The following is a 56,865-nucleotide window of genomic DNA, read 5'->3' on the forward strand; positions in this document are numbered from 1 at the left end:
CCACCAGCAGCTCCTGGGCCCGCTCGGCCACCAGGTCCCGGTCCAGGCCGTGCAGCAGCCCCGCGTAGGAGATCAGCTGGCGACCGCTGAGCCGGTCGAACAGGTGCACCCCGTCGGGCAGCACCCCCAGGGTGGCCTTGGCCCGCAGGGGCTCGGCCCACACGTCGGTGCCGCGCACCAGGGCGGTGCCGCCGTCCGGGCGCAGCAGGCCGGTGGCCATGGACAGGGTCGTGGTCTTCCCGGCGCCGTTGCGTCCGACGAGGCCGTACATGGATCCGGCCGGGATCTGCAGATCCACGCCGTGCACCACCTCGACGCCGTCGTAGACCTTGCGCAGGCCCCGCAGGGACAGGGCCGGGGCCGACGCCGCAGCGGCGGGGTCGGGGATGCCGGCGGCGGGCCCTGGAACCTCGGGTCCGGGGATGGGGGGCTCGGGGTTCATCGGTCGGGACCTCCTCTAGAACAGCGCCCGCATCAGGGCGGCCCGGGCGGAGACCACGCGCGGGTCCTCCGCTCCGACGACGTCGAACAGCTCCAGCATCCGCTCGCGCACGCGGGACTTCTCCTCGGGGGACGCGGCGGTGAACAGCTTCAGCAGCCGGGCGAAGGCATCCTCGACGTGCCCGCCGGCCACGTCCAGGTCCGCCACGGCCAGCTGCGCGTCCACCTCCTGCGGAGCTTCGGCGGCCCGCTGACGCACGGCCTGGGCATCGGCGTCGGCCACACGGGCCAGCAGCCCCACCCGGGCCAGGCCGAGCTTGGCCTCCCGGTCCCCCGGCTGCTCGCTCAGCGCCTGCTCGTAGGCGGCCCGGGCGCCGTCGTAGTCCTGCTCGGCCAGGGCATCCTGGGCCTTCTGGTGCAGCGGCGGCAGCGGCTTCTCGGCCGGGGCGCCCTTGGTGCCCACCGGTTCGAAGGAGCCGGTCAGCTGCGCCTGCTGGGCCAGCTGCAGGACCTGGCCCAGCACGGACTGCATCTGCTCCGGGGAGACGGGCTGGTCGAACAGCGGCGCCGGGCGTCCGCCGAGCATCGCGATCGCGGTCAGGGAGGTGGCCGCCTGCAGCGCCTGGGCGATCTCCGGGGACTGCTCGATGTCCGCGGCGGCCAGCAGCAGCCGTCCCTGCGCGGAGTCGATGAGCTGCTCCAGCTGCTCCACGTTGCGCACCGCCGCGGCGTCCGAGCCGCGGTACAGGGCGAAGATCACGGGGCCCTGCCCGGACAGCTGGGCGTACTGCTGGAACTGCTCGCCCGTGGTGATCTCCGCGCGGTAGCTCGGCTGGCCCTGCCCCTGCTCGGGGGCGGCGGCGCCGTCCTGGGTCCGCTGGGCCAGGTCCGGGGCGCGGCGGGCCGAGGCCGGGATCTGCGGTTCCTCGGCAGCGGCCGGTGTCCCGGGGCCGGAGGCCGCGGGGTGCGGCTCGGGGATGGTGGTCATCGAGGTGTCCTCTCTGCAGCGGGGGTGTCCCGCGGGGCACCGCGCTCGAACGGCCACGGCGCGCCCCGATCGGGATCCGGTGATCGGCGTTGCCGCCTCCAGTATGCCCACACCGGCGTCGGGCCGCCCGTCTCCCGGCCCCGTCCGTTCTCGGATCGCGCAATCGGCCGGGTTCGGCGCGGGTAGTCTCGAAGGATCACCGCCGTGCCGTCCGAAGAGGAGACGATCCGTGCCCGGTACCCCGCGTCCCGAGTCCCCGCGCCTGCGCCGCATCCTGGACCGGCTCCGCCTGGCCCACCGCTTCCAGGACCCCGGGCACGCCGAGTTCCCCGCCATCCCCGGGGCCAAGCCCCGCCCGCGCTTCGACATCCCGGAGGATCCCCGACCGGAAGCCCAGGCCCGCACCGACTCCGCGGCCCACCTGGACGAGGGGGTCCTGGGTGCCGCCGCGGCCCGCGACCGGCCCGCGGCCGACCCCGGCGCCGCTCCCTGGGCCACCGCGGGATCGACCCCGGAGCCTTCCGAGCCCGGCTTGTTCGCCCGCCCCGTGCACGCCGGATTCATGGCCACCGTGGGCGTCGGGATCGCCCTGCTGTGCTGGTACGTCGCGGTCAACGTCGGGGCGTTAGGCGGCTGGATCACCGGGGCCATGTTCATCGCCCTGGGCCTGGATCCGGCCGTGCGGGCCCTGGAGAAGCGGGGCCTGCCCCGCGGCGTCGGGGTCGCCGGGGTCCTCGTCGTGCTGGCGGGGCTGGTGGCCCTGCTGGCCACCGTCATCATCCCCGCGATCGCCGGGCAGGCGGTCTCCTTCGTCCAGTCCTTCCCGCAGAGCTTCCAGCGCTTCCTGGACTCGGACTTCGTGACCACCGTGGACCGGCAGTGGGGGGTGCGCGGGCGCGTGGAGGCCGAGGCGGAGCACATCGTGGACTCCGTGCTCAACGACCGCAACATCATCGGCGGGTTCCTCAACAGCCTGGTCAACGCCGGCTCCACGATCGCCCAGGTGATCACCGGGACGCTGGTCGTGCTCTTCCTGGCCCTGTACTTCCTCGCCTCCCTGCCGGTGATCAAGGCGTGGTTCGTGCGCCTGGCCCCGGCCTCCAAACGCGAGCGGGTGGGCGACCTGACCGAGCGGATCACCACCTCGGTGGGCAACTACGTGCTGGGGCAGGCCTGCGTGGCGATCCTCAACGCGAGCTTCGCCCTGGTGCTCATGCTGATCCTGGGCCTGCCCTTCCCGATGCTCAACGCCTTCGTGGTCCTGCTGCTGGCCTTCGTGCCCCTGGTCGGCGGGGTGAGCGCCGGGATCCTGATGAGCGTCATCGCGCTGATGCAGGGCTGGCAGACGGCCCTGGTCTACGCCATCTGCTACTTCGCCTACCTGCAGGTGGAGGCGTACTTCATCTCCCCGCGCATCATGAAGCGGGCCGTGGCCGTGCCCGCGGCGGTCGCGGTGATCGCCGTCGCCGGGGGCGGGGCCCTGTGGGGAGTGCTCGGGGCGATCATCGCGATCCCCGTGGCCGCCTCGGGCCTGCTGCTGGTCCGGGAGGTCTTCGTCCCGCGCCAGGACGCCCGGTAGCCGCCGACGACCGCCTCAGCGGGTCTCCCAGCAGCGCAGGTGCCAGTGCCGGCGCTCCTCGATGCCCCGCTCGTCGCCGAAAAGGTGGTCCGTGCGCCACACCACGCAGTGCGCCGTGCCCGGCGCGATGGGCCGGGTGCAGCCCGGGCAGGTGTAGGTCTTGCGCGCATTGACCGCCGGGATGAAGCGCACCGCCCAGGAGCCGAACCGATCCCGCTCCACCCGCGGGGCCGGCTCCAGGACCCGGGAGATGTCCCCGCCGCCCGGGGCGCTGCGCTGCCACTTGCTGGGTCCGGCCTTGCCGTGGCCCAGCTGGCGACGGGGGCGGGAGGAACGCGAGCGGGACATGGCCTCCATGGTGGCACATCCCCGAAGCCCCGCGCGCTTGTACAGTGGGAGACCGTGCGACTCGTCATTGCTGAATGCTCCGTGGACTACATCGGCCGGCTCAGGGCCCACCTGCCGCTGGCCCGGCGCCTGATCATGGTCAAGGCCGACGGCTCGGTGCTCATCCACTCCGACGGCGGCTCCTACAAACCCCTGAACTGGATGTCCCCGCCGGCCGCGGTGCACGTGCAGCACGCGGACGAGCACGAGTTCGACGACGATGCCGCGGAGGTCTGGACGGTCCAGGCCGCCAAGTCCGATGATCGCCTCATCATCCGGATCTACGCCAAGGAGCACGAGTCCTCCCACGAGCTCGGGGTGGACCCGGGACTGGTCAAAGACGGCGTGGAGGCGGACCTGCAGCGGCTGCTGGCCGAGCAGATCGACGTCTTGGGCCCCGGCTACGCGCTGATCCGCCGGGAGTACCCCACGGCGATCGGGCCCGTGGACATCCTCGCCCGGGACGGCGCCGGGCACACCGTGGCCGTGGAGCTCAAGCGGCGCGGGGACATCGACGGCGTCGAGCAGCTGAGCCGCTACCTCGAGCTGCTCAACCGCGATCCCCTGCTGGCCCCGGTGCGCGGGATCTACGCCGCCCAGCTGATCAAACCGCAAGCACGCACCCTGGCCGAGGACCGCGGCATCGGCTGCGTGACCCTGGACTACGACGCCCTGCGCGGGGTGGACGACGCCGAATCCCGGCTGTTCTGACCCGGCCCGTCCGCGCACCACACCGGCCGCCCGACCTCGTCCGCGCTGTCCCGGCCGGCCCATCCTCGAAGCGCTTCACCCCTCCCCGCGGCACGCATGAGGGCCCGGCGCCACTCCCCTTCCGGGGGTGGCGCCTGGCCCTCTGAACAGGGTCGGAACCGGGGCGGTGGCCCGGGCTCAGGCCGCGGAGCGCTCCTTCTCGGCGTCGGAGGAGGACTTCGCGGCGATGACCACGCGGTTCTGCGCGACCGTCAGGAAGCCCTCCTGCAGCCGGGAGGTGTGCCGCTGCCCGTCGACCGGGTCGATGACCAGCTCGCCGTCCTCGGCCAGCAGCGCCATCGTGGCCACGTGCCCGGGCAGGATGCCCAGCTGGCCATCGGCGGTGCGGGCCCGCACGTACTTCGCCTCCCCGCGCCACACGACGGTCTCGCGGGTGACGACCTCGACGTTGAGCACTGCCATGGCTACTTGCTCCCGCCCTCGGCCTTGAGCTCGGCCCACTTCTTCTCGACGTCGTCCAGGCCGCCGACGTTGTAGAAGGCCTGCTCCGGCACGTGGTCCAGGTCGCCGTCGCAGATCGCGGTGAAACCCTCGATGGTGTCCTTGATGGACACGGTCGAGCCCTCCACGCCGGTGAACTGCTTGGCGGTGTAGGTGTTCTGGGACAGGAACTGCTCGATGCGCCGGGCCCGGGAGACCGTGACCTTCTGCTCCTCGGACAGCTCGTCCACGCCGAGGATCGCGATGATGTCCTGCAGGTCCTTGTTCTCCTGCAGGATCGACTTCACGCGCACCGCGGTGTCGTAGTGCTCCTGGCCGATGTACTGCGGGTCCAGGATGCGCGAGGTCGAGGACAGCGGATCCACGGCCGGGTACAGACCGCGCGAGGCGATGTCACGGGACAGCTCGGTGGTGGCGTCCAGGTGCGCGAAGGTCGTGGCCGGGGCCGGGTCGGTGTAGTCATCCGCCGGCACGTAGATCGCCTGCATCGAGGTGATGGAGTGCCCGCGGGTGGAGGTGATGCGCTCCTGCAGCAGACCCATCTCATCGGCCAGGTTCGGCTGGTAGCCCACCGCGGAGGGCATCCGGCCCAGCAGGGTGGAGACCTCGGAGCCGGCCTGGGTGAACCGGAAGATGTTGTCGATGAACAGCAGCACGTCCTGGTTCTGCACATCGCGGAAGTACTCCGCCATGGTCAGACCGGTCAGGGCCACGCGCAGACGGGTTCCCGGGGGCTCGTCCATCTGGCCGAACACCAGGGCGGTGTCCTTGAGCACCCCCGCCTCGGCCATCTCGACCCAGAGGTCGTTGCCCTCGCGGGTGCGCTCCCCGACGCCGGCGAACACCGAGGTGCCGCCGAAGTTGCGGGCCACGCGGGTGATCATCTCCTGGATGAGCACGGTCTTGCCCACGCCCGCGCCGCCGAACAGGCCGATCTTGCCGCCGGAGATGTACGGGGTCAGCAGGTCCAGGACCTTGATGCCGGTCTCCAGCATCTGGGTGGAGCCCTCGAGCTGGGCGAAGTTGGGGGCCTTGCGGTGGATCGGCCAGTGGTCCTCGGCCTTGATCTCGTCGTTGTCCACATCCAGGGCGTCGCCCAGGACGTTGAAGATGTGGCCCTTGACCGCATCGCCCACGGGCACGGAGATCGCGGCCCCGGTGTCCTGGACCGGGGTGCCGCGGACCAGGCCGTCGGTCTGCTGCAGGGAGATGGCCCGGACGAGGTTGTCGCCCAGGTGCAGCGCGACCTCGAAGGTCACCGTGCGGGTCTTCCCGCCGATGGTCAGCTCGGCGGTCAGGGCGTTGTAGATGTCCGGGATCTGGTTGGCGGGGAACTCGACGTCGACGACGGGCCCGATGACTCGGGCGACGCGACCGACGCCGCCCTGGGTCGATCCGCTGACCGACTCGGTGATGGTGGCAGTCATGTGATCACTTACCTCTTGGAACGTGCTGGGACGAAAAAACGGTGGTTAGGACGCGAGGGAATCCGCGCCGGCGACGATCTCGGACAGCTCCTGGGTGATCTCCGCCTGGCGGGCGTTGTTCATCAGGCGCGTGTACTTCTTGACCAGCTCGTCGGCGTTGTCCCCGGCGGACTTCATGGCCCGCTGGCGCGAGGCCAGCTCGGAGGCGGCGGCCTCCAGGAGGCAGGAGAAGATCCGGGTGGCGATGTAGCGGGGCAGCAGGGCGTCCAGGACCTCCTGGGCGCTGGGCTCGAAGTCGAAGCTGGGGGTCTGGGAGAAGTCCGCGTCGGCGGCGTCGGCGCCGGGCAGGATCTCCTCGCCCAGCTCCTGGGCGTCGACGACCTTCAGCGGAAGCAGCCGCAGGATGCGGGCCTGCTGGGAGACCATGGACTCGAACTCGGTGTAGACGATGTGCAGGTCGTCCACCCCGCCCTCGGCCGAGTCGGCGTCGAAGCGCTCCAGGAGCGCGTCGCGGATCTGCACGGCGGTCTCCACGTCCGGGTTGTCGGTGTTGCCCGACCACACCTTCTCGTAGGGCCGCTCGCGGAAATCGAAGTACTGCTTGGCCTTGCGACCCACGAGGTACAGCTCCACCTCGCGCCCATCCCGACGCAGCCGCTCGATCAGGCCCTCCGCCTTCTTCAGCACGTTGACGGAGTAGGACCCGGCCAGGCCGCGGTCGCTGGTCATGATGACCACGGCCGAGCGGCGCGAGGGCTTGTCGTCGTTGATCAGCGGGTGGCTGATCGAGGTCTGCGAGGCCACCGCGGCGACCGCGCGGGTCAGGGCGTCGGCGTAGGGGCCGGCCTTGTCCGAGCGGGTGCGGGCGCGGTTGATCCGCGAAGTCGCGATCATCTCCATCGCCTTGAAGATCTTCTTCATCGACGACGTCGAGGAGATCTTCTGGCGGTAGACCCTGATCTGGGCTCCCATAGAGCTTCCTTTCAGCCCCGAGGCGGGGCGGGCCGTCCAGCGGCCCGCTCCGCGTCAGGTCTCATCGCTTGACGATCTCTTCCTGGTCCACCTCGGAGCGCTCCACCGGGGCGTGCTCCTCGTGGCCGGGCTGGATCCCGCCCCCGTGGGGGCCCTCGGCTGCGAAGTCGCGCTTGACCTCGGCCACCGCGGACTTCAGCGCCTCCACCGTGGCGTCCTCGAGCTTGCCGCTGGAGGCGATGTCGGTGAGCACGGAGGTGTTCCGACGCAGGTGCTCCAGGAACCGCTGCTCGAACTCCAGGACGTCGGAGACCTCCAGGTCATCCAGGTGGCCGTTGGTGCCAGCCCAGATGGCGGCGACCTGGTCCTCGACGTTGTACGGGGTGTACTGCGGCTGGCGCAGCAGCTCCGTCAGGCGGGCGCCGCGGGTCAGCTGGCGGCGGGAGGCCTCATCCAGGTCCGAGGCGAACATCGCGAAGGCCTGCATGGACCGGTACTGGGCCAGGTCCAGCTTCAGCGTTCCGGAGACCTTCTTCATCGCCTTGATCTGCGCCGCACCGCCCACGCGGGACACGGACACGCCCACGTCCACGGCGGGACGCTGGTTGGCGTTGAACAGGTCCGACTGCAGGAAGATCTGCCCGTCGGTGATGGAGATGACGTTGGTCGGGATGAACGCGGAGACGTCGTTGGCCTTGGTCTCGATGATCGGCAGGCCGGTCATCGAGCCCGCGCCGAGCTCGTCGGAGAGCTTGGCGCAGCGCTCCAGCAGGCGGGAGTGCAGGTAGAACACATCGCCCGGGTACGCCTCGCGTCCCGGCGGACGGCGCAGCAGCAGGGACACGGCGCGGTAGGCCTCGGCCTGCTTGGACAGGTCGTCGAAGATGATCAGGACGTGCTTGCCGCCGTACATCCAGTGCTGCCCGATCGCGGACCCGGCGTAGGGGGCCAGGTACTTGAAGCCCGCGGCGTCGGAGGCCGGGGAGGCCACGATCGTGGTGTACTCCAGGGCGCCGTTGTCCTCCAGGGTCTGGCGCACCGAGGCGATCGTGGAGGCCTTCTGACCCACGGCCACGTAGATGCAGCGCACCTGCTTCTCCGGGTCCCCGGTCTCCCAGTTCTCCTTCTGGTTCAGGATCGTGTCGATCCCGATGGCGGTCTTGCCGGTCTGGCGGTCGCCGATGATCAGCTGGCGCTGGCCGCGCCCGATCGGGATCATCGCGTCGATGGCCTTCAGCCCGGTCTGCAGCGGCTCATGCACCGACTTGCGCTGGGTCACGCCCGGGGCCTGCAGCTCCAGGGCGCGGCGGCCCTCGGACTCGATGGGCCCGAGGTCGTCGATCGGGTGGCCCAGGGGGTCCACCACGCGGCCGAGGAAGGCGTCGCCGACCGGCACGGAGAGGACTTCCCCGGTGCGGTGCACCTCCTGGCCCTCCTCGACGCCGGTGAAGTCGCCCAGCACGATCGCGCCGATGTCGCGGGTGTCCAGGTTCTGCGCCAGGCCGAGGGTGCCGTCCTCGAAGCGCAGCAGCTCGTTGGCCATGACGGAGGGAAGCCCCTCCACTCGGGCGATGCCGTCGCCCGCGCTGGTCACGCGCCCGACCTCGACCCGGTCGGTCTCACCGGGCTCGTAGGACGCCGCGAATTCGTTCAGCGCGCTGCGGACATCATCGGCATTGATGGTCAGATCCGCCATCTCGTGTCCCTGCTCTCCTGTAGTCGTGGATCGATCCGCCGCGGCGGAGGATCCGTGTGGTCTGTCGGGTGGGGGCCGGTGCGGCCTGCCTCAGCGGCGGGTCCGCGGGCCTCCCGTGTCGGAAGGTGGTCGATGCGTCAGGACGCGGTCACGGTGCGATCCAGGTCCGCCAGCCGAGCCGTCATCGACCCGTCGATGACCTCGTCCCCGACCTGGACCTTGAGTCCGCCCAGGATCTGCGGGTCCACGACGACGTCGAGGGTCAGCTCCCGGCCGTAGACCCGAGACAGGGCCCGGGCCAGGCGCTGGCGCCGCGACTCATCCAGGGGGTGGCTGACGGTGACCTTGGCGATGGAGCGGCGCATCAGATGCACGAGGGCATCGGCGAAGCGCTGGGCCACCGCGTCCGGGGCCTGCCCGCGCGGGTGAGCCGCGGCCTGGTCGATCAGCAGCCGCGCCTCCTCCGAGCGCACCGGGCAGATCCGCTCGGCCAGGCGGCGTCGAGCCTCCTCGCCCGCGCGGGCATCCGTCAGCGCGGACTGGATCCGCGGATCCTCCTGCACGACGGCGACGAAGCGCAGCAGATCCTCGACGACCTCGGTGACGGCCTCCTGACCACCGCGGCGCGCGGCCACGGCGGCCGCGGCGACGGCCCCTAGGTGCTCGAGCGCATCGGCGAGATCGCGTTCGGCGCTCCAGCGCAGCCGGGCGGCGTAGGCCACCAGCTCGCGCACCACCGGGTAGACCCTGCCCTCCAGGACGGTCGCGGCGATGCCGCGGCGCTGCTCGGGCTGACGCGAGGGATCCGTCAGACCCCGGCGCAGGGCTCCGTCGGCGTCCAGGACGCCGACCACGGAGAACAGCTCCTCCGCCGTCGTGGTGCTGGCATCCGCGGCCCAGCGCTGATCGAAGGCCTCGACCAGATCCCGCAGGGACTGCCCCGATGCGCCGGCCATCAGCGGCTCACTCCCGCGTTGCGCTGCTGAGAGGCCTCCAGATCAGCCAGGAAGCGGTCGACCACCCGGTTGGAGCGGGCGTCGTCCTCGAGGGACTCCCCGACGATCTTGCCCGCAAGATCCGTGGCCAGGCTGCCGACCTCGGTGCGCAGGGAGACCATGGCGGCCGAGCGCTCGGCCTCGATGGTCCGCTGCGCGCTCTCGGTGATGCGCGCGGCCTCGGCGTTGGCGCGCTCCTTGAACTCGGCGAGGATCTTCTCGCCCTCCTCGCGGGCGTCCTCGCGGATCTTCTGGGCCTCCAGGCGCGCGGACTCCAGCTGCTGGCTGTACTCCTCGCGGGCGGCGGCCGCCTCGGCCTGGGCCTTCTCGGCCTTCTTCAGACCGCCCTCGATGGCCTCGGTGCGGTCCTGGTAGATCTTCTCGAAGGCCGGGACGATGTACTTCCAGACGATGTACAGCAGGATGAAGAACCCGAGCAGCGCGACGACGATCTCCCAGACGTCCGGGAGGAGGATGTTGTTGCCCTCCTCCGCGGCCATGAGATCAGACATGTGGGTGTCTCCTGTTCTTAGACGGTTCGGCTCTGAAGCGCAGCCGGAGGGCTACTTGATCAGGGCCAGAACGAAGCCCAGGATGGCCAGGGCCTCGACCACGGCGAAGCCGAGGAACAGCATGGGCTGCAGCACGCGCTGGGACTCCGGCTGGCGAGCCACGGAGGTCATGTACGCGGCGAAGATCAGGCCGACGCCGATGCCGCCGCCGATCGCTGCCAGACCGAAGCCGATGACGCTGAGCGAACCTACCATGGGATGTTTCCTTTCATCGTGCCCGGGAACGGGTGCCGGGCGCTGGTGCCGCAAGCGGCGGGTACGTAGGGGCGGGAAGACCGGATCCGCTCCGGCGGATTCCCGCAGACCGGCGCGCGAAGCGCCGGAAGTCTTAGTGGGCCTCGGCCACGGAGCCCTGGATGTACACGGCGAACAGCAGGGTGAAGACGTAGGCCTGGATCACCTGGATCATCAGCTCCAGGAAGTACAGGAACAGCCCGAACACCGCCGCGAAGGGGGCCGTCAGCCAGCCGCCGACCCCGCCCTCGGTGAGCAGGAAGCCCAGCATGTACGCGGCGATCATCAGCGCCAGGTGCCCGGCGAACATCGTCGCGAACAGACGCAGGGAGTGGGTCATCGGCCGGATGATCAGGTTGGAGAGGAACTCCAGCGGGATCAGGATGATGTAGAAGGGCCACGGCACGCCGGAGGGCATGGTCATGGACTTGAAGAACCCGCCCAGGCCCTTGTTCCTGATGCCCACGGCCACCCAGAAGATGTAGGCGAAGCCGGCCATCGCGTAGGCCGCGCCGATGTGGGAGAAGGCCGGCAGCTGGATGAAGGGGATCGAGCCCCAGAGGTTGTTCACCAGGATGAAGAAGAAGGAGGTGAACAGCACCGGCACGAAGGGCTTGAACTGGTGGGCCCCGATCAGGTCCCGGCCGAGGGAGTTGCGCACGAAGCCGTAGCCGGCCTCCCCCACGAACTGCATCCGCCCCGGGACCATCGCGTGCTTGCGGGCCGCGGCCAGGAAGAACGCGGCGACGACGACGACCGAGAGGAGCACCAGCAGGGTCTGCTTGCCGAAGTCGAAGCTGCCGACGTGGAAGAACGGGGCGAGATGCATGTCCTCGACCGTGGGCGGTTCGAAGGCCGCGAGAACGAGCCCGGTATCCAGCACTGCGGATCCTTTCAGCAGGTACGGCGTGGTGTCAGGGCACGCGACGGCGAGGACCTCGACACTTGATTGATGTTCATCACTGCGGTCACGGCTGGCGCCCGGGGGCGTCGTCGTCCGTGGGCCGCATGTGCAGGTAGACCAGGTAGATGCCGGCGCAGGCTCCCACGCCGGCGCCGAGCCACACGATCCAACGCGTGCCCAACAGGTGGTCCGCTCCCCAGCCTACCAAACTCCAGAACCCGGTGCCGATCACCAGGTAGATCAGCGTCATGAAGGCCCCGGCGATCCCGCCCTGGCGCACCAGGTCCCCGGCGCTGCGCAGATCCTCCGAGCTGCGCGGCACCAGCGGCGGCTCCTGCGGCTCCGACTGCGATGCGTTCCTCATGCTCGACCCTCCCGTTCCGGATCACCACGATATCCCCGAGGGGTGCCCGCCGGTGCGAAGTACGGGATCCGCAGCCGCCGCACAGCAATCACCTCGGCCGCCAGCATCAGCACCACCCCGAGCACCGCACCGGCCAGGAACCAGCCGCGGGATCCCTCCTGCGGCCACGGGACGACCAGCAGCAGCGCCCCGGCCAGCAGGACCTTGACGGGGTAGGCGATCAGCAGGGCGGCCGCGGCCCGACTGCCCTGCTCGCCCACCAGCCGCACCAGCGCCCAGCTCGCGGCGACGGCCAGCAGCACGATTCCCCCGCCCGCGAGGGCGGAGACCGCGGCCTCGCTGCCGCCGAGCAGCAGCCCCGCCGCGGCCAGGACCAGGCTGCCCGCGGCGACGTCGCCCAGGGCCGCCAGGGCGGCGTCGGCCAGCGGGGTGCGGCTCTGGCGGGGTGTGCGGTGCCAGATCGGCGCCCTCACGCGGATTCCCCGCGGGCGCGCGCCGGGCGCAGCCTGGTCAGCAACGTCGGCAGGCTCAGGTACAGCCCCAGGATGGCCACGGCCCCCGCTCCGGTTGCGGCGGCCGCGGGCCGGCTCAGATCCAGGGACCAGATGCTCAGCGCGGACACGGCCGCGGTCGCGGCGGTCACAACCGCCGCCGAGCCCAGGTGGGACAGCCCCAGATCCGTCAGCCGCTGGTAGACGTGCTGCCGGTGGGGGCGATACCACGGCTCCCCGCGGCGGATCCGCCGCAGCAGCGTGGTGCCGGTGTCGGCGAGATAGACCAGCAGCGGGCCCAGCAGGTACTCCACGTAGACCCCAGACAGGAAGGCCCCGACGGCGCAGCAGGCCAGGGAGCCGCCGAGGAAGTAGGAGCCGGTGTCCCCCAGGAAGACCCGCGAGCCCCAGAGGTTCCAGGGCAGGAAGGCCAGGTAGGCCCCGGCGATCGCGCTGGCCGCGACCACCAGCCAGGGGTGGTCCGTGACCCACCCGGCGTAGGCGTAGAAGACCCCCGCGGTCAGCCCGTGCAGACCGGAGATCCCGTTGATCCCATCCATGAAGTTCGCGACGTTGATGTAGCCGGCCACCGCGAGCACCCCCACCGGGATCCACCAGTAGCCGGTGCCCAGCACGAGGGTCAGGCCCAGCGTGACCGCCAGGCCGATCAGCAGCTGGGCGGCCGCCCGGACCCGCACCGAGACCCCGGCGGAGTCCTCCCGCCAGCCCAGCACTCCGCACGCGACCATCCCGGTCAGCACCACGAGCATCACCGAGCGGTCCACCGGCACCAGGCCCAGGACCAGGCCGGCCAGCGCCCCCAGCAGGGCGGCCGCGGCGGTGGCAAGACCCATCCCGCGCAGGGTCGGCACCGCGTGGGAGGAGCGCTCCCCCGGCATGTCCAGCACGCCCAGGCGGCGCAGCAGCGGCAGGACGGCCAGGGGCAGCACGGCCCCCAGCACCAGCCCGAGGCCGCCGGGCAGCAGGATCAGCGATGGCTGCATCGGGATCACCGCCGCGGCGCGTCCGCGGCCGGAGCCCCCGGGTCCGGAGGCTCCGTGTCCGGCCCGGAGGCGGCGTCGTCGACCTCGATGCGCGGGGCGGGCGGATCCAGCACGGGCAGCTCCTGGGTCACGGGCATGTTGCCGCGCAGCTTCCACTCGTGGCGATCCAGGCGCCGCGGGTCCAGCTGCGGGGAGTCCGTGTGGGAGATCTGCGGGTGGCCGCGGTGCACGCCGCGCTCCCCGTCCCCGATCAGCTCCTCGTGCAGCTTCTCCCCCGGACGCAGGCCGGTGATCTCGATGCTCACATCGTGGCGCCCGCTCATCTCGATCAGGTGCCGGGCGATGTCGTAGATGCGCACCGGCTGGCCCATGTCCAGGATCAGCACCTCCCCGGGCTGACCGATCGCCCCGGCCTGGATGACCAGCTGGCAGGCCTCCGGGATGGTCATGAAGTAGCGGGTGGCCTCCCGGTCCGTGACGGTCACCGGGCCCCCGCGGCGGATCTGCTCGGTGAACAGCGGGAGCATGGACCCGCGGGAGCCGAAGACGTTGCCGAAGCGCACCGAGGTGTAGCGTCCGTCGGCGTGCCGGGACATCCAGGCGGTCATCTTCTCGGCCATCCGCTTGGAGTGGCCCAGCACCGTGGTGGGGTTGGCCGCCTTGTCCGTGGAGACGTTCACGAAGACCTCCACGCCCACCTCCGCGGCGGCCTGCAGGACGTTGCGCGAGCCCAGGACGTTGGTCTTCCACGCCTCGTCCGGGTACTGCTCCAGCAGCGAGACGTGCTTCAGGGCCGCGGCGTGGAAGACCACCTGGGGGCGGCGCTGGCGGAAGATCCGGCGCAGCGCCTCCTCGTCGCGGATGTCGGCCAGCACCGTGTCCGGCCCGTCCAGCAGGCCCCGGCCGGTGATGGAGATCTGGGTGGCCTGCACGTTGGACTCGTCGCGGTCGAGCATGATCAGCTCCCGCGGGGCGAAGTGGGTGATCTGCCGACACAGCTCCGAGCCGATCGACCCGCCCGCGCCGGTGACCAGCACGCGCTTGTCCGTGAGGTAGCGGGCGATGCCCTCCACGTTGATGTCCACGGGTCGGTGCCCGACGATGTCCTCCAGGCGGATGTCGCGCAGATCCAGCGCCCGCCGCGCGGAGGCGCCGAACATGTCCTTCAGCGGCGGGGCGGTGAGGATGCGCACCTGGGCATCACCGAGCTCCTCGCGGATCCGGTGCATCAGCTCGGGGTCCGGGTCGGCCATCGCGATGATGAGCACCTGGGCCCGCTCCCGGCGCAGCACCGCCGGCAGATCGGTGAGGTTCCCGGCCACCGGCACGGAGCTGATGCGCAGGTGCTTCTTGGCCGGGTCGTCGTCGATGATCGCGACCGGCAGGTACGGGGAGTCCTTGTCCTGCAGCATCTGGGTGACCAGGGTGTTGCCGAGGAAGCCGGCCCCGTACACGACGGCGTGCGGAGCGTGCTCGCTGGGCTTGGACTTGGATTCGACGTACATGCGCTTGAGGTAGCGCACCGCCGCCATGAACAGCCAGGCGAAGGGGAAGGCGATCAGGCCGATGGAGCGGGGCATGTGCAGCCACACCCCGAGGATCAGCAGGAAGGCCTGCACCACGATCGTGACCACGAGGGTGACCAGGATGAGGGCCTTGGCCTCGTCGAAGCTGCCGAAGCTGTAGCGCCCCCGATACAGGCCGAACAGGGCGCCGGCGATCATCTGCGCGACCACCGCGAGCACCACCACGGCGATCAGACCGGGCACGTGCACGAGACCGTAATCCATCTCGTAGCGCAGGAACAGCCCCAGCAGCACCGCCACGATCCACGCGGCGGAGTCCAGGAGCATCTGCGTCCACAGCCACGCCCGGGGCCGCTCGTAGGCGACCGCCGCCTCCGATGACGTTCCCGTCCCGGTCATGCCGGCTGCTCCCTTCCCTCGGTGGCCGGCCCCTGACCGCCGCGCAGTCCGCGCCGCGTGCGACCGGAGCCGATGAGGGCGCGGAAGGCGCGGATGCGCCATGCCCTCGGAATGACACGGTACCCGCCGCGCACGACGACGTTGCGCAGCGCGGTCGCCGGGCCGATGTGCCCGGCCTCGCGCAGATGCCGCTGCAGCAGCAGCTCCCGGCGCAGCGCCCCCATTCCCCCGCGGCGATCCCAGGCCGCGGCCCCGGCGCGGTAGACCACGAGCGGCTCGGGCAGGTTGCCCACCCGGTCTCCGCGGGCCAGCAGACGCATCCACAGGGCGTAGTCCTCGGCCCCCGGGACCTCCTCGTAGCCGCCGACCTCGCGCACCGCCTCGGCGTCGAAGACCACGGTCGGGTGCGCGAGGGGGTTGCGCAGCCGCGCCGCGCGCCGGATCCGCCGGGGATCGGTCTCCATGCGCCGCTCGGCCTCGATCCGGGTCAGGCTCGCATCGGCCTCGCGCAGGCCGGCCCCGAGCACCGTGTACCGCCCCTCGACCACCGGCGGCACCTGACGGGCGAAGCGCTCGGGCAGCGAGACGTCATCGGCATCGGCCCGGGCGACCACCCGATGGGTGCACGCTGACAGCCCCTCGTTGAGCGTGCTCGGCAGACCGCGGTGCTCGGTCCGCTGCAGGACGACGACGTCGATCCCCGCCTCCCGCGCCCGGGCCGTGACCTCGCGGATGACCGCATGCAGGTCCTCGGGTAGCGCGCCGTCCTCGGCCAGGACCAGCTGGGAGGGGCGCAGGCGCTGCTCGAAGAGGTTGGACTCCAGGGCCCGGCGCAGACCCTCCGCGGTGTCTCCGCGGTAGACCGGCATCAGCACCGAGAAAACCTCATCCTCCACCTGAGCTTGTGGGTCAACCTCGGGTTCACGTTCGCCGGGCACCGCGTGTCGGCGCAGGTCGTAGCAGCCGCGCAGGACCTCGTCGGTCGGGCGCGGGGCCCGCAGCGCGTCGCGCACGCCCCGCAGCAGGCGCCCCGCCACGACGCGCCGATCCGAGGCCCCGCGGAAGGTGCGCAGCCACAGCCGCAGCGTCGCCCCGAAGTACAGGACCTTCTCCCACGGCGCCAGCGAGGCGCTGCGGGTGAACACCCACAGCTTGTTGCGCACGTCGAAGTAGAACCGCGGGCCCGGATCCGCATCCGTGGTCCCGAAGGTCTTGGTCCGGTGCACGGCCACGGAGGCGGGGGCCTGCACCGCGTCGCGGAAGCGGGCCAGGCGCGTGGAGTACTCGAAGTCGTCGTTCCAGATGAAGTACTCGGCCAGGGGCAGCCCGGTGCGGCGCATCGGCGTCGCGTCCATGAGCAGGGAGACGAAGGAGCCCGAGCGGATCGTGCGCGCCCCCACCCGCGCGGCCCGGCGGCGCCGGGCCGCGCCGGGCAGGATCCGCTCCCGCATGGAGTTCATCGGGTGCTCGCGCCCATCCGTCCAGACCACGCGGCTGGCCACGAAGGCCGGGCGGCGGGTCGGGTCCTCGGCGTAGTCCCGCCAGGTGCGCACCAGCTCGGCCAGCGTGTCCGGCTGGGGCTCGGTGTCATCGTCCATGACCCACACCAGCTCGGCGTCGTGCCGGTGCAGGGCCCGATCGATGCCCGCGGCGAAGCCTCCCGCTCCGCCGAGGTTCCGCTCCAGGCGCACCACGTCCAGGGGGACGCTCCCCCGGTGCTCGGCCAGCACGCGGGCGGTCTGCGGACCGGAGGCGTTGTCCACCACCACGACGGCCGCCGGCCTCATCCGCGCCCCGTCGATGCCCGCCAGCGTCAGGCGCAGCAGATCGGGGCGGTCGTAGGTGACCACCACCGCCACCACCCGGGGCTCCTGGCCCTCGGGGCGGGGTCGCGCGGGATGCTCTTGCGCGGCAGCTGGCACGTCGGATTCCTCTCCCCTCGGCCCGCCCGTGCGCGGGCTCGGACTGCCCCTGCTGGGCCGGCGCGCGAACCCCGGACCAAGGGCGCCCGAAGAGGCGTGTACGTCAGTAAGGTGGTCACAGGGCGTTCCGGCCGCGCCGGCTGAGCCGCCGGCACAGCGCGGACCCCCGCTGCAGATCACCAGTTTAGCGTGACCTCACCCGGCAGCCCCCCGGGTCGAGGCCCGCATATGAGGAGAGCGAGACCACATGAACCAGAGCACCTGGCGCGTCCTGGGGGCCACGGGCTTCGTCGGATCGGCCACCATGACCCGACTGCAGCAGCTGGGCATCGGGGCCGCCCCGGTCGCAGCACCCCGCCTGGCGACCTCGGCCACCGGGGCCGGGCAGGTCATCGCCGAAGCCCGTCGCCTGGAGTCGGTGATCGACTACCTCGCGGATTCCTTCGCCGGCGCCGAGGTCGTGGTCAACGCCGCCGGCTTGGCGGCGCCGGGACAGCAGGAGCTGCCGCCCTTGGTCGGGGCGAACGCCTTGCTGCCTGCCGTCGTCGCCGTGGCCGCTCAGCGCACCGGGGTCACTCGGGTGCTGCACCTGAGCTCGGCCGCGGTGCAGGGCGCCCGGCCGCGCCTGGACGCCTCCCCCGACACCTCACCCTTCTCCGCCTACTCCTTCTCCAAGGCCCTGGGAGAGGACTGCCTGCTGCGGCTGCGCGAGTTCATCACGGCCACCGCCAAGGTGGGGGCCGCTCCGGGCTCGGCCGGCTCGGACTACCCGGCCGCCCCGAGCTCGCGTCCGGCCCAGGTGGCCGGGGACCACGCCGCGCAGCTGTGCATCATCCGCGCCACCTCCGTACAGGGATCCGGGCGGGACACCACGACGGCGCTGGCCCGCTTCGCCGGGTCCTTCCTGGCCTCGGTGGCGGGCTCCGGCACCCAGCACACCCCGGTCACCTCGGTGCAGGCGCTGGCCGAGTTCATCGTGGCCGCGGGACTGCGGGAGGAGCCGCTGCCGGAGATCCTGCTGCAGCCGTGGGAGGGTGCCACCACCGCCTCGGTGATCCGGGACGCCGGACGGCGCGAACCGCATCGCATCCCCGCTCCCCTGGCCCGGCTGCTGGTGCGCGCCGGTTACGCAGCCTCGGGGCTGTCCGGGGACCGCCTGCGCGCGGCGGTGCGCCGCGTCGAGCTGGCCTGGTTCGGCCAGGACCAGGACGACACCTGGGCCGAACGGCACGGTCTGCTGCCCGAGCGGCACGTGGGGTCCGTGCTGCGCCAGGCCCACCAGGCCGCGGGCGTCAGCCGACGCGGCCGGTGAGGCCGCGTCAGTCCCGGGCGGGCGGATCGAAGAACAGCGCGCGGGCCCGCTGCACCGAGACGGGGTCCACGCGCTGCCCGGCCGGGGCGGACCCGGCTCCCGGCCCCGCCGCGGCGGCCTCCCGGGTGCGCAGCTGATCCACCGCGGCACCCGAGCTCGGGCCTCCCGTGCCGAGCAGGCTCTGGGTGAGGCTGCCCGGCTCCGGGGCTTCCGCCCGCGGACCGTCGCCGGGCCCGCGGGTGCTCGTCGCGGCGTCGGCCCCGCCGCTCTCGGGGTCCTCCGGGCCCTGCTCGTCGCTCGCGGCCCCGGAAGGGGTACCCTCGGCCGGATCCGGTGAGCCGCTCGCACCCTGCGCCGGGTCCTCCGCCCGCAGGATCCTCTCGTGCTCCTCGCGGGTCAGCAGATCCGGGGCGGTCTCGCGCAGCAGGGCGAGGTCCAGGGCGCCGGTGCGCACCACCACGGGCTGATCGCCCGTGACGTCGATGATGGTGGAGGGAGCGACCTGCGCGCTGGGCATCTGCTCGTCGCGGCCCAGCGGGCGTCGGCCGCCGTCCAGGATGGCCTCGACCCGCTCGCCCAGCTGCGCCATGGCCTCGACGGCGTCGGTCGCGGCCTGCTGCCCGGTGCGGTTCGCGCTGGAGACGGCCAGGGGACCGGTCGCGCGCAGCAGCTCGCGGGTCAGCTCGTCCCCCGGCACCCGTAGGGCCACGGTGCCCCGGGTCTCCCCCAGGTCCCAGTTCAGGGAGGGCTGGGAGCGCACGATCAGGGTCAGCGCCCCCGGCCAGAAGCGCTCGGCCAGGGCCCGGCCGGTCTCCGGGACGGTCTCGGCCAGGGCGTCGAGCACCCCGGGATCCGCGATGAGCACCGGAGGGGGCATGGTGCGCGAGCGGCCCTTGGCGGCCAGCAGCTGGGAGACGGCCCCCGGGGAGAACGCGTCGGCGGCGATCCCGTAGACGGTGTCGGTGGGGATCACCACGGTGCGGCCCCCGGCCAGCAGGTCCCTGATCCTCTCCAGGGCGCGGGTGCGGTCCTCGGCGGTATCGGTGGTGTACACGGTGGCGCTCACGGTGCAGATGCTCTTTCGTCTCGGGGGTGCGCGGACTCCGCGCGCTCTCCAGGGTATCCCGGGGCCAGCCCTGCGGTGGCCCGGTCCCGGCCGGTCAGGTCCCGCACGGTGCGCACCCGATGGAATCCGCGGTCGCGGAACAGGGCGGCCACAGCTCCGGCCTGGACCTCCGCGTGCTCCATGACCAGCAGCCCGCCGGGGCGCAGCAGCCGCGCGGCCCGCTCCAGGAACGCCGTCGGGATCGCCAGGCCGTCCGGGGAGCCGCCGTAGAGGGCTTCGGGGGGATCGTAGCGGGCGACCTCGGGGTCCCGCGGCACGGCGTCCTCGGGGATGTAGGGCGGGTTGGTCACGATCGCCTCCACCGTGCCCTCCGCCCCCGGCAGGGCATCACGCGCGTCCTCCCGACGCAGGTCGATGCGCACCCCGTGCTCCCGTGCGACGCGCCGGGCGTTGCGCTCAGCCCAGGCCAGGGCGGTCTCGGAGCGCTCGACGCCGATCACGCGGGTCCCGGGGTTCTCCTGGGCCACGGCCAGGGCCAGCGCCCCGGAGCCGGTGGCCAGGTCGACGACCAGCGGGGCCGGGTCGGGCGCGCTCTCAGAACCCGGGGGCTCGGAGCCGGAGGCCTCAGAGCCCTGGGCCTCGGCGCGGCGGGCGGCCAGGTGCGCGCTGACCTCATCGACCAGCACCTCCGTCTCCGGGCGCGGCACGAACACCCCGGGCCCGACGAGCAGCTCGAGCCGGCGGAACGGGGCGCGCCCGGTCAGGTGCTGCAGGGGCTCCCGGGCGGCGCGGCGTCGGATGAGCTCGGCGTAGCCCGCGGGCACCGTGAACCGCCCGGTGATCGCCCCGGCGGCCACCTCCCCTCGCCCCGGCGCGCGGCCCTCGGCATCGGCGAGCAGGTGCGCGGCCAGCAGCTCGGCGTCGACCCGGGCGGAGGCGATCCCGGCCTCGGCCAGCAGCCGGTGCGCACACCGCAGCCCCGCGGACAGCGGCGCCCCGGGGGCCAGGGCCGGCTCCGGGTCCGCCGGCGCGACGTCGGTCCCGGGTGCGGCCTCGGGACGCGGGTGCTCGGGGCCCACGGGGTCAGTCCTCGTGGCCCAGGGCCGCCAGCCGGTGCTCCTCGTCCATCTGGATCGCGGACTGGATGACCGGCTCCAGCTCCCCGTTCATCACCGTGTCCAGGTTGTAGGCCTTGTACCCGGTGCGGTGGTCAGCGATCCGGTTCTCCGGGAAGTTGTAGGTGCGGATCCGCTCGGAGCGGTCCATGGTCTTGACCTGGGAGCGGCGGTGCTCGGAGGCCTCGGCGTCCAGCTGCTCCTGCTGCCAGGCCAGCAGCCGGGCGCGCAGCACGCGCATGGCCGCCTCCCGGTTCTGCAGCTGGGACTTCTCGTTCTGCATGGCCACGACGATCCCGGTGGGCAGGTGGGTGATGCGCACGGCGGAGTCCGTGGTGTTCACGGACTGCCCGCCGGGTCCGGAGGAGCGGTAGACGTCGATCTTCAGGTCGTTCTGGTTGATCTCGATCTCCTCGGGCTCATCCGCCTCGGGGAACACCAGGACCCCGGCGGCCGAGGTGTGGATGCGGCCCTGGGACTCGGTGACGGGCACCCGCTGCACGCGGTGCACCCCGCCCTCGTACTTCAGGTGGGCCCACACGCCCTCGGCCGGGTCGCTGGAGCGGCCCTTGACGGCCATCTGCACGTCCTTGTACCCGCCCAGGTCGGACTCGTTGGCGGAGATGATCTCCGTCTTCCACCCCTTCGACTCGGCGTAGCGGGCGTACATGCGCAGCAGGTCGGCGGCGAACAGCGCGGCCTCGGCCCCGCCCTCCCCGCCCTTGACCTCGAGGATGACGTCGCGCCCGTCGTCGGGGTCCCGGGGGATCAGCAGGCGGCGCAGGCGCTCCTGGGCCTCGGGCAGCCGCGCCTCCAGCTCCTTGAGCTCCGCGGCCATCTCCGCGTCCTCCTGGGCCATCTCCCGGGCGGCCTCGATGTCCTCCTCCAGGCCCTGCACCCGGCGGTGGGCCTCGACGATCCCGTTCAGCTCGGCGTAGCGCCGTCCCAGCTTGCGCGCCTTGGCCTGATCCGCGTGCACGGCCGGATCGGCCAGCTGGCGCTGCAGCTGCTGGTGCTCATCGAGCAGGGTCTGGATGGATTCGAACATGGCTTCCTCGGACGGATCGGGGGGTGGGTCGTCGGGCGGGTCCAGTATCGCACCGGATGAACCCGGCAGGGGCTCGGTCGGCTCCGCGCCCGAAGGCTGCGCTCTGCGGACGCGAGGACGCCGACGCCGCGATCTCGTCCGCGCGGAAGGGGACGGGATGCGGCGCCGGCGTCATCGGGTGGTGCTAGTCGTCGGACTTGGAGCCCAGCGTGGTCTTCTGCACCTGCATGAGGAACTGCACGTTGGTGGGCGTGTCGCGCAGCTTGGAGGTGAGCACCTCCAGGGCCTGCTGCTGATCCAGCCCGGCCAGCACGCGGCGCAGGCGCCACATGATCTTGACCTCGTCCGGGGAGAGCAGGTTCTCCTCCCGGCGGGTACCGGACTCGTTGACGTCCACGGCCGGGAAGATCCGCTTGTCCGCCAGGTGGCGGGACAGGCGCAGCTCCATGTTGCCGGTGCCCTTGAACTCCTCGAAGATCACCTCGTCCATGCGCGATCCGGTCTCCACCAGGGCGGTGGCCAGGATGGTCAGCGAGCCGCCGTTCTCGATGTTGCGGGCCGCGCCGAAGAACCGCTTGGGCGGGTACAGCGCCGCGGAGTCCACACCACCGGAGAGGATCCGGCCGGAAGCAGGGGCGGCGAGGTTGTAGGCCCGGCCCAGGCGGGTCATCGAGTCCAGCAGCACGACGACGTCGTGGCCCAGCTCCACCAGGCGCTTGGCGCGCTCGATGGCCAGCTCCGCGACGGTCGTGTGGTCATCGGCGGGGCGGTCGAAGGTCGAGGCGATGACCTCGCCGTTGACCGTGCGCTGCATGTCCGTGACCTCTTCGGGACGCTCGTCCACGAGGACCATCATCAGGTGCACCTCGGGGTTGTTCTCCTTGATCGCGTTGGCGATCGACTGGAGCATCAGCGTCTTGCCGGCCTTCGGCGGGGAGACGATCAGGCCGCGCTGGCCCTTCCCGATCGGGGAGACCAGGTCCACCACGCGGGGGCCGATCTTCTTCGGGTCGGTCTCCAGGCGCAGCCGCTCGTTCGGGTACAGCGGCGTGAGCTTGGTGAACTCGACGCGCTCGGTGAGCTCCTCGGGCTTCTTGCCGTTGACGCTGGTCAGCTGCACCAGCGCGTTGAACTTCTGCCGGGAGCTGTTCTGCTGCTCGCCGTCGCGGGGGGCGCGGATCGCGCCGACGACGGCGTCGCCCTTGCGCAGGTGGTGCTTCTTGACCTGGGCGAGGGAGACGTAGACGTCGTTGGGTCCGGGCAGGTACCCGGAGGTGCGCACGAAGGCGTAGTTGTCCAGGACGTCGAGGATGCCGGCCACGGGCAGCAGCACGTCGTCCTCGGTCAGCTCGGTGTCATCCACCTCGGGCCCGCTGTTGCGGCCCCGACGCCGGTCCCGACGGTCGTTGCGGTTGCGGTTGCGGCGGTTGCGCCCGCCCCGGCGGTTGTCATCATCCTCGGGGCCGTTGTTGCCGTTGTTGCCGCGGCGGTTGCCGCGCGAGCCCTTGGACTCGCCGTTCCGGCCGCCGCCGTGCTGGCCCTCGCCCTTGTCCCCGTGGTTCTTCTCGGAGCCGGACTTCTCGGAGTGCTTCTCCCCGCCCTTGTCCCCGGAGCCGCGCTCGGCGCTGCGCTCCTGGCGGGAGCGGCGGTTCTGCCCGCGCTCGCCCTTGGACTCGCGCTGGTCCTGCCCGCCGTCGTGGTCCTCGCCGCGGGAGCCGCGGCCGTTCTGGCCCTTGGCCTTCTCCTGCTTGTCCTGGGAGCCGTCCTGCTCCCCGGAGCGCTCATCTCCCCCGCGTCCGCGGCGGGAGGAGCCCTTCTGCTCGGCGCTCTTCTGCTCGCCGCCCTGCTCGGCGCCGGATCCGGACTGCTCGGTCTCCGGGGCGGAGTCGGCCCGGCGGGAGCGGGTGCGCCGCGCCGGCTTCTGCTCGGCCGGGGCGTCCTGGCCGGTGACCTCGGCGGCCGCGGCGGCGGCCTGCTCGGCCTTCTTCTCCCGGTCGGCGACCGCGGAGCCGCGCTGGTGCGCGGAGATGGCGTCCACCAGCGCGGACTTGCGCATGCGGCGCGCGCCGGTGATCCCCAGCTGGGAGGCCAGGGACTGCAGCTGAGCCAGCTTCAGGGCGGACAGTCCGCCCTGGCCCTTCTGGCTCTGCTCGGCTCCCGCGGCGGCGCGGGAGTCCTGGGCCGGGGTCTCGCCCGGCTGGTCCGTACCCGTGGACAGGTCGGTCGTTTCGGTCACGAAGGATCCTTCCCCCTCGACATGGCCTGGGGCTGTTTCGATGATGGCGCCCCAAGCCGAAGTTCATGGTGGCGTGCCCGCGGCGCAGGCGGCGTCGGGGCATCGGTCCCGCACGGCTCCCGCGGGCTGCGGGACGGTCGGTGCGGGTGGGTGGGCCTGGCGTCGGGCCGGGATGGACCTCAGCAGCGGCGACGATGGGAGCGCGTGCTCGTGGGGAGGACGCGGTGTCCGCGGAGATGACGCGAGGGGTCTCGCGACACGGTCGACGACCGGATGGGTGAGGGTCCGACAGCTCGACGTGCGACTCTCCCAGACGGGGAGAGGAGCCAGCCTCGGCAGGCCACGGGGTCAGGGGCTGACCGGGCCGTGCCGTCGAGGAGCGGGGCTGATCTCGGGCCTCTACCGGCGCCGGATCGGGCGCTCCTCGTCCACCAGTGTAACACCGGAGGCGTCGATGGCCAGCCCCTCGATCCGCCAGTGCGGCGCGGCCGGGTCCTGCCCGGCGGCCTCGGCACCCAGGTGCCGCATCTCGCGGGCGGCCTGCTCGGCCCGATCGGCGGACTCGGCCAGCACCAGCACGCTCGGCCCGCCCCCGGAGACCACGGCCGCGAAGCCCCGATCGCGCAGGGCCCGAACCATCCGCGCCGTCGGGACCATGGCCTCGCAGCGGTGCTCCTGGTGCAGGTAGTCCCGGGTCGCGGCCGGCAGCAGCTCGGGGGCCCCGCTCAGGGCCCGCACCAGCAGCGCGGCCCGGCCGGCGTCGGCCGCGGCCAGCGCGTGGGGCACCTGCGCGGGGATCAGCTCCCGGGCCAGCCGGGTGGAGACCTCGTAGTCCGGCACCGCGACCACGGGATGCACGCGCGGATCCACGGGCACCCGGGCGCTGCGCCAGCGCGGCCCCTCGGGGTGCTCCTCGCCCCAGGAGATCGCCAGTCCCCCGAACAGGGACGGGGCCACGTTGTCCGGGTGGCCCTCCAGGTCGGAGCAGACCTGCAGCAGAGCCTGCTCGCTCAGCCGCAGATCCTCCGGCAGCAGGGCGCTGCCGGCCACGACCCCGGCGACGATCGCGGAGGCGGAGGAGCCCAGTCCCCGCGAGTGCGGGATGCGCCCGCGAGCGCGGATGCCGAGCCCCGGCAGCTCACCCGTCAGCCCCGCCGCGGCCCAGGCGGCCCGGATCGCGCGCACGATGAGGTGCTCGGGGGTGCGGGGCACGGTCTGAGCGCCCTCGCCCTCCAGCTCGAAGGCGAGGCCCTCGGCGGTGCGGGTCACCGTGAGCTCGTCGTACAGGCCCAGGGCCAGGCCCATCGTGTCGTAGCCGGGGCCCAGATTCGCCGAGGAGGCCGGGACCCGGAGACTGACCCGCGCGCCGACGGGCACCGCCTCACCGGGGCTGGTCCCGGTGACGGGCCGGCCCGCGAAGGCAGCCGGAGAGGGAGACGGGGTCTGGTCCGAGCGGTGCATGGCCGGCCTCAGTCCTCCACCCGGATCACCGAGGTGATCGCATCCACGGCGTCCAGCCCGCGCAGCTTCTCGATGGTGGCCCGCACCCGCCGGTCCGCGGCCCGGTGGGTGACCACCCGGATCGTGGTCTCCGGCTGCCCGGCCCCGCGGTGGGGGCCGTGCTTGGTCTGATGCATGGTCCGGATGGAGACCCCCTCCTCGGCGAAGACCTGGGCCATCCCGGCCAGCACCCCGAGGCGGTCCTTCACCTGCAGCCCCATCGTGTAGCTGGAGACCACATCCTCCGGCCCGACGGCCGGCAGCTGGGCGTAGGAGAAATCCGGGACGGCCGGGCCGCCCAGCACCACCCGTCGGGCCAGGGAGACCAGGTCCCCCATGACCGCCGAGGCCGTGGGTGCCCCGCCCGCGCCGGGCCCGTAGAACATCAGCTGGCCGGCGTCGCGGGAGTGGACGAACACGGCGTTGAAGGCCCCGCGCACGCTGGCCAGGGGGTGCTCGTTCGGCACCAGGGTGGGGTGCACGCGGATGCTCACGCCCTCCTCCAGCCGCTCGCACACCGCCAGCAGCTTGATCACGCAGCCTTCGGCCTGCGCGGCGGCGACGTCGGCGGCGGTGATCCCGGTGATGCCCTCGCAGTGCACGTCCTCGAGGGTGAACTCGGCGTGGAAGGCCAGGGAGGCGACGATCGCGGCCTTCGCGGCGGCGTCGTGACCCTCGACGTCGGCGGTCGGATCCGCCTCCGCGTAGCCCAGGCGCTGGGCCTCGGCCAGGGCGTCGTCGAAGTCCGCCCCGGTGGTGTGCATCGCGTCGAGGATGAAGTTGGTGGTGCCGTTCATGATCCCGAGCACCCGCTCGACCTGATCCCCGGCCAGGGAGTCGCGCAGGGGCCGCAGGATCGGGATGGCCCCGGCCACCGCGGCGTCGTAGGACAGCTGCGCCCCGGAGGCGTCCGCCGCGCGCTGCAGCGCGGCACCCTCGCGGGCGAGCAGGGCCTTGTTCCCGGAGACCACGTGCTTGCCGGCGCGCAGGGCCCGCAGGATGCGGGTGCGGGCCGGTTCGATGCCGCCGGTCAGCTCCACGACGACGTCCGCGGCGTCGATCAGCGCGTCCGCGTCGGTCGTGTACAGCCCGGCCGGGGCGGCGTAGTCCCGGGGCGCCTGCGGATCCCGCACCGCGATGCCGATCAGGCGCAGGGGCGCACCGACGCGCTGGGTCAGCTCCTCGGCGTCCTCCAGGAGGATCCGGGCGACCTGGGAGCCGACGGTGCCGGATCCCAGCAGGGCGACGGACAGGGGCGTGTCGTTCATGGGCTCTCCTCGGGAGGGGGGCGGGGCGGGGGCTCGGTCGGGATTGGGGACGTCGGGCGGGGCGGCTTACAGCTCGGCGTCGCGGTCCAGCAGGTCCTGGATGCTCTGTCCGTGCACGATGACCCGGGGTTCGCGCCCGGCAGCGACGGCCACCACCGGGGGGCGAGTCAGGAAGTTGTAGTTGGAGGACAGGGACCAGCAGTAGGCGCCGGTGGCGGGCACGGCCAGCAGGTCCCCGGGGGCGAGGTCCGCCGGGAGCAGGCAGTCGCGCACCAGGATGTCCCCGGATTCGCAGTGCTTGCCGACCACCCGGGAGAGCACCTGCTCCCCCGCCGGGGAGCGATCCGCGCGGGTCACGGTGTACTCGGAGCCGTAGAGGATCGGGCGGGCGTTGTCCGACATGCCGCCGTCCACCGCGACGTAGCGGCGCACCGCCGGCTGACCGGCGTCGGCGGCGACGTCGGAGTCGGCCGCGGCCTCCAGAGCGACGTCCTTGATCGTGCCCACGGTGTAGAGGGTGACCCCGGCGGGCCCGGTGATCGCCCGGCCGGGTTCGAAGGACAGGTGCGGCAGGGGCAGCTCCAGCCGCGCGCAGGCCTCGGCCACCGAGGTCGCGATGGCCCGAGCCAGGTCCTCGATGGGCCTCGGGGAGTCCCCGGCGACGTAGCCGATGCCGTATCCCCCGCCCAGATCAGCTTCAGGCAGGACCCGGCCCAAGCGATCCCGCAGCCGCGCCATCGTCGCGAGCACGCGGCGGGCGGCCAGATCGAAGCCCTCCGGGGCGAAGACCTGGGAGCCGATGTGGCAGTGCAGCCCCCGCAGGTCCAGGTGCGGCAGGTGCTCGGCCAGCTCCGCGGCCAGCTCGGCCACGGAATCCTGGGGAGCCTCCTGCCGGCCCGGCCAGGCCTCGGCGCGCACCGCGGCCGGGATCTGCGCCCAGGCCAGGCGGGCCGTGTCCGGGGCGAGGGAGAGGCCGAACTTCTGGTCCTCGTGGGCGGTGGCGATGAACTCGTGGGTCTCGGCGTGCACCCCGGGAGTCACCCGGATCATCACCGGCGCGGTGACTCCCAGCTGCCCGGCGATCCGCTCGATCAGCAGCAGCTCCGGCACGGAGTCGGCGACGATGCGGCCCACCCCGGCCTCCAGGGCCTGCCGGATCTCCCGGGTGGACTTGTTGTTCCCGTGCAGGGCGATGCGGGCGGGCTCCATCCCGGCGGCCAGCCCCAGGGCCAGCTCGCCCCCGGAGGCGGTGTCCAGGTTCAGCCCCTCCTCGCGGGCCCAGCGCACGATGGCGGCGCACAGGAAGGCCTTGCCGGCGTAGTAGACGCTCACCTGCGCCCCGTGCTCGGCGAAGGCTCGCTCGAAGGCCGTGCGGAAGGCCGCGGCGCGGGCGCGGAAGACCTCCTCGGACTCCACGTACAGCGGGGTGCCGAAGCGCTCGGCGAGCGCACGGGCGCCGTGCCCGTCCAGAGTCAGCTCACCGTCGGCGGCGCGCCGGAAGGAGTCCGGCCAGATCACGGGGTCCAGGGCCGCCGGGTCCGGGGTCACTGCATCCGGGGTCAGTGCATCCGGGCTCGGCGGGTCCGTCCGCGCGGCGGGCGCGGAGGGGACGCTCGGGTCGGGCTGCCCGGGCATCACATGCGCTCCGGGGCGGACACGCCGAGCAGACCCAGCCCGTTGGCCAGGACCTGGGCGGTGGCGTCGTTCAGGGCCAGGCGGGTGCGGTGCACCTCGGAGACCTCGTCATCGCCCTGGGGCACGACGCGGCAGGAGTCGTACCAGCGGTGGTAGGCCCCGGCCAGGGCCTCCAGGTAGCGGGCCACCCGGTGGGGTTCGCGGAAGTGCTGGGCCTCGGCCACCGCGCCGGGGAACTGCCCGAGGGCGGCCAGCAGCTCCTCGTCCGCCGGACCGGAGAGCAGGGCGGCGTCGAAGGTGCCGGCATCGCGCATCACCCCGGCGTCGGCGGCGTTGCGGGCCACGGCCCGGGTGCGGGCGTTGGCGTACTGGACGTAGAAGACCGGGTTCTCGTTGGAGCGCTTGGTCAGCACGTCCAGGTCCACGTCGATGTTGGAGTCCACGGAGTAGCGGGTCAGCTCGTAGCGGGCGGCGTCCACCCCCACGGCTTCCACGAGGTCCTCCAGGGTCACCACGGTCCCGGCCCGCTTGGACATGCGCACGGCCTGACCATCCTTCACGAGGTTGACCATCTGCCCGATCATGACCTCCACGGCGTCCGGGTCGTCCCCGATGGCCGCGGCGGCGGCCTTCAGCCGGGCGATGTACCCGTGGTGATCCGCGCCGAGCATGTACACGGCCAGGTCCGCCCCGCGGGCGCGCTTATCCGCGATGTAGGCGATGTCCCCGGCGATGTAGGCGGCGTTGCCGTCGGACTTGATGACCACCCGGTCCTTGTCGTCGCCGTAGTCGGTGGAGCGCAGCCACCAGGCGCCGTCGGCGAAGTAGAGCTTGTCGCTGGTCTTCAGCTGTTCCAGGGTGCGTTCCACGGCCCCGGAGTCGAACAGGGAGTTCTCGTGGAAGAAGACGTCGAAGTCCACGCCGAACTCGTGCAGGGAGGCCTTGATCTGGGCGAACATCAGCTCGACGCCGTGGGAGCGGAAGACCTCCTGCGGGTCGGCGGCCTCCAGGGCGTCGGGGGCCTCGCGCAGCACGTCGGCGGCGATGTCGTGGATGTACTGCCCGCCGTATCCGTCCTCGGGGGTGGCCTCCCCGCGGGCGTCGGCCAGCAGGGACTTGGCGAAGCGGTCGATCTGGGTGCCGTGGTCGTTGAAGTAGTACTCACGGGTCACGGTGGCCCCGGAGGCCTCGAGGATCCGGGCCAGGGAGTCCCCGACGGCGGCCCAGCGGGTCCCGCCCAGGTGGATGGGTCCGGTGGGGTTGGCGGAGACGAACTCCAGGTTGATGTGGGTGCCGGACAGGTCCCGGCTGCGCCCGTAGGCCTCCCCCTGCTCGAGGATCGTCGCGGCCAGCGCGCCGGCGGCGGCGGCGTCGAGCCGGATGTTGAGGAAGCCGGGACCGGCGATGTCCACGGCGGCCACGCCGTCGATCGCCTCGAGGCGGGTAGCGAGGATCTGGGCGACCTCCCGGGGGTTGCGGCCCACCCGCTTGCCCAGCTGCAGGGCGATGTTGGTGGCCCAGTCCCCGTGCTCGCGGCTCTTGGGCCGCTCGATGCGCACCTCGGGGCGGGCGGCGCCCTCGGAAAGCGTCAGCTCCTGGGCCTGCAGGGCCTCGTCGAGGGCGGCGGATACGGCGCGGGTCAGTTCTTCGGGAGTCACGGTGTGCCAGTCTACCGAAGGCCGCGCCCGCCCCGTGGTGCGCGGCGCCCGGTTTTCCTGGTACGCTGTTCTGCGTTGCCCTCGTAGCTCAGTGGATAGAGCGCCTGCCTCCGGAGCAGGAAGTCGTAGGTTCGAATCCTATCGAGGGCACTTTCCATGCCCGGATGCGGCCGCGGCGACGCCGTCTCGCGGACCGGATCGTGCTTCGCGCGCCGGATCATCCGGTCCACGTCGCACGATCCGGCTCGCGAGTCGCTCGATGCCGCATCGGCGTCCGCGCCTCACTCCACCGTCCAGAGGCCGACGCTGGCCAGCACCGCGAACAGCGTGCCCCACAGGATGATGGACACGCACTGCCAGGCGATGATCTTCGTGCGGTTCGCACCCATGCCGGCCATCATCGCGGAGGTGATCTGGCTGGGCAGCACCGTCTGCCCCAGCAGGGACACCCCGGCCACGCCGTACTTGTCGAAGAGCCGGTCGAAGCGCTGCCGCCGTCGGCTCGGCGTGCGAGGCTCGCGCCGGGCGGTCACCGCGCCGCGCACCCGCCCGGCGCCCAGCACCAGCACGATCATGCAGATCATGTTGCCCAGCGAGGCCGCGGCGACCGCCAGCACCGGGTTGACCCCGGCGAGCACACCGACCGCGGAGCCGAAATAGGACTCCACGAAGGGGATGGCCCCGAGGCCCGCGAGCGCGAGGATCCTGAGGATCGCAGGGATGGTCTCGACGACGTGCTGGAGGTTCTCGATCATGGTCTCGAGGCTAGGAAGAACCCCGCGCCGCCCACATCCGCCCGAGGGATGAACTCTCCCTCCGCCTCCGGGAGGAGGCCGCCCCGCGGGCGGGATCAGTAGGATGGCAGGAAGTATGTCGAACAGCTCCCCCTCCCCCGCCGCGGGCGCGCCCGCGCCCTCCGATTCCGCGCCCTCCCGCCCCGAGATCGCCTATCCGGAGGCCCTGCCGGTCTCCGCGCGCCGCGAGGAGATCATGAACGCGGTCCGGGAGCACCAGGTCGTGATCATCGCCGGGGAGACCGGCTCCGGGAAGACCACCCAGATCCCCAAGATGCTGCTGGAGCTGGGCCTGGGCGAACGCGGGAGCATCGGGCACACCCAGCCGCGGCGCCTGGCCGCCCGCTCCGTGGCCGAGCGGATCGCCGAGGAGCTGGGCGAGCCGATCGGGCAGACCGTGGGCTACCAGGTGCGCTTCACCGCGCAGACCTCCCAGGCCACCCGGATCAAGCTGATGACCGACGGCATCCTGCTCGCGGAGATCCCGCACGATCCGCTGCTCAAGCGCTACTCGGCGATCATCATCGACGAGGCGCACGAGCGCTCCCTGAACATCGACTTCATCCTGGGCTACCTCAAGCGCATCCTCCCTCAGCGCCCGGATCTGAAGGTCGTCATCACCTCGGCGACCATCGACCCGCAGCGCTTCGCCCGGCACTTCGCGCCCAGCTTCGACCCGGTGGCCGAGCACCCCGAGGACGAGCCGATGCCGGCCGACGCCGCCCCGATCATCGAGGTCTCCGGGCGCACCTACCCCGTGGAGATCCGGTACCGTCCGCTGACCGAGGACCCCGCGCTGCCGGATGAGGAGGACGACGTCGCCGGGGAGGACCGAGACCCGCTGGAGGCGGTGTGCGACGCCGTGCTGGAGCTGGCCGACGAGGCCCCCGGGGACCTCCTGATCTTCTTCGCCGGGGAGCGGGAGATCCGCGACGCCGAGGACGCCCTGACGGATCTGGTAGCCAAGGACCGCAGGCTCACCGGCACGGAGATCCTGCCGCTGTTCGCCCGGCTGTCCATGGCCGAGCAGCACCGGGTCTTCCGCCCCACCGGGGCTCGGCGGCGGATCGTGCTGGCCACCAACGTCGCCGAGACCTCGCTGACCGTTCCCGGGATCAAGTACGTGATCGACCCGGGGACCGCCCGGATCTCCCGGTACTCCACGCGCACCAAGGTCCAGCGCCTGCCCATCGAGCGGATCTCCCAGGCCAGCGCGGCCCAGCGCTCCGGGCGCTGCGGGCGCGTCTCGGACGGCATCGCGATCCGGCTGTACTCGCAGGAGGACTTCGACTCCCGGCCGGCCTTCACGGACCCGGAGATCCTGCGCACCAACCTGGCCGCGGTGATCCTGCACACCATGAGCATCGGGGTGGTGCGCTCCCCGCGGGATATGGAGCGCTTCCCCTTCGTCCAGCCCCCGGCCCGCCGGGCCATCGGCGACGGCGTCGCGGTGCTGCGCGAGCTCGGGGCGCTGAAGGAGAGGATCGAGGACACCCCCGGGGACGACGCCGCCCAGGCCCCCCGGCGCGGCGCCGGGAAGGGCAGGCGAGGCGGCCGGGGCCGGACCCGCGGCGGGCGCGGCGCGGGGGCCTCGCCCCTGACCGCGATCGGCCGGCGCCTGGCGGCCTTCCCCGTGGACCCGCGCCTGGGCCGGATGATCGTGGCCGCCCAGGAGCTGGGCGTGGCCAAGGAGGTCATGGTGCTGGCCGCGGCCCTCACCATCCAGGATCCCCGCGAGCGCCCCGCGGACAAGCGCCAGCAGGCCGATGAGCTGCATGCCCGGTTCCGGGATGACCGCTCGGACTTCTCCAGCTTCCTGCTGCTGTGGCAGCACCTGCAGGAGAAGCAGCGGGAGCTGTCCTCCAGCCAATTCCGGAAGCTGTGCCGCCGCGAGTTCATCAACTACGTGCGGGTCCGAGAGTGGCAGGACCTCTATGAGCAGCTGCGCCAGCTGGGCCAGCAGGCCGAGGTGCGCGTCGGGAAGGGCCGGGACATCGACCCCGGCGTCAACGAGGAGGCCGTGCACCGGGCCCTGCTGACCGGGCTGCTCAGCCACGTCGGGCTGCGCGATGAGCGCAAGCGCGACTACCAGGGGGCCCGCGGCACCCGCTTCGCGATCTTCCCCGGCTCGGGTCTGTTCAAGAGGAACCCGGACTGGGTGGTGGCCGCGGAGCTGGTGGAGACCTCCCGGCTGTGGGCCCGCACGGTCGCGGCCGTGCGCCCGGAGTGGATCGAGCAGGCGGCCGGGAACCTGCTCAAGCGCACCCACTCGGAGCCGCACTGGTCCGCCCAGCGCGGCTCGGTCATGGCCTACGAGAAGGCGACCCTGTACGGCGTGCCGGTCTACGCCGAACGTCCCGTGGACTACTGGCGGATCGACCCGGAGCTGTCCCGGGAGCTGTTCATCCGCAAGGCCCTGGTGGAGGGCGATTGGCGCACCCGGCACCGCTTCTTCCGGCGCAACCAGCAGCGCCTGGCCGAGGTCGAGGCGCTGGAGGCCCGGCTGCGGCGTCGGGACCTGCGGGTCGACGACGACGCCCTGTACGCGTTCTACGACGCCCGGATCCCGGCCGAGGTGGTCTCCGAGCGGCACTTCGACCGCTGGTGGAAGCGGGCCCGGCAGGAGGATGAGCACCTGCTGGATCTGGATCCGGAGCGGCTGGTGGACGCCGAGGCCGCCGAGTACGACGAGTCCGCCTTCCCCCGGGTGTGGGAGGTGGACACGGAAGACTCCACGCTGCGCCTGGACCTGCGCTACGAGTTCGCCCCCTCCGCCCCCGGCTCGGCGCAGACCAGCGCGGACGGGGTGTTCGTGCAGGTGCCCGTGGTGTTCCTGAACCAGCTGCGCCAGCGGCCCTTCGAGTGGATGATCCCGGGGCTGCGCACCGAGCTGGTCACGGCCCTGATCCGCTCCCTGCCCAAGGCCGTGCGCAAGTCCTTCGTGCCCGCCCCGGACGTCGCGGCCGCCGCCGTGCAGCGCCTGACGGAGGAGTTCGACCCCCAGACCGATGATCTGCTGAGCTCCCTGGAGCTGGCCCTGCGCCGGATCCGGGGCGTGGTGATCCCGCCGGGGTCCTGGGACTGGTCCAAGGTCCCCGAGCACCTGCGAGTCACCTTCCAGGTCCGGGATCCGCGCAACCGGGTGCTCGGCGAGGGCCGGGACCTGGAGGCCCTGCAGGAGCGGCTGGCCCCGCAGGTGCGCGAGGCCCTGGCGGCCTCGCTGGGCGCCTCGGCGGACGCGCTGCAGCGCATCGCCGCCGCGTCGGGCCCCGGTGGTCGAAACGGTGCCGGGCAGAAAGGCGCGGGTCGGTCCGCGGGCGCCGGTCACGACGGCGCGCCCGGCACGCGCGCTGACCGGAGGCCGCAGCCGGGTTCGGGGGCGGACCGGGCGTCGTCGGCCGGGGGGCCTGCGGTGCGGGAGGTCGGCGGTCTGCGCGACTGGCCCGAGCAGGAGGTGCCCACCCGCATCACCCGGGAGGTGGCCGGCCAGGTCATCGAGGGCTTCCCCGCCCTGGTGGATGAGGGGCAGACGGTGGCCGTGCGCGTGCTGGCCACCGAGGCTCAGCGGGCCCGGGCCCAGCGGGCCGGGGTGATCCGGCTGCTGGCCCTGAAGGTGCCGAGCCCGCAGAAGTACGTCTCGGATCATCTGCGCAACGACGAGAAGATCGTGTTCACCCAGAATCCGCACGGCTCGGTGGAGGCGCTGATCGCGGACTGCACGGTCGCGGCCCTGGACAAGCTGACCCCGGATCCAGCGCCGGTGCGCCGCGAGCAGTTCCAGCGGCTGTTCGAGCACGTCCGGGCGGAGCTGATCGACACGGTCTTCGAGCTGACCTCCCTGGTGGCCTCGATCCTGAAGGAGGCCACCGCGGTGCGCCGAATGCTCAAGTCCGGGGCCTCGCTGGCGGTGGTGACCGCGTACAACGACGTCAAGGCGCAGCTGGAGCACCTGATCTACCCCGGGTTCGTGGCGGCCACCGGGTATGCGCACCTGGTGCACCTGCCGCGGTATCTGCGGGCCATGCGGGTGCGCCTGGAGAAGATCGGCGAGCGGGTGAACCGCGACAACCAGCTGATGCTGCAGGTGCAGGAGCTGGAGGACGCCTACGACGCCGCGGCCCAGCGGCACGCCGTCGACGGCGCGGTGCCCCCGGAGCTGGCGGAGGTGGGCTGGATGCTGGAGGAGCTGCGGGTCAGCTTCTTCGCCCAGGAGCTGGGCACGGCACGGCCCGTCTCGGTCCAGCGGATCCAGAAGGCGCAGAAGGCGGCCCTGGCCGGGCTGTGAGCGCCTTCGGGCCCGGCAGCGGCCCGGCGGTGAGCGCTCCTCAGGCCGATGCCCGCCCGACCGTGCGGCGGGGCGGGCATCGTCAGAGGGGGTGGGTCGAGCCCGGGGCGCTCAGTCCTGCTCGGCCAGCGCCCGGCGGATGCGGACCTGGGCGCGGTCCATGGACTCCTCGGCGGGGTCCTGGTCCACGTTGGCGAAGTCGAACTCCTCGATGGAGTCCGTGGGCCACACGTGCAGGTGGGTGTGCGGGACCTCGAAGCCCTGGATCATCAGGCCCACCCGGCGCGGGGAGTACGCGGTGCGGATCGCCCGGCCGATGCGCCGGGCCACGTCCATCAGGTGCTCGGCCAGCTCCTCGGGCAGGTCGATCCAGTGGTCCACCTCCTCGCGCGGGACCACCAGCACGTGCCCCTCGGACAGGGGCTGGATGGACAGGAAGGCCACGCAGCGCTCGTCCTCGTAGACGAAGCGCCCGGGCAGCTCGCCCTGGATGATCTTGGTGAACACGGTGCTCATGGACGGCTCCTCGAAGGGGTCGGAACAGCGGGTGGGGGTCAGGCCTCGACGCTTTCGCGCGGGTCCAGGTGCCGGTAGGCGGTGCCGTAGCGGCCGCCGAAGTTCTGCACGTGCCCCTCGATCATGCTCCGGCCGTTCTCGGCCAGCAGGGCGTCGTGGATCGGGTAGGCGTGCTCGGCGCCGACGGCGATGACGAAGTCGATGACCTCCTGGATCTTGTTCCAGGGCGCGTGGATCGGCACCAGCAGGGTGCGCACCTCGGCGTCGTCGGGCACCACGAAGCTGTCGCCGGGGTGGTAGAGGGTCCCGTCGATGAGGTAGCCGACGTTGGCCACCACGGGGACCAGCGGGTGGATCAGCGCGTGCTGTCCGCCCACCCCGCGGATCTGGAAGGGCCCGGCCTCGAAGCTCTCCCCCGCCACGGCCTCATGGATGCGCGCCGGATCCGCCACGGCCTCGCGCAGCTCCTCGACCACGGCGCCCGGGGCCCAGACCTGCACCTCGGGGTGCTCGGCCAGGAAGGCGTGCACGGGCTCGCGGTCGTAGTGATCCGGGTGCTCGTGGGTGATCAGCAGGAACGAGGCGCCGTTCAGGGCCTCGGGCAGCTCGGAGAAGGTGCCGGGATCCAGCACGAGCACGGTCCCGTCCTTCTCCAGCCGGATGCACGCGTGGGAGTACTTGGTCAGCTTCATGCCTCCCACCCTAGCCCCGATCAGCACAGCCCCGAACAGCTCAGCACCGACCGAACCGACCCCGACGCCGATCCCCGCCCAGGCTGCTCGCGGATCCGGGACCGCGGGCACGCCGAGGACGAACGCCGATGGCGTCGCGGTGCTCTCACGCGGCACAATGGCGGGAAGCGCCCGGAACCGGCCGAGAGCGGTCGGGCCGACGGACGCGCAGCTCAAGGCACGAAGGTACAGGGGGAGCACGTGAGCACGGCGCAGCGAGGCGGGACGGCGACGGACCGGGAGCACCGGGGCCAGGGGCAGCCGGTGCGGGCCACACCCCAGCGCCGGGCCGTCACGAGCAGTCTCGCCGAGCTGGACGGCTTCCACTCCGCCCAGGACCTGCACCGGCTGATCACCGAATCCGGGAAGAAGGTCTCCCTGGCCACGGTCTACCGGATCCTGCAGTCCCTCGAGGAGGCCGGCGAGGTGGACGTGCTGCCCGGGGAGGGTGGGCAGGCCCTGTACCGCCAGTGCGCGGCCGAGGAGCACCACCACCACCTGCGCTGCCGCTCCTGCGGCCGGGCCGAGGACATCGGCGCCGACGTCGTGGAGGCCTGGGCCGAGCAGATCGCCGGGCGCTACGGCTACACCGACATCCGCCACGTCGTGGAGGTCTCCGGGATCTGCGCCCAGTGCGCCGCCGCCCAGCGGCACTGAGACGAACCCGATCCGAGCGAGGCCGGTGGGGCTCAGGAGGCCCGGTGCCCGCGGTCGGCCACCGCCTTCTCCGCGGTCGTCTCCTCCGCCGGGGTGCGGCGTCCCGAGGCGCTGTGCCGACGCCGGATCGCCTGGATCCCCGTGCAGACCAGGAAGATCGCGAAGGAGATCGTCGTGACGTAGGGGCTGATCGGCAGGGAGCCTGCCAGGGCCAGCAGGATCCCGCCCACCATGGCCACCTCAGCGAACAGCACCGAGAGCAGCACCGAGCGCACCGGGGAGGCCGTGAGCCGGTTGGCCGCCGCCGCCGGGGTGATCAGCAGGGCCAGCACCAGCAGCGCCCCCACCACCTGCACGGACAGTGCCACCGCGACCCCCAGCAGCAGCATGTACACCAGGGACAGCGCCCGCAGCGGCACGCCCTTGGCCGCGGCCACCTGCGGGTCCACGCTGGCGAAGGTCAGCGGCCGCCACAGCAGCAGCAGTCCCCCCACCACGACGACGGCGCCCAGAGCCATCTCCCCGATCTGGGCGGCGTCCACGGAGACGATCTGGCCGGTCAGCAGCGAGAAGCGGTTGGCCGAGCGCCCCTGGTACAGGGACAGGAACAGGATGCCCAGGCCCAGCCCGAAGGGCATCAGCGTGCCGATCACCGACTGCTGGCGGCTGGTGCGCGAGCCCAGCAGCCCGATCAGCAGGGCCGCGGCCACCGAGCCGACCAGGGATCCGGTGACCACATCCGCGCCGATCAGCAGGGCCAGGGCCGCCCCGGCGAAGGAGAGCTCGGCGATCCCGTGCACCGCGAAGGCGGAGTCCCGCAGGGTCACGAACACCCCGGTGACCCCGCCGATCACCGCGAGGATGGCCCCGGCGATGATCGAGGGGTACAGCAGCTGCAGCAGCTCGCCGTAGTCCTCGAAGACGAAGACCCGCTGCCAGAAGCCGGTCTCCTGGCCCAGCAGGACGGACCCCGGGTGCGCCAGCGCGGCGAGGATGGCCGGTGACATCAGCGCATCCCCTCCGCATCGAGCTCCCGGGGTGCTGAGCCTGCGCAGTGCGGGGTGGCGGCGTCGTGCTCGGGCCCGCCGACCACGATGTAGCGCCCGCCGGAGCGCAGCACCTGCACGGGCGTGTCGTACAGGGCGGAGAGCACCTGCCCGCGCATCACCTCCGGCACGGTCCCCACGGTGAACCGGCCGTTGGCCAGGTACAGCACCCGGTCGACGTCGTCGATGATCGGGTTGATCTCGTGCGTCACGAAGACCACGGTGGCACCCTCGCTCCTGCGGTAGTCCTCGATCAGTCCGCTGACGGCCTCCTGGTGGCGCAGGTCCAGGGAGAGCAGGGCCTCATCGCACAGCAGCAGCCGCGGCCGGGCGGCCAGCGCCTGGGCGACGCGCAGCCGCTGCTGCTCCCCGCCGGAGAGCAGCCCCACGGGCACGTCCGCGTAGTCGGCGGCCCCCACCTGCTCCAGCAGCTCCTGCACCCGGGCGCGGCGGGCCCGCGAGGGCCACCCGGTGCCCCAGCGGTGCCCGTCCAGGCCGAGGCGGACCATGTCCCGGGCGCGCAGCGGGGTGTCCTGCGGCAGGATCCGCTGCTGCGGGATGTAGCCGATGCCGGGATCCCCGCGGTGCGGGGCGTGCCCGAGGACCCGGACCCGCCCCTCGGACAGGCGCAGCAGGCCCAGGATGGTCTGCAGCAGGGTGGACTTGCCGGAGCCGTTGGGCCCGAGCACTGCGAAGTACTCCCCCGGCGCGATCTCCAGGTTCAGGCCGCTCCACAGGGTGCGCTGGCCGAAGGAGAGCCGGGCGTCCCGGAAGGAGACGGCGGCCGGCTGGGTTCCGGGGGCTGGGGCGGGACGGGCGACGGCGTTCACGACGGGGGTCGGTGCTCCTCACGGGGGTCGGGGCTGGGGTGTCGGGCAGGGATGGACGCCTGGACTGCGGGGCGCGCTCCGCTCAGGCGAGGGCCTTGCGCAGGTTCTCGATGTTGCCGCGCATCCAGCTCAGGTAGTCCCTGCCCTCGGGAAGGGTCTCCGTGAAGTCTACGACCGGCACGCGCGCGGACTCGGCGGCGGAGCGCAGCTGCCGGGTCTGGGCCGTCTCGGTCTGCGGGTTGAAGGCCAGCAGGTCCAGCGATCCGCCGTCGATGATCCGGTGGACCTCGTTCAGCGTCGCCGCCGGCACATCCGACTCGGCCTCGACCGCCGAGGAGAAGGCCTCCGGGGTCTCGTTCTTCATCCCCGCGGCATCCAGCAGCCGGTCCGGGACGGGTTCGGTGGCCAGGTAGGTGCGTCCGGAGGCGCCGATGCCCTTGAGGTCGGAGCTCAGCTCATCGAGCTTCTGCTCGTAGGCCTGGGCGCGGTCGTGGTAGTCCTGCCGGTGCTGCTCGTCGATGCTCCCGAGGTCCTCGGAGATGGCGTGGGTGAGGTTCTTCATCGCGGAGACGTCGTACCAGACGTGCTCGTTGAAGTCCCCGTGATCGTGGTCGTCGTGCTCGTGGTCGTGATCGTGCTCCTGGGTCTCGGCGGCCTCCTCGGCCCCGGGCAGCCCGGAGACGGCCACGGCGTCGATGACCTTACCGTCGGCGCCCTCGGCGGCCTCGGACATGAAGGGGTCGTAGCCGCCGCCGTTGAGCACCACGAGGTCCGCCCGGCTGATCTTCAGCTTGTCCTGGGCGGTGGCCTCATAGGAGTGGGGGTCCTGGCTGGTGGAGTCCACGATCGCGGTGACCTGCGCGTCGTCGCCGGCCACCTGGCGGGCGATGTCGGCGTAGACGGAGGTGGTGGCCACGATGGTGGGCTTGCCCGTGTCCTGCCCCGCGTCCTCCTGCTGCGACGAGCAGCCGGACAGCGCGAGCACCGCGCAGCCCAGCCCCGCGACGATCCCCGCGGCGATCTTCCTCATGGCCTCCCCCTCGACGACGGACCGGACGGTCGGCGCCCGGCTTTGTTGTGAACGATTCGCAGCAAGCATCGCACTTGCTGCGAACCGTTCGCAAATCAGGAGGGGCTCACGAGCCCTCGGGGGCCCGCACGCTGCGGCGGCGGCCCATCGTCTGCGTCGAGTCCCGCACCTCTCCGATCAGCTCCTCCAGGACGTCCTCCAGGAACAGCACCCCGATGGTCTCCCCGCCCCGGGCCACCACGCGCGCCACGTGCCCGTGCGTGCGCTGCATCGTGGCCAGGGCGTCCTCCACGGTGGTCTCCGGGCGCAGGTTGATCAGCGAGCGCACCCGGGTCAGCGGGGTGGGGTCACGGTAGCGCTCATCCGGGATGGGCAGCACGTCCTTGACGTGCAGGTAGCCCAGATAGGTTCCGTCCTCGGATTCCAGCACGAAGCGGGAGAAGCCGGTGCGGCCCACGGCCCGCTCCAGATCGTGCGGGGAGCTGTCCGAGGGCAGGCACAGCACCTGGTCCACCGGAACCATGACGTCGCTGACGGTCTTCTCGGAGAACTCCAGGGCGCCCGAGAGCATCCCGTCCGCGTCCGTGACCAGGCCCTCCGCGGTGGACTCCTCGAGGATCGTCTGCAGCTCGTCGGCGGTGAAGGTCGAGGAGACCTCGTCCTTCGGCTCGATGCGCATCAGGCGCAGCGCCGCGTTCGCGATCCAGTTCATGAACCAGATGATCGGGCGCACCAGCCGGGAGATGACCACCAGCACCGGGGCCAGCCACAGGGCGGCGCGGTCCGCGGTGGACACGGAGATGTTCTTGGGCACCATCTCCCCGAAGATCACGTGGGCGAAGGTGACCACCAGCAGCGCGATGAGGAAGCCCGTGAGGTCCGCGGCGGATTCGGCCAGCCCGAGGTGCATCAGCGGCTCGGCCACGAGGTGGTGCACGGCGGGTTCGGCGACGTTGAGGATCACCAGCGAGCACACGGTGATGCCCAGCTGGGAGCAGGCGAGCATGAGGGAGACGTGCTCCATGGCGCGCAGCGCGGTCTGGGCGCGCTTGTTCCCGGCTTCGGCCAGGGGCTCGATCTGCGAGCGCCGGGCGGACATGATCGCGAACTCGCTGGCCACGAAGAAGGCGTTGCCGATCAGCAGCACCACGAACCAGATCAGGGCGGTCCACTCGCTCATGCCGCACCTCCTTCGCGTCGGGGCTCGGGGGCGGCCGGCAGGCCCCCGGGGGTCGTGATGGCCCGCTCGGGCCCGAGGTCATCGCCCACGGTCTCCTCCGGCTCCTGCCGGGCCGGGGTGAACAGGATGCGGTCCACCCGGCGGTGGTCCATCCGCTCGACCTCCAGGATCCCGGTGTCGATGGCGACTTGGTCCCCGACCTGCGGGATCCGGCCCAGCCGGTCCATCATGAACCCGCCCATCGTCTCGTAAGCGGGGTCCTCGTCGATGTCCAGCGGGGTGACCCGCTCGGTCACCTCGTCCGGGCGCAGCAGGCCCGGGAAGTGCCAGCGCCCGTCGGCGGTCTCCAGCACCCCGGGCACGACGCGGTCGTGCTCGTCGGCGACCTCCCCGACGATCTCCTCCACGAGGTCCTCCAGGGTCGCGATGCCCGCGGTGCCGCCGTACTCGTCCAGCACGACGGCGACCTGCAGGTTCCCGGCGCGCAGCTCGCGCAGCAGGGCGTCCAGGTGCATGGTCTCGGGAACCCGCAGCACCTCGTCCATCAGGGCCCCGGCCTCGACCTCCTCGCGCTTGGCCGGGGGCACGCCGACGGCGCGCTTGATGTGCACGACCCCGCGCACGTCGTCCTGGTTCTCCTCGAACAGGGGAAAGCGGGAGTGCCCGGTGGCGCGGGCCTCGTCGATGATCTCCTGCACGCTGGCGGTGGTGGGCAGCATGTCCACCTGGCGCCGGGCGGTCATCACGTCCGAGGCCGTGCGCTCGGAGAACAGCAGGGTGCGGGCCACGAAGTTGGCGGTCCCGGCGTCCAGGGTCCCGAGGTCCGCGGAGCGGCGGACCATCGAGGACAGCTCCTCCGGCGAGCGGGCCCCGGACAGCTCCTCCTTCGGCTCGATGCCCAGCCCGTGCAGCACCGCGTTGGCGGTGCCGTTCATCAGCACCACCAGCGGCTTCATCACGGCGGTGAACATCAGCTGGGGGCGGGCGATGGCCCGGCCGACGGGGTAGCCCACGGAGATCGCGAGGTTCTTGGGGATCAGCTCGCCCATGGCCATGGAGAGCATGGTCGCCACGGTCATGGACAGCACGAAGGTCAGCGGGCGGGTCAGGGAGGGCTCCAGGCCGAGCGCCGCGATCGGCTCGGCCAGCAGCCCCTGGATGCCGGCGTCGAGGGTGTAGCCGGTGAGCAGGGTCGTGATGGTGATGCCCAGCTGGCAGCTGGACAGCTGGGTGGACAGGGACTTCAGGCACCGCAGCAGCGGCTCCGCCTTGGCGTCCCCCTCCTCGATCTTCCGGACCACCGTGGACTGGTCCAGGGCCACCAGGGAGAACTCGACGCAGACGAAGAAGCCGTTGCCGAGGATGAGGATCAGTCCGGCGAGGACGAGCAGCCATTCCACGGGCTCAGCGTCCTCCCTCGGCGGGGCCCCGTCCCGAGGGACTCGGGTGCAGGAGGGGCGCAGGCGGGTGGGAGACGGGACTCAGCGGGTCATCCATAGTGCGCCCAGTCTAACCGCACGCGGCCGGCTTCGGGCTCGGTCTCGGGCGCTCAGACCGTCCAGGAGCGCTCCCGGGGCCGACCCTCGTCGTAGCCGGCGGCGGACTGGATGCCGAACACGGCCCGCTCCCGGAACTGCGCGAGGTCCGCGGCCCCGGCGTAGGTCATCGACGAGCGCACCCCGGCGGTGATCGCATCCAGCACGTCCTCCGCGCCGGGCCGCTCGGGGTCCAGGTACATCACGGAGGAGGAGATGCCCTCCTCGAACATCGCCTTGCGCGCCCGCTGGAAGGCCTCCTCCGCGCGGGTGCGGTGGGAGACGGCGCGGGTCGAGGCCATCCCGAAGCTCTCCTTGTACCGACGTCCTTGCTCATCCGTGAGCAGGTCCCCGGGGGACTCGTAGGTCCCGGCCAGCCACGATCCGACCATGACCTGGCTGGCCCCGGCGGCCAGGGCCAGGGCCGCATCGCGCGGGTGCTTGATCCCGCCGTCGGCCCACACGCGGGCCCCCAGCCGCCGGGCCTCGGCGGCGCATTCCAGCACGGCCGACAGCTGCGGGCGGCCCACGCCGGTCATCATGCGGGTCGTGCACATCGCCCCGGGGCCCACCCCGACCTTGACGATGTCCGCCCCGGCCTCCACGAGGTCGCGGGTGCCGGCCGCGGAGACCACGTTCCCGGCGGCGATCGGCACCTGCGGATCCAGGGCCCGCACGGCGCGCAGGGCACGCAACATCTTCTCCTGGTGCCCGTGGGCGGTGTCCACGACGAGCACGTCGGCCCCGGCCGCCAGCAGCCCCTGCGCCCGCTCGGCGACGTCGCCGTTGATGCCCACCGCGGCCCCGACCAGCAGTCGGCCGCGGGCATCCAGGGCGGGTTCGTAGATGCTCGCGCGCACTGCCCCGGCCCCGGAGAGCACGCCCCGGTAGACGCCGTCGGCGACCACGACCAGCGGCTGGTCCCCGGTCTCCTGGCTCAGCGCGTGCAGGCGCTGCAGCAGCCCGGTGCGTCGGGCCGGATCCTGTTCGCGCAGCGCGTCCAGCTCGCGGTGCTCGATCGTGTGGGCGACCGGGCGCATCACGGTCTGGACGTAGCCGAACCGGTCCTGGGCGCGGCAGTCCGCGGGCGCCAGCAGCCCCATCGGGCGCCGCTGGGCATCCAGCACGACGGCGGCGGCCTGGTTGCGCTTGCCGAACAGGTGCTGGGCCTCGTTGATGGTCGTCTCGGGGCTCAGGGTCACGGCCGACTCCACGAAGGGGTCCCGCCCCTTGACCCAGCGCAGCACGTCCGCGGCGACGTCGGCGGGGACGTCTTGGGGCAGGATGCCGATCGCACCGCGTCGGGCCAGGGTCTCCAGCATCCGCCGGCCGGTCACGGCGGTCATGTTCGCCGCGATGACCGGCACCGTGGTGCCCACGGCATCATCCGGTCGCAGGTCCACGGCGAAGCGGGAGGGCACCTCCGAGCGGGAGGGCACCAGGAAGACGTCGTTGTAGGTCAGATCGGAGGTGGGCTGGTTCAGGAATCGCACCCCCGCAGTCTACGGGACCCCGCTATGCCTGCCGTCACACCGGGCCCGGGGCTCGCATCCTGAGGCCCCGGGGCCCGGGAGTGGCCGGGAACGCGTCGGGCTCATAGACTGGAACGGTGATTCCGGCCGCACCGGGGCAGTGTCGCCCGATGCCGGCCGCTGCAGGAACCGCGTCCGATGTCGCCCCCGCGCGCGGCACACGCGGGCATCCCTGCTGCGGGATCCGCCCCGCGGTGCGCGACACCGGCTGCCCGAGAGCCGGCGCGCCGCAGAAGCATCCAGCCAACGGAAGAGGCGTGACCAAGTGCCAGATCAGCCACAGCACCAGATCCCCGAGGAGTTCGCCGGCAACGAATGGCTCGTGGACGAGCTGTTCGAGAAGTACCAGCAGGACCGGAACGCCGTGGACGAGAAGTGGTGGCCCATCTTCGAGCAGATGCAGGCCGCGGAGTCCGGCAAGCGCGGTGTCGACGCCGCAGCCCCCGCCGCGAAGACCTCCTCCGCGAAGGCCCCCGCTGAGAAGGCCTCCCCCGATCGCGCCCCGCAGCGCTCGTCGGGTGCGGCGGCGAAGGCGTCGGCCCCCGCCGAGCAGCCGGAGGCCCGCACCGGGGCGGGCAAGAAGGAGACCGAGGCGCCGAAGCAGGCCGGGACCCGGGAGAAGCGCTCCGGGCAGAAGCCGATCCCGGCCCAGCTGCCGCACAGCGAGCGCGAGGAGCAGGAGGAGTCCCAGGACCGGGTCACCGCCCTGCGCGGACCGGCCAAGGCGATCGCGTCGAACATGGAGGAGTCCCTCCAGGTGCCCACCGCGACCACGGTGCGCGCCGTGCCGGCGAAGGTGCTCATCGACAACCGCACCATGATCAACGACTACCTGCGCCGCTCCCGGGGCGGGAAGATCTCCTTCACCCACCTCATCGGCTACGCCGTGATCAAGGCGCTGAAGGAGTTCCCCTCCCAGAACGTCACCTACGGCCAGGACGAGAAGGGCCGCCCCGCCGTCGTGCAGCACGCGCACGTGAACTTCGGGCTGGCCATCGACATGCCCCGCCCGGACGGCTCCCGCAACCTCGTGGTGCCGAACATCAAGGCCGCCGAGACCCTGAACTTCGCCGAGTTCTGGGCCGCCTACGACGAGATGGTCGCCAAGGCCCGGGAGAACAAGCTCTCCGTGGAGGACTTCAAGGGCACCACCGCCTCCCTGACCAACCCGGGCGGCATCGGCACGGTGCACTCGGTGCCGAGGCTGTCGGCCGGGCAGGCCTGCATCATCGGTGTCGGGGCCCTGGACTACCCGGCCGAGCGCCGCGGCTCCTCCCCCAAGGTGCTGGCCCGAGAGGGCGTGTCCAAGATCCTGACGCTGACCTCCACCTACGACCACCGCGTGATCCAGGGGGCCGGCTCCGGGGAGTTCCTGAAGCTGGTGGACCAGTACCTGCAGGGCGAGCACGGGTTCTACGACGAGATCTTCGAGGTCCTGCGCATCCCCTACGAGCCGGTGCGCTGGGCCGTGGACAACCAGGTCAACCCGGAGACGGAGATCAACAAGGTCGCCCGGATCCAGCAGCTGATCCACGCCTACCGGGTGCGCGGCCACCTCATCGCGGAGACCAACCCGCTCGAGTACGTGATGCGCAAGCACCCGGACCTGAACATCGCCACCTACGGGCTGACCCTGTGGGATCTGGACCGGGAGTGGCCCACCGGCGGGTTCGGGGACGCCTCCCGGCTGCCGCTGCGCACCATCCTGCAGCTGCTGCGCGACGCCTACTGCGGCACGCTGGCCGTGGAGTACATGCACATCGAGTCCCCGCAGGAGCGGGAGTGGTTCCAGCAGCAGCTGGAGCACGGCTACACCAAGCCCAGCCGCGAGGAGCAGCTGCGGGTGCTGGGCAAGCTCAACGCCGCGGAGGCCTTCGAGACCTTCCTGCAGACCAAGTTCATCGGGCAGAAGCGCTTCTCCCTGGAGGGCGGGGAGTCCCTGATCCCGCTGCTGGACTCCATCATCTCGGGGGCCGCGGACAGCGCCCTGGCCGGGGTCGGCATCGGGATGGCCCACCGCGGGCGCCTGAACGTGCTGAGCAACATCGCCGGGAAGTCCTACGCGCAGATCTTCCGCGAGTTCGAGGGCGAGCAGGACCCGCGCCTGGTCGGCGGCTCCGGGGACGTGAAGTACCACCTGGGCACCGAGGGCGTGTTCACCTCGGATTCCGGGAACGAGACCCAGGTGTACCTGGCCGCGAACCCCTCCCACCTGGAGGCCGTGGATCCGGTGCTGGAGGGGATCGTGCGGGCCAAGCAGGACCTGCTGGACCAGGGTGCGGAGGGCGAGGCCGCCTACGGCGTGCTGCCCATCCTGGTGCACGGGGACGCGGCGATGGCCGGGCAGGGCATCGTCGCCGAGACCATGCAGATGTCCCAGCTGCGCGGGTTCACGGTGGGCGGCACGGTGCACATCGTGGTCAACAACCAGGTCGGCTTCACCACGACCCCCGGTGAGGGCCGCTCCTCGACCTACGCCACCGACGTCGCCCGGATGGTCCAGGCCCCCGTCTTCCACGTCAACGCGGATGACCCGGAGGCCGTGGTGCGCGTGGGCCGGCTGGCCTTCGAGTACCGCCAGCGCTTCCACCGCGACGTCGTCATCGACCTGCTGTGCTACCGGCGCCGCGGACACAACGAGGCCGACGACCCCTCGATGACCCAGCCGCAGATGTACCAGCTGATCGAGGCCAAGCGCTCGACCCGCAAGCTGTACACCGAGTCCCTGGTGGGCCGCGGGGACATCACCCAGGAGGAGGCGGACCGGGCGCTGAAGGACTACCAGGAGCGCCTGGAGCGGGTCTTCAAGGAGACCCACGAGGCCCAGCAGTCCAAGGCGCCCCTGGTCACCGGGGACGCGGCCGCGGTGTCGAACATCGAGCGTCCGGCGGCCCAGCAGATCGAGGACTCCGTGTACACCCCGGAGACCACGGCGATCCCGGCCGAGGCCGTGGCCCGCGTCGGGCAGGCCCACGGGCAGGCCCCTGAGGGCTTCCAGGTGCACAAGAAGCTGGGTCAGCTGCTGAAGAAGCGCCAGCAGATGGCCGAGCAGGGCGGGATCGACTGGGGCATGGGCGAGCTGATCGCCTTCGGCTCGCTGCTGATGGACGGCTTCCAGATCCGCATGTCCGGGCAGGACGTGCAGCGCGGGACGTTCACCCAGCGCCACTCGGTCCTGCACGACACCCGCTCCAACGCCGAGTGGGTGCCGCTGACGCACCTGTCCGAGGACCAGGGCAAGTTCATGATCTACAACTCCCTGCTCTCCGAGTACGGGGTGCTGGGCTTCGAGTACGGCTACTCCGTGGAGCGCCCGGACTCGCTGGTGGTGTGGGAGGCGCAGTTCGGCGACTTCTTCAACGGCGCCCAGACAATCATCGACGAGTTCATCTCCTCGGCCGAGCAGAAGTGGGCCCAGCGCTCCTCGCTGGTGCTGATGCTGCCGCACGGCTACGAGGGGATGGGTCCGGATCACTCCTCGGCGCGCATGGAGCGGTTCCTGCAGCTGTGCGCGGAGTCGAACATGACCGTCGCGGTGCCCTCGACCCCGGCCAACCACGCGCACCTGCTGCGCCGGCAGGCCTACTCCCGCCCGCACCGTCCGCTGGTGATCATGACGCCGAAGCAGCTGCTGCGCCTGAAGGCCGCGACCTCCTCGGTCGAGGACTTCACCCAGGGTGAGTTCCAGGAGGTCATCCCGGATCAGGGCGGGCTGACCGACGCCGCGGTGAAGAAGGTCGTGCTGGTCTCCGGGCGGCTGTACTACGACCTGGCCGCCCGCCGGGAGAAGCTGGGCCGCCAGGATGTGGCGATCGTGCGGGTCGAGCAGCTGTACCCGCTGCCGGCGGATCAGATCAAGGAGCAGCTGGCCCGCTACGCCGGGGCCGAGGTGATCTGGGCCCAGGATGAGCCCGCCAACCAGGGTCAGTGGCCCTTCATGGTGGTCAACCTGCTGCCGCTGCTGGATCGGCAGGTGCGGCTCATCTCCCGTCCGGCCTCGGCCTCCCCCGCCACCGGGGTGGGCAAGCGCCACCAGGCCGAGCTGGAGCACCTGGTCGCCCAGATCTTCGAGAGCTGACCCGAGGCACCTCCCGGCGCGCCCGTCCCCGCGGGGGCGGCGTGCCGGGAGGTGAGCCTGTGCCGCAAACCGTCTATCGTGGGGTCCTGAAGACCCGGCCCGCACGCTGTCCGTCGGGGCCGCCTCCTTCGGGGGCGGCCCCCGTCCGGGTCAGCGGGACGTCCAAGACGACAGAAAGAGACTCGTGGAGCAACGAAACATCCGCATCGTGGCAGTCGGCGATGACCTCCTGGCCGGGATCGGCGATCCCCGCGCGCTGGGCTGGTTCGGCCGGGTCATGGCCCGCACCCCGCGGAACGTCGCGCCCCTGGTGTCCTACACCCTGGCCGCTCCCGGCGAGGGTAGCGAGGCGCTGAACGAGCGCTGGTTCGAGGAGGCGAGCCGCCGCTTCGCCGCGGGGGCGGATAACCGCTTGGTCATCGCACCCTCGGCCTTCGACATCGACACCGGGATCACCTCGGCCCGCAGCCGCCTGAACCTGGCCAACATGGTGGATCTGGCCTCCCAGAACAGCATCAAGGTGCTCGTCGTCGGCCCCCCGCCCACGCTGGATGCTGAGCGCAACCGGCGCATCGCGGACCTGAACGCCGCCTACGCGGACGTGACCACCCGGCGCCGCCACGTGTACGTGGACACCTTCAACCCGCTGCAGCACCACGAGCAGTGGCGCCAGGACCTGGCGGCCAACGACGGTCGGCCCGGTCAGGCCGGCTACGGGCTGATGGCCTGGCTGGTGCTGCACCGCGGCTGGTACTCCTGGCTGCAGCTGCCCGAGCAGCACTAGCCCGACGACGCCGCCGCGGTGCCGACCGAGCACTCCCGGGTGCACCGGGTGCCGCGGGTGTGCCAGAATGGTGGGAGGTGCCCGCGGTGCGCGGGCGAACACAGACCCCGCTTCCGCCCACCCCCGGGCCGGGCGGAGCATGCTATGAAGGAGGCCCGCTGATGAGCAAGCGCGGACGCAAGCGCAAGGATCGCCGCAAGAACGCCGCCAACCACGGCAAGCGGCCCAACGCCTGAGGACGCCGCGGCGGTCGATGACCGCAGCGGCACGCGAAGGGGCCGGGAGGATCAGTTGATCCTCCCGGCCCCTTCGCGTCTCTGCCCTTCCGTGTCTCTGCGGCTTCGGGCCCCCGCCCCGCCGCTCCCCCGCCTCCCGGGACACCGGGTCTCGACGGGGCGCGGCGCGGGATCAGTCAGTGGCCGTGGTCGGCGGTCTGGGGGCTGGCCCGCACGGCGTCGATCTTGGCCAGGATGGACTCCTTCAGCGCCTCCGGGGCGGGTTCGGCGCACGAGCGGCGCACGGCCGAGCGGATCAGCCGCTCGAGGTCGTACTCCCGGGAACAGGTCTCGCATTCCTCCAGGTGCGCACGGATCTCCGCGATGTCCTCGGCGGACAGGGCCCCGTCGAGGTACTCGTAGATGCGGTGCATCTGCTCCTCACGGCACTGCGCGTCCTTGCACTCGGACATGGTCCTCACTTCCTTCGGGTTCTCACTGCCGGGCCCCGTCCGGGGCGCCGTCGGCAGCCGGTGTGCTCTCGGTGCCGCGCGATCGGCCGGAACGGCCGCCACGGCGAGTCGAGGTCTTGGGTGTGGTGTCGAAGCCGCGCTCGGCGGCGTAGTCGGAGAGCTTCTCGCGCAGCAGCCGACGCCCCCGGTGCAGCCGCGACATCACGGTGCCGATCGGGATGTCCAGGATCTCGGCGATCTCCTTGTACGCGAAGCCCTCGACGTCCGAGTAGTACACGGCCATGCGGAAGTCCTCCGGGATCGCCTGCAGGGCCTCCTTCACGTCCGTGTCCGGCAGGTGATCCAGGGCTTCGCTCTCCGCGGACTTCAGCCCCGTGGAGGTGTGGGCCGAGGCCTGCGCGAGCTGCCAGTCCTCCACGGTGTCCGTGTTGGCCTGGTGCGGCTCCCGCTGGCGCTTGCGGTAGAGGTTGATGTACGTGTTCGTCAGGATCCGGTACAGCCAGGCCTTCAGATTCGTGCCGGGCTTGTACTGGTGGAAGGCGGAGAAGGCCTTGGTGTAGGCCTCCTGGACGAGATCCTGCGCGTCGGCCGGGTTGCGGGTCATCCGCAGGGCGGCAGCGTAGAGCTGGTCCAGGTATTGCATCGCGTCCCGCTCGAACCGGAGCTTGCGCTCCTGGGCCGATTCCTGGGACAGGTCGATCGTGTCCACGGATTCCCTTCGCCTCGCCGTCGGTGTGCTCGTCGCTCCAGTCTACGAGACCGGGAGGGTTCGCTCCCCTGCTCGCCCGCATCGCCGGGCACCTCCTTTCCGTGGGCGCTGGCCGCGCGCCGACGCCATCGGCTTCGGCGCGTCTCGTGCAGTCCAACAACCGGGATCCCGGGGCGTATTCCGCCGGGAGCCCGAGGCGATCCCGACACCGAGACCCGGCGTCGGCCCCGCTGCGGCACCCGTGGATCCGATCACATAGACTGGGCAGGGAAACCACGCGGGTGCGCCGCGACCCGGCCCGAAGACGCCGGTGTCCGCGAGCGCCCCACCGAGGAGGAACCATGTCCCTGATCCGCAAGTTCGCCCGGCCCCTCCTGGCCTCGACCTTCGTCTACGACGGCCTGCAGCGGCTGCGCGCCCCCGAGGGGCAGGAGTACCTGAAGCCCCTGGTGGACACCGCCGCCACCGCCGTGCCCCAGCTGCGTCCGCTGAAGGGCCAGGAGCAGCTGATCGGCCAGGCCGCGGCCGGCGCGCAGATCGGGGCCGCCGCCCTGTTCGGGCTGGGTCGCTTCCCCCGCCTGTCCTCCGCCGTGCTGCTGGCCGCCGGCGCCCTGAACGCCTACACGGACTTCCGCCGCGACCAGGCCCGCCACGAGGACGCCCTCGTCGCCGGCACCCTGAAGAACGTCTCCCTGGTGGGTGCGGTGGCCCTGACCGCCGTGGACACCGAGGGCAGCCCATCCCTGAAGTGGCGGGCCGAGAAGCTCGGTCACGACGTCGCCAAGAAGACCGACAAGATCACCAAGGACGTGAAGAAGAAGTCCGAGGACCTGCTGAGCTGAGCCCGGCAAGACGCCGCCCGCAGCAGGAAGAGCGCAGGGCCCCGCCGGGCACGGCGGGGCCCTGCCGCGCACCATCCCCACCGCAGCCGGGTCGAGCCCGGCGCCGACCCAGGAGGATCCCGCCCGATCGTGAGCCCCCGTCACCCCGCCTCCGACCCGCAGCCGCATCACCCCGACCCCGCCGGGGCGACCGAGCACACGACTTCCGCCTCCGCCGATCCGATCCCCGATCCCTGGCCGGCCCCGCACCGCGGGACCGAGGGCCCGGTGCGCGCCGTCGTGGCGGTTCCCGGCTCCAAGTCCCTGACCAACCGCCACCTGCTGCTGGCCGCCATAGCCGACGCCCCGATGCGCATCCGCGGCGCTCTGGACTCGCGGGACTCCCGGCTGATGATCGACGCTCTGCGGGCCCTGGGCGCGCGCATCGAGCAGGAGGGGCGGGACCTGCTGATCACCCCGGTGCCCGAGGAGCCCTCGGGTCAGCCCGCCGTGATCGACGCCGGGCTGGCCGGCACGGTCATGCGCTTCATCCCCCCGCTGGCCGCGGCGCTGGGCCGCGGCCTCGTGCTGGACGGGGACGCGGCGGCCCGCAAGCGCCCGATGGGCCCGGTCCTGGAGGCCGTGCGCCAGCTGGGCGCCCGGGTGCACGAGGACGGCGAGGCGGGGGCCCTGCCGGTGCGGATCGTGCCCGGGACCGGCCCGGCCGCGTCCGAGCTGCGCATCGATGCCAGCGGATCCAGCCAGTTCCTCTCCGGGGTGCTGCTGGCGGCCGCCCTGCTGCCGGGGGGTCTCACGGTCCGCCACGTGGGTGAGCAGCTGCCCTCGGTGCCGCACGTGCGGATGACGGTGCAGGTGCTCGCCGAGTACGGCATCGACGTCGCCCACCCGGACCCGACCACGTGGGTGGTGCCCGCCGGGCGTCCGCGGGCCCACGACGCGGTGATCGAACCCGACCTGTCCAACGCCGGCCCGTTCCTGGCCGCCGCGGTGGTCACCGGCGGCGACGTCGAGATCCCCGACTGGCCGCAGCGCACCACGCAGGGCGGAGACGCCTGGCGGGAGCTGCTGCCCCGCTTCGGGGCGAGCGTGCGGCGCACGCCCGACGGCGGCCTGCGGGTCACCGGGCCCGCGGGCGGGGCGCGCGCGCTCACCGCACCGGGTGAGATCGACCTGCGCGCCGCCGGGGAGATCGCTCCGACCGTCGCGGCGATCGCGGCCCTGTGCCCGGGGACCACGCGCCTGAGCGGCATCGCGCACCTGCGCGGACACGAGACCGATCGGCTCGCCGCCCTGGCCGCGGAGCTGACCCGCCTCGGGGCCGGCACCGAGGAGACGGCCGACGGGCTGGTCATCACCGGGCCCGCGCACCGGGCGGCCCGGATGCGCACCTACGAGGACCACCGGATGGCCACCGCCGCGGCCGTGCTCGGCCTCATCGTGCCCGGGGTGCTCGTGGAGAACGTCGCCACCACCGGCAAGACCCTGCCGGACTTCCCGGGCCTGTGGCGCCGGATGCTCGGGGAGGAGCGGGCATGAGCCGGGGCATCCGCGGCTGGGACGAGTCCGATGTGCGCGTCCGCGCCAACAAGCGCGGCTCGCGCCCGCGCACCAAGGAGCGTCCGGCCCACGAGGACGCCGTCATCGGCCGGGTCGTGACCGTGGACCGCGGCCGCTACACCGCACGGATCGGCGAGGGCTCGACCGCTCGCGAGGTCACCGCCGTGCGGGCGAAGGACCTGCGGCGCACCCCCGTGGTCACCGGGGATCTGGTCGGGCTGGTCGGGGACGTCACGGGGGATCCGGGGAGTCTGGCGCGGCTGGTGCGCGTCCAGCCGCGGGAGACCGTGCTGCGGCGCAGCGCGGATGACACGGACCCGGTGGAGCGAGTGGTCGTCGCCAACGCGCAGATCCTGGTGATCGTCACCGCGGCCGCGGATCCGCAGCCGCGCACGGGCTTCGTCGATCGCTCCATCGTCGCGGCCGTGCACGCCGGGCTGCGCCCGGTGCTGTGCGTGACCAAGACCGATCTGGCCGACCCCGCGCCGCTGCTGTCCTACTACGCCGGCACCGACCTGCCCATCCTGCTCAGCCGCCGGGACGAGGCGCCCGAGGCGGCGCCGGAGACACCGGCGGCTCCGGCGAAAGCGACCGACGACGCGGCTGCCGACGACGCAGCTGCCATCGACGAGGCACAGAGCCGGAGCCTGCCCCTGGACGGGCGGCTGCTGGCGGATCTGCGGGCGCTGCTGGATGGCCGGGTCTCCGTGCTGCTGGGTCACTCCGGCGTCGGCAAGTCCACGCTGGTCAACGCCCTGACCGGGGCGCGCCGCTCGACCGGCGGGGTCAACGCCGTGACCGGCCGGGGACGCCACACCTCCTCCTCCGCCCTGGCGCTGCAGCCGGCCTGGGGCGAGCCTGGCACGTGGATCATCGACACCCCGGGCATCCGCTCCTTCGGCCTGGCCCACGTGCCCGCCGAGGGCATCGTCGCTGCCTTCGAGGACCTGGCCCCCGGAGCGGCGGCCTGTCCCAAGGGCTGCACCCATGCCGCGGACGCGATCGGCTGCGGCATCGCCGAGCGGGTGGCCTCGAGGGCGGCGGGCCCTGCCGGTGCGGCCCGGCTGGACTCCCTGCGCCGGCTGCTCGGGGTGGAGGCGCCCGACGGCGTGGCGGGGACCAAGCGCTTGGGGGCCGGGGCCGACGAGGATCCCGTGCGATAGCCTGGTGGCCATGACTGCGACCAGCCCCTACAACGACGATCTGCGCCTGGCGCACGTCATCGCCGATGCCGTGGACCGCTACACCCTCGCGCGGTTCCAGGCCCAGGACTTCACCGTGGAGACCAAACCGGATCTGACCCCGGTGACGGAGGCGGACCGCGAGGCCGAGCAGCTGATCCGCTCGCATCTGGCCCGGGCCCGCACCCGGGATGCGGTGCTGGGCGAGGAGTTCGGCGCCAGCGGCTCCTCCCCCCGCCAGTGGGTCATCGACCCGATCGACGGGACGAAGAACTACGTCCGCGGGGTCCCGGTGTGGGCGACGCTGATCGCGCTGCTGGATCAGGGCGAGCCCGTGGTCGGTCTGGTCTCCGCCCCGGCCCTGCAGCGGCGCTGGTGGGCCGCATCGGGCTCGGGCGCGTACACCGGCCGGTCTCTGACGAAGGCCCAGCGCATCCGGGTCTCGGAGGTCACCGACCTCGCCGACGCCTCGCTGTCCTTCTCCTCGCTGAGCGGCTGGCGCCAGCTGGGGCTGCGGGAGCGGTTCCTGGAGCTGACGGATGCGGTGTGGCGGGTGCGCGGCTTCGGGGATTTCTGGTCGCACTGCCTGGTGGCCGAAGGCAGTGCGGACCTCTCCGCCGAGCCCGAGCTGAACCTGCACGATATGGCCGCCCTGGTGCCGATCGTCACCGAGGCCGGCGGGCGCTTCACCGCCCTGGACGGCACCCCCGGCCCGCACGGGGGCAGCGCGCTGGTCAGCAACGGCGCCCTGCACGAGGCGGCCCTGGATCTGCTGGGCACCCGGGCCGAGTCCCGGGACTGACCCCCTGAGATACCGGATGCGTGAGAAGCCGGGGATCGTGCTGAGATACCGCACGGCGGGACGCATCTGAAGCACCAACAGCGCATCTCAACAGGAACCCGCCCGCTCCCGAGTGTGCAGCGACCCCCGTGCCCCTCACGGGGCGCGGGGGTCGCTGCGGTTCCCGGGCCGAACCGGGTCAGATGCCGATGCCGTCCTGGACGCACTGCTCGTAGCCGTACGAATCCGGGGAGCCGCACTCCTCGGAGACCTCGGCGTACAGGGCCGCGACGAGGACGATCATGAGGATCCCGAGGATCAGCCCCAGGCCGCCGGTGCACAGACCGATGATGCCCATGACCTTCCCTGAGCCGCCGCGGGTCCCGGAGCGACCCACCGCGCGCAGGGCGAGGATGCCCAGGACGATCGCGGCGATCGCGGCCAGCATCGGCAGGTAGAGCCAGAAGAAGACGAGGCTGACCCCGCCGCAGATCAGCGAAGCCAGTCCGAGCCCCCAGCCGGCCGGGCGTCCACCGACGGAGCCCGGCACCCCATAGGAGGCCCCGTACGGGGCGTAGGCGGTGGGGTATCCGGAGGATGAGGATTCGCCGTAGCCCTGCGGGGCGGAGGTCGCGCCGACGCCGGGACCGGTCTGGGAGGGCTGCCCGTAGCCGTACGGGGCGTAGGAGGACTGGCCGTCGTTCTGTCCGTAGCCGTTCGAGGCGTAGCCGTTCTGCCCATAGCTGTTCTGCCCGTAGCCGCTCTGGCCGTAGGAAGGCTGACCAGAGGAGGGCTGCTGCCCGTAGCCGTACGGGGCGTAGGGCGGCTGGCCGCCGCCGGCTTGTCCGGAGGGGCCCTGTCCGTAGGGAGTCTGGCCGGAGCTCGCCTGCTCCTCGCCGGTGCGCTCGGAGGCGGCCTGGCCGTATCGGGGTGGGGTCGAGGCGCTCTCGCCGGGGGTCCCGGCGGCGTCGTTCTGGGAATCGCGGGGGTTCTCGGTCATGGCTCCTCCTGGAAGGTGGTCGCGGGATGGTGTGGGTACGGGGCGAAAGGGTGCCTTAACGACCGTGAGGCGCGGCATCGATCCCTCACGGGAACGACGCCGCGCCTCACGGCGACGGGGTGGAGATGCGGGGAATCGAACCCCGGTCCGATGCAGGATTGGCAGGGTTTCTCCGGGCGCAGTGTGCGTCACGGTGTTCTCGGCTCCGGCACTCCCGCACACGGGTTGCCGCCGAACCTATCCGCATGAGTGTTCCCCAGCCCCCTGCGGAGAGGGACTGGAGCAGTGGCTTCCTCAGCTGATGCTAGGAACCGGGGCGGAAGCGACCCCGGGCTAGCAGACTGCTCAGGCTACTTACGCAGCGAGAGCGAAGTCAGTGCGCTTTTCAGATTTGGCACTTATTGGTGTGCAGAGGACATTAACGAGATGACTCTGCGTTCTCGGCCCGCTTCACCTGCCGCAGCTGGCATCGTCGAAACCGATCATCCCCGTATGCGATTCTCAATCAGCATCCGCACCGCGACGGGACCGGAGGGCCCGTCGGTGATGCGGTTCCTCCTACTCTACCGCCTCGACGCGCGGAGGGGAAGGGGCTCAGCCGAGGTTCCGGTAGCGCATCGCCCGCTGGGCCTCACGCTTGTCCTGCGCCTCGCGCAGGGCGTGGCGCTTGTCGTACTCCCGCCTGCCCTGGGCCAGGGCGATCTCCACCTTGGCCCGCCCGTCCCGGAAGTACAGCTGCAGCGGGATGATCGTGTAGCCGGTCTCCTTGCCCTTCTGCTCCAGGCGCCGCAGCTCGGTGCGGTGCAGCAGCAGCTTGCGGCGGCGTCGGGCGGCGTGATTGGTCCAGGAGCCGTGCCCGTACTCGGCGATGTGGATGTTCTCCAGCCACAGCTCGCCACCGGTGAACTGGCAGAAGCCGTCCACGATGGAGGCCCCGCCGTCGCGCAGGGACTTCACCTCGGTGCCCAGCAGGACGACGCCGGCCTCGTAGGTGTCGATGAGGTTGTAGTCGTGCCGGGCCCGGCGGTTCGTCGCGATGACCTGGCGCCCGTCGGCCGTCTCGCGCAGGCCCTTCTTCTTCTTGGTCGCTGCCATTCCTCGGTCTCAGTCGTTCTGTTCGTGGCGGGTCCCGGCCCGCCAGCGGATCCCGGCGTCGAT

Annotated in this window: 50 protein-coding genes, 1 tRNA gene and 1 other RNA gene (2 of these 52 running past the window's edge); 13 read left to right on the plus strand and 39 right to left on the minus strand. The window is 72.2% G+C overall.

Annotation, left to right across the window (positions count from 1 at the left end):
- Positions 1-442: the 5' portion of an ABC transporter ATP-binding protein gene (locus KKR01S_RS11170; protein WP_061225009.1), read on the minus strand. It extends 392 nt beyond the left edge of the window; the window shows 442 of its 834 coding nt (coding positions 1-442); it begins with the start codon at positions 440-442; its stop codon lies beyond the left edge, outside the window.
- Positions 443-457: 15 nt separating this feature from the next.
- Positions 458-1,429, minus strand: coding sequence for a co-chaperone YbbN (locus tag KKR01S_RS11175; RefSeq protein WP_061225010.1), 972 nt, complete (start codon positions 1,427-1,429; stop codon positions 458-460).
- Positions 1,430-1,658: 229 nt separating this feature from the next.
- On the opposite strand from KKR01S_RS11175, the gene KKR01S_RS00555 reads away from it, so the two are divergent.
- Positions 1,659-3,008: an AI-2E family transporter gene (locus KKR01S_RS00555; protein ID WP_224799709.1), complete on the plus strand. Its 1,350-nt coding sequence runs from the start codon at positions 1,659-1,661 to the stop codon at positions 3,006-3,008.
- Positions 3,009-3,023: 15 nt separating this feature from the next.
- Here KKR01S_RS00555 and KKR01S_RS00560 read toward each other — a convergent pair whose 3' ends face one another.
- Positions 3,024-3,356: an Rv1322 family protein gene (locus tag KKR01S_RS00560; RefSeq protein ID WP_061225082.1), complete on the minus strand. Its 333-nt coding sequence runs from the start codon at positions 3,354-3,356 to the stop codon at positions 3,024-3,026.
- A 54-nt stretch (positions 3,357-3,410) separates the two neighbouring features.
- On the opposite strand from KKR01S_RS00560, the gene nucS reads away from it, so the two are divergent.
- Positions 3,411-4,106, plus strand: a complete 696-nt coding sequence (nucS, locus tag KKR01S_RS00565; protein ID WP_061225011.1) for an endonuclease NucS — start codon at positions 3,411-3,413, stop codon at positions 4,104-4,106.
- A gap of 177 nt (positions 4,107-4,283) precedes the next feature.
- Here nucS and KKR01S_RS00570 read toward each other — a convergent pair whose 3' ends face one another.
- The 13 genes from KKR01S_RS00570 to KKR01S_RS00630 all read right to left on the minus strand — a co-directional run bounded on the left by KKR01S_RS00570 (position 4,284) and on the right by KKR01S_RS00630 (position 17,113).
- Positions 4,284-4,568 (minus strand): ATP synthase F0F1 subunit epsilon, encoded by a 285-nt coding sequence (locus KKR01S_RS00570; RefSeq protein ID WP_061225012.1) that lies wholly within the window; start codon positions 4,566-4,568, stop codon positions 4,284-4,286.
- A 2-nt stretch (positions 4,569-4,570) separates the two neighbouring features.
- A complete protein-coding gene (atpD, locus tag KKR01S_RS00575; protein ID WP_058730913.1) occupies positions 4,571-6,034 on the minus strand; it encodes a F0F1 ATP synthase subunit beta in 1,464 nt (487 codons plus the stop codon).
- Positions 6,035-6,079: 45 nt separating this feature from the next.
- Entirely contained in the window at positions 6,080-7,006 is a 927-nt protein-coding gene (locus KKR01S_RS00580; protein WP_058730912.1) for a F0F1 ATP synthase subunit gamma, read from the minus strand.
- 61 nt (positions 7,007-7,067) lie between these two features.
- Positions 7,068-8,702, minus strand: coding sequence for a F0F1 ATP synthase subunit alpha (gene atpA, locus KKR01S_RS00585; protein ID WP_058730911.1), 1,635 nt, complete (start codon positions 8,700-8,702; stop codon positions 7,068-7,070).
- A gap of 137 nt (positions 8,703-8,839) precedes the next feature.
- Positions 8,840-9,658, minus strand: a complete 819-nt coding sequence (locus KKR01S_RS00590; RefSeq protein WP_058730910.1) for a F0F1 ATP synthase subunit delta — start codon at positions 9,656-9,658, stop codon at positions 8,840-8,842.
- Positions 9,658-10,209 carry a F0F1 ATP synthase subunit B gene (locus KKR01S_RS00595; protein WP_058730909.1) on the minus strand — a complete coding sequence of 184 codons (552 nt, stop codon included), beginning with the start codon at positions 10,207-10,209 and terminating at the stop codon, positions 9,658-9,660. The genes KKR01S_RS00590 and KKR01S_RS00595 overlap by 1 nt, the downstream gene beginning before the upstream one ends.
- Before the next feature lie 51 nt (positions 10,210-10,260).
- Positions 10,261-10,464 carry an ATP synthase F0 subunit C gene (atpE, locus tag KKR01S_RS00600; protein ID WP_058730908.1) on the minus strand — a complete coding sequence of 68 codons (204 nt, stop codon included), beginning with the start codon at positions 10,462-10,464 and terminating at the stop codon, positions 10,261-10,263.
- Between the two features lie 133 nt (positions 10,465-10,597).
- The gene (gene atpB / locus KKR01S_RS00605; protein WP_165590083.1) at positions 10,598-11,332 is read right to left on the minus strand and encodes a F0F1 ATP synthase subunit A; all 735 of its coding nucleotides are present in this window, start codon (positions 11,330-11,332) and stop codon (positions 10,598-10,600) included.
- Between the two features lie 139 nt (positions 11,333-11,471).
- Positions 11,472-11,771 carry an AtpZ/AtpI family protein gene (locus KKR01S_RS00610; RefSeq protein WP_061225013.1) on the minus strand — a complete coding sequence of 100 codons (300 nt, stop codon included), beginning with the start codon at positions 11,769-11,771 and terminating at the stop codon, positions 11,472-11,474.
- Positions 11,768-12,244, minus strand: coding sequence for a hypothetical protein (locus tag KKR01S_RS10655; RefSeq protein ID WP_061225014.1), 477 nt, complete (start codon positions 12,242-12,244; stop codon positions 11,768-11,770). The genes KKR01S_RS00610 and KKR01S_RS10655 overlap by 4 nt, the downstream gene beginning before the upstream one ends.
- Positions 12,241-13,266, minus strand: coding sequence for an MraY family glycosyltransferase (locus KKR01S_RS00620; RefSeq protein ID WP_058730928.1), 1,026 nt, complete (start codon positions 13,264-13,266; stop codon positions 12,241-12,243). Before KKR01S_RS00620 ends, KKR01S_RS10655 begins: the two co-directional genes overlap by 4 nt.
- Before the next feature lie 5 nt (positions 13,267-13,271).
- A complete protein-coding gene (locus KKR01S_RS00625) occupies positions 13,272-15,191 on the minus strand; it encodes a nucleoside-diphosphate sugar epimerase/dehydratase (protein WP_081101425.1) in 1,920 nt (639 codons plus the stop codon).
- On the minus strand, positions 15,188-17,113 hold the full coding sequence (locus KKR01S_RS00630) for a glycosyltransferase (RefSeq protein WP_061225015.1): 1,926 nt from the start codon (positions 17,111-17,113) through the stop codon (positions 15,188-15,190). Before KKR01S_RS00630 ends, KKR01S_RS00625 begins: the two co-directional genes overlap by 4 nt.
- A 247-nt stretch (positions 17,114-17,360) precedes the next feature.
- On the opposite strand from KKR01S_RS00630, the gene KKR01S_RS00635 reads away from it, so the two are divergent.
- On the plus strand, positions 17,361-18,425 hold the full coding sequence (locus KKR01S_RS00635) for an NAD-dependent epimerase/dehydratase family protein (protein WP_058730903.1): 1,065 nt from the start codon (positions 17,361-17,363) through the stop codon (positions 18,423-18,425).
- 7 nt (positions 18,426-18,432) lie between these two features.
- Here KKR01S_RS00635 and KKR01S_RS11075 read toward each other — a convergent pair whose 3' ends face one another.
- From KKR01S_RS11075 to argS, 8 genes are all read right to left on the minus strand, one after another.
- Positions 18,433-19,491, minus strand: a complete 1,059-nt coding sequence (locus KKR01S_RS11075; RefSeq protein ID WP_061225016.1) for an L-threonylcarbamoyladenylate synthase — start codon at positions 19,489-19,491, stop codon at positions 18,433-18,435.
- Positions 19,488-20,570, minus strand: a complete 1,083-nt coding sequence (prmC, locus tag KKR01S_RS00645) for a peptide chain release factor N(5)-glutamine methyltransferase (protein WP_081101426.1) — start codon at positions 20,568-20,570, stop codon at positions 19,488-19,490. Before prmC ends, KKR01S_RS11075 begins: the two co-directional genes overlap by 4 nt.
- Positions 20,571-20,574: 4 nt before the next feature.
- Entirely contained in the window at positions 20,575-21,654 is a 1,080-nt protein-coding gene (gene prfA, locus KKR01S_RS00650) for a peptide chain release factor 1 (RefSeq protein ID WP_061225017.1), read from the minus strand.
- Between the two features lie 184 nt (positions 21,655-21,838).
- Positions 21,839-23,890: a transcription termination factor Rho gene (gene rho, locus KKR01S_RS00655; protein WP_058730901.1), complete on the minus strand. Its 2,052-nt coding sequence runs from the start codon at positions 23,888-23,890 to the stop codon at positions 21,839-21,841.
- 399 nt (positions 23,891-24,289) lie between these two features.
- Entirely contained in the window at positions 24,290-25,351 is a 1,062-nt protein-coding gene (gene thrB / locus KKR01S_RS00660; protein WP_081101427.1) for a homoserine kinase, read from the minus strand.
- Positions 25,352-25,359: 8 nt separating this feature from the next.
- Entirely contained in the window at positions 25,360-26,658 is a 1,299-nt protein-coding gene (locus tag KKR01S_RS00665; RefSeq protein ID WP_058748449.1) for a homoserine dehydrogenase, read from the minus strand.
- A 66-nt stretch (positions 26,659-26,724) separates the two neighbouring features.
- Positions 26,725-28,293 (minus strand): diaminopimelate decarboxylase family protein, encoded by a 1,569-nt coding sequence (locus KKR01S_RS00670; RefSeq protein WP_081101428.1) that lies wholly within the window; start codon positions 28,291-28,293, stop codon positions 26,725-26,727.
- Positions 28,293-29,951, minus strand: coding sequence for an arginine--tRNA ligase (gene argS, locus KKR01S_RS00675; RefSeq protein WP_061225018.1), 1,659 nt, complete (start codon positions 29,949-29,951; stop codon positions 28,293-28,295). Before argS ends, KKR01S_RS00670 begins: the two co-directional genes overlap by 1 nt.
- A 77-nt stretch (positions 29,952-30,028) precedes the next feature.
- Here argS and KKR01S_RS00680 point away from each other — a divergent pair.
- Positions 30,029-30,101: transfer RNA gene (locus KKR01S_RS00680), tRNA-Arg, on the plus strand.
- A gap of 131 nt (positions 30,102-30,232) precedes the next feature.
- On the opposite strand, the gene KKR01S_RS00685 is transcribed toward KKR01S_RS00680, so the two are convergent.
- Entirely contained in the window at positions 30,233-30,706 is a 474-nt protein-coding gene (locus KKR01S_RS00685; RefSeq protein WP_058730958.1) for a hypothetical protein, read from the minus strand.
- 115 nt (positions 30,707-30,821) lie between these two features.
- Between KKR01S_RS00685 and KKR01S_RS00690 the strand changes: the two genes are divergently transcribed.
- Entirely contained in the window at positions 30,822-35,030 is a 4,209-nt protein-coding gene (locus tag KKR01S_RS00690; RefSeq protein WP_375542922.1) for a DUF3418 domain-containing protein, read from the plus strand.
- Between the two features lie 111 nt (positions 35,031-35,141).
- On the opposite strand, the gene KKR01S_RS00695 is transcribed toward KKR01S_RS00690, so the two are convergent.
- Both KKR01S_RS00695 and KKR01S_RS00700 read right to left on the minus strand, forming a co-directional pair.
- Positions 35,142-35,546 carry an HIT family protein gene (locus tag KKR01S_RS00695; protein ID WP_061225019.1) on the minus strand — a complete coding sequence of 135 codons (405 nt, stop codon included), beginning with the start codon at positions 35,544-35,546 and terminating at the stop codon, positions 35,142-35,144.
- Between the two features lie 38 nt (positions 35,547-35,584).
- A complete protein-coding gene (locus KKR01S_RS00700) occupies positions 35,585-36,238 on the minus strand; it encodes an MBL fold metallo-hydrolase (protein ID WP_058731605.1) in 654 nt (217 codons plus the stop codon).
- Positions 36,239-36,478: 240 nt separating this feature from the next.
- Here KKR01S_RS00700 and KKR01S_RS00705 point away from each other — a divergent pair, with 240 nt between their 5' ends.
- Positions 36,479-36,934, plus strand: a complete 456-nt coding sequence (locus KKR01S_RS00705) for a Fur family transcriptional regulator (RefSeq protein WP_165590118.1) — start codon at positions 36,479-36,481, stop codon at positions 36,932-36,934.
- A 32-nt stretch (positions 36,935-36,966) separates the two neighbouring features.
- Here KKR01S_RS00705 and KKR01S_RS00710 read toward each other — a convergent pair whose 3' ends face one another.
- The 6 genes from KKR01S_RS00710 to KKR01S_RS00735 form a co-directional block, all read right to left on the minus strand.
- Positions 36,967-37,941 (minus strand): metal ABC transporter permease, encoded by a 975-nt coding sequence (locus KKR01S_RS00710; protein WP_081046324.1) that lies wholly within the window; start codon positions 37,939-37,941, stop codon positions 36,967-36,969.
- The gene (locus tag KKR01S_RS00715) at positions 37,941-38,810 is read right to left on the minus strand and encodes a metal ABC transporter ATP-binding protein (protein WP_061225020.1); all 870 of its coding nucleotides are present in this window, start codon (positions 38,808-38,810) and stop codon (positions 37,941-37,943) included. The genes KKR01S_RS00710 and KKR01S_RS00715 overlap by 1 nt, the downstream gene beginning before the upstream one ends.
- Positions 38,811-38,892: 82 nt before the next feature.
- Entirely contained in the window at positions 38,893-39,840 is a 948-nt protein-coding gene (locus KKR01S_RS00720; protein ID WP_061225021.1) for a metal ABC transporter solute-binding protein, Zn/Mn family, read from the minus strand.
- Positions 39,841-39,946: 106 nt separating this feature from the next.
- Complete coding sequence (locus KKR01S_RS00725; protein WP_061225022.1) at positions 39,947-41,020, minus strand: hemolysin family protein; 1,074 nt, start codon at positions 41,018-41,020, stop codon at positions 39,947-39,949.
- Positions 41,017-42,420, minus strand: a complete 1,404-nt coding sequence (locus KKR01S_RS00730) for a hemolysin family protein (RefSeq protein WP_064725206.1) — start codon at positions 42,418-42,420, stop codon at positions 41,017-41,019. Before KKR01S_RS00730 ends, KKR01S_RS00725 begins: the two co-directional genes overlap by 4 nt.
- A gap of 149 nt (positions 42,421-42,569) precedes the next feature.
- Entirely contained in the window at positions 42,570-44,048 is a 1,479-nt protein-coding gene (locus KKR01S_RS00735; protein ID WP_061225023.1) for a GuaB1 family IMP dehydrogenase-related protein, read from the minus strand.
- A gap of 304 nt (positions 44,049-44,352) precedes the next feature.
- On the opposite strand from KKR01S_RS00735, the gene KKR01S_RS00740 reads away from it, so the two are divergent.
- From KKR01S_RS00740 to KKR01S_RS11570, 3 genes are all read left to right on the plus strand, one after another.
- On the plus strand, positions 44,353-48,165 hold the full coding sequence (locus tag KKR01S_RS00740; protein ID WP_061225024.1) for a multifunctional oxoglutarate decarboxylase/oxoglutarate dehydrogenase thiamine pyrophosphate-binding subunit/dihydrolipoyllysine-residue succinyltransferase subunit: 3,813 nt from the start codon (positions 44,353-44,355) through the stop codon (positions 48,163-48,165).
- A 184-nt stretch (positions 48,166-48,349) separates the two neighbouring features.
- Positions 48,350-48,949 carry a GDSL-type esterase/lipase family protein gene (locus KKR01S_RS00745; protein WP_058731525.1) on the plus strand — a complete coding sequence of 200 codons (600 nt, stop codon included), beginning with the start codon at positions 48,350-48,352 and terminating at the stop codon, positions 48,947-48,949.
- Positions 48,950-49,110: 161 nt separating this feature from the next.
- The gene (locus KKR01S_RS11570) at positions 49,111-49,185 is read left to right on the plus strand and encodes a 50S ribosomal protein bL37 (protein ID WP_099049695.1); all 75 of its coding nucleotides are present in this window, start codon (positions 49,111-49,113) and stop codon (positions 49,183-49,185) included.
- Between the two features lie 176 nt (positions 49,186-49,361).
- Here the strand turns inward: KKR01S_RS11570 and rsrA are convergent, their stop codons facing one another.
- On the minus strand, positions 49,362-49,637 hold the full coding sequence (gene rsrA / locus KKR01S_RS00750) for a mycothiol system anti-sigma-R factor (RefSeq protein ID WP_058731285.1): 276 nt from the start codon (positions 49,635-49,637) through the stop codon (positions 49,362-49,364).
- Between the two features lie 22 nt (positions 49,638-49,659).
- Complete coding sequence (locus tag KKR01S_RS00755) at positions 49,660-50,346, minus strand: sigma-70 family RNA polymerase sigma factor (RefSeq protein ID WP_058731284.1); 687 nt, start codon at positions 50,344-50,346, stop codon at positions 49,660-49,662.
- A 341-nt stretch (positions 50,347-50,687) separates the two neighbouring features.
- On the opposite strand from KKR01S_RS00755, the gene KKR01S_RS00760 reads away from it, so the two are divergent.
- The 4 genes from KKR01S_RS00760 (at position 50,688) to hisN (ending at position 54,728) form a co-directional block, all read left to right on the plus strand.
- Positions 50,688-51,188, plus strand: coding sequence for a DoxX family membrane protein (locus KKR01S_RS00760; RefSeq protein WP_058731283.1), 501 nt, complete (start codon positions 50,688-50,690; stop codon positions 51,186-51,188).
- Between the two features lie 129 nt (positions 51,189-51,317).
- Complete coding sequence (gene aroA, locus KKR01S_RS00765; protein WP_081046093.1) at positions 51,318-52,724, plus strand: 3-phosphoshikimate 1-carboxyvinyltransferase; 1,407 nt, start codon at positions 51,318-51,320, stop codon at positions 52,722-52,724.
- Positions 52,721-53,908, plus strand: a complete 1,188-nt coding sequence (rsgA, locus tag KKR01S_RS00770; protein ID WP_061225025.1) for a ribosome small subunit-dependent GTPase A — start codon at positions 52,721-52,723, stop codon at positions 53,906-53,908. Before aroA ends, rsgA begins: the two co-directional genes overlap by 4 nt.
- 10 nt (positions 53,909-53,918) lie before the next feature.
- Entirely contained in the window at positions 53,919-54,728 is an 810-nt protein-coding gene (hisN, locus tag KKR01S_RS00775; RefSeq protein WP_061225026.1) for a histidinol-phosphatase, read from the plus strand.
- A 178-nt stretch (positions 54,729-54,906) separates the two neighbouring features.
- Here hisN and KKR01S_RS00780 read toward each other — a convergent pair whose 3' ends face one another.
- The 4 genes from KKR01S_RS00780 to prfB all read right to left on the minus strand — a co-directional run.
- Entirely contained in the window at positions 54,907-55,707 is an 801-nt protein-coding gene (locus tag KKR01S_RS00780) for a DUF4190 domain-containing protein (RefSeq protein ID WP_061225027.1), read from the minus strand.
- 117 nt (positions 55,708-55,824) lie between these two features.
- Positions 55,825-56,197, minus strand: a transfer-messenger RNA (tmRNA) gene (gene ssrA / locus KKR01S_RS00785).
- 104 nt (positions 56,198-56,301) lie between these two features.
- Positions 56,302-56,802 carry an SsrA-binding protein SmpB gene (gene smpB, locus KKR01S_RS00790; RefSeq protein WP_061225028.1) on the minus strand — a complete coding sequence of 167 codons (501 nt, stop codon included), beginning with the start codon at positions 56,800-56,802 and terminating at the stop codon, positions 56,302-56,304.
- Between the two features lie 9 nt (positions 56,803-56,811).
- Positions 56,812-56,865, minus strand: partial view of a peptide chain release factor 2 gene (gene prfB / locus KKR01S_RS00795; RefSeq protein WP_058731278.1) — the end only. 1,065 nt of this gene lie beyond the right edge of the window; the window shows 54 of its 1,119 coding nt (coding positions 1,066-1,119); its start codon lies beyond the right edge, outside the window; its stop codon occupies positions 56,812-56,814.

Source organism: Rothia kristinae NBRC 15354 (genome assembly GCF_001570865.1).
Classification (GTDB): domain Bacteria; phylum Actinomycetota; class Actinomycetes; order Actinomycetales; family Micrococcaceae; genus Rothia; species Rothia kristinae.

Coding starts and splice junctions, on each gene's coding strand:
- KKR01S_RS11175 (WP_061225010.1), bottom strand. CDS start 1,429: ATGACCACCATCCCCGAGCCGCACCCCGCGGCCTCCGGCCCCGGGACA.
- KKR01S_RS00560 (WP_061225082.1), bottom strand. CDS start 3,356: ATGTCCCGCTCGCGTTCCTCCCGCCCCCGTCGCCAGCTGGGCCACGGC.
- KKR01S_RS00570 (WP_061225012.1), bottom strand. CDS start 4,568: ATGGCAGTGCTCAACGTCGAGGTCGTCACCCGCGAGACCGTCGTGTGG.
- atpD (WP_058730913.1), bottom strand. CDS start 6,034: ATGACTGCCACCATCACCGAGTCGGTCAGCGGATCGACCCAGGGCGGC.
- KKR01S_RS00580 (WP_058730912.1), bottom strand. CDS start 7,006: ATGGGAGCCCAGATCAGGGTCTACCGCCAGAAGATCTCCTCGACGTCG.
- atpA (WP_058730911.1), bottom strand. CDS start 8,702: ATGGCGGATCTGACCATCAATGCCGATGATGTCCGCAGCGCGCTGAAC.
- KKR01S_RS00590 (WP_058730910.1), bottom strand. CDS start 9,658: ATGGCCGGCGCATCGGGGCAGTCCCTGCGGGATCTGGTCGAGGCCTTC.
- KKR01S_RS00595 (WP_058730909.1), bottom strand. CDS start 10,209: ATGTCTGATCTCATGGCCGCGGAGGAGGGCAACAACATCCTCCTCCCG.
- atpE (WP_058730908.1), bottom strand. CDS start 10,464: ATGGTAGGTTCGCTCAGCGTCATCGGCTTCGGTCTGGCAGCGATCGGC.
- atpB (WP_165590083.1), bottom strand. CDS start 11,332: ATGCATCTCGCCCCGTTCTTCCACGTCGGCAGCTTCGACTTCGGCAAG.
- KKR01S_RS00610 (WP_061225013.1), bottom strand. CDS start 11,771: ATGAGGAACGCATCGCAGTCGGAGCCGCAGGAGCCGCCGCTGGTGCCG.
- KKR01S_RS00620 (WP_058730928.1), bottom strand. CDS start 13,266: ATGCAGCCATCGCTGATCCTGCTGCCCGGCGGCCTCGGGCTGGTGCTG.
- KKR01S_RS00625 (WP_081101425.1), bottom strand. CDS start 15,191: ATGACCGGGACGGGAACGTCATCGGAGGCGGCGGTCGCCTACGAGCGG.
- KKR01S_RS00635 (WP_058730903.1), top strand. CDS start 17,361: ATGAACCAGAGCACCTGGCGCGTCCTGGGGGCCACGGGCTTCGTCGGA.
- prfA (WP_061225017.1), bottom strand. CDS start 21,654: ATGTTCGAATCCATCCAGACCCTGCTCGATGAGCACCAGCAGCTGCAG.
- thrB (WP_081101427.1), bottom strand. CDS start 25,351: ATGCACCGCTCGGACCAGACCCCGTCTCCCTCTCCGGCTGCCTTCGCG.
- KKR01S_RS00665 (WP_058748449.1), bottom strand. CDS start 26,658: ATGAACGACACGCCCCTGTCCGTCGCCCTGCTGGGATCCGGCACCGTC.
- KKR01S_RS00670 (WP_081101428.1), bottom strand. CDS start 28,293: ATGCCCGGGCAGCCCGACCCGAGCGTCCCCTCCGCGCCCGCCGCGCGG.
- KKR01S_RS00685 (WP_058730958.1), bottom strand. CDS start 30,706: ATGATCGAGAACCTCCAGCACGTCGTCGAGACCATCCCTGCGATCCTC.
- KKR01S_RS00690 (WP_375542922.1), top strand. CDS start 30,822: ATGTCGAACAGCTCCCCCTCCCCCGCCGCGGGCGCGCCCGCGCCCTCC.
- KKR01S_RS00695 (WP_061225019.1), bottom strand. CDS start 35,546: ATGAGCACCGTGTTCACCAAGATCATCCAGGGCGAGCTGCCCGGGCGC.
- KKR01S_RS00700 (WP_058731605.1), bottom strand. CDS start 36,238: ATGAAGCTGACCAAGTACTCCCACGCGTGCATCCGGCTGGAGAAGGAC.
- KKR01S_RS00710 (WP_081046324.1), bottom strand. CDS start 37,941: ATGTCACCGGCCATCCTCGCCGCGCTGGCGCACCCGGGGTCCGTCCTG.
- KKR01S_RS00720 (WP_061225021.1), bottom strand. CDS start 39,840: ATGAGGAAGATCGCCGCGGGGATCGTCGCGGGGCTGGGCTGCGCGGTG.
- KKR01S_RS00725 (WP_061225022.1), bottom strand. CDS start 41,020: ATGAGCGAGTGGACCGCCCTGATCTGGTTCGTGGTGCTGCTGATCGGC.
- rsrA (WP_058731285.1), bottom strand. CDS start 49,637: ATGTCCGAGTGCAAGGACGCGCAGTGCCGTGAGGAGCAGATGCACCGC.
- KKR01S_RS00760 (WP_058731283.1), top strand. CDS start 50,688: ATGTCCCTGATCCGCAAGTTCGCCCGGCCCCTCCTGGCCTCGACCTTC.
- rsgA (WP_061225025.1), top strand. CDS start 52,721: ATGAGCCGGGGCATCCGCGGCTGGGACGAGTCCGATGTGCGCGTCCGC.
- hisN (WP_061225026.1), top strand. CDS start 53,919: ATGACTGCGACCAGCCCCTACAACGACGATCTGCGCCTGGCGCACGTC.
- KKR01S_RS00780 (WP_061225027.1), bottom strand. CDS start 55,707: ATGACCGAGAACCCCCGCGATTCCCAGAACGACGCCGCCGGGACCCCC.
- smpB (WP_061225028.1), bottom strand. CDS start 56,802: ATGGCAGCGACCAAGAAGAAGAAGGGCCTGCGCGAGACGGCCGACGGG.